Origin of the sequence: Photobacterium sp. WH24 (assembly GCF_019204055.1) — a bacterium.
Taxonomy (GTDB): Bacteria; Pseudomonadota; Gammaproteobacteria; order Enterobacterales; family Vibrionaceae; genus Photobacterium; species Photobacterium arenosum.
This window is the reverse complement of record NZ_JAGSOZ010000006.1, coordinates 56,940-113,020: the sequence shown is the minus strand read 5'-3', so window position 1 is coordinate 113,020 and position 56,081 is coordinate 56,940. Positions and strand designations below refer to the sequence as shown.

Below are 56,081 nucleotides of genomic sequence, written 5' to 3'. Positions count from 1 at the left end.
TGTCTTTAGGGAAGAGAAGGAGGGCAGCAACACGCCTTCTTCGGGGGTGTGCATGCGCATTTTGGTAACAGGAGTGGCCGGTTTCATTGGCAGTGCAGTGGCTCAGCGTTTGTGCCATATGGGCCATGAAGTGGTGGGCATTGATAATTTCAACAGCTACTACGATGTGAAGCTGAAACAGGCCAGAGTCAGGCATATTGCCCATCCGGCGCTTTTGGTGCTGGATTGCGATATCGCAGACAGGGAAGCCATTGCCCGTTTGTTTCTCACCCACAGATTTGAGAGAGTTATCCATCTGGCCGCGCAGGCCGGGGTTCGCTATTCGCTGGACAACCCTATGACCTACGCTGACAGTAATCTGATCGGCCACCTGACGATTCTGGAAGGCTGTCGCCGTCATCAGGTTGAGCATCTGGTGTATGCTTCTTCCAGCTCTGTGTATGGCCTTAATCGCAAGCAGCCTTTCTCGACCTCTGACAGCGTCGATCATCCGGTATCCCTGTATGCCGCCACCAAAAAAGCCAATGAACTGATGGCACACACCTATTCCCACCTCTATGGTCTGCCTACCACGGGCTTGCGCTTTTTTACTGTGTACGGGCCGTGGGGCAGACCTGACATGGCATTATTTCGTTTTGCTGAAGCGATCATGGCCGGGCAGCCTATCGAGGTATATAACCACGGCGATATGCAGCGCGATTTCACCTACATTGATGATATTGTCGAAGGTGTGGTCAGAATTCAGGATGTGATTCCTGCCCGCCAGCCTGACTGGATCGCCGAATATGGCTCTGCGGCCAGCAGTTCCGCGCCGTACCGTGTGTATAACATCGGCCATGGTCAGCCGGTTAAGCTGATGGACTTTATTGCCGCGCTGGAAAAGGCACTGGGCAGAGAGGCCAGCAAAGACTTCCTGCCGATGCAGCCGGGCGACGTTTATGCCACCTTTGCCAACACCGACGATTTATTTGAGGCGACAGGATTCAGGCCACAGGTGGGTATTGAACAGGGGGTGCAGCAATTTGTGGACTGGTATCTGGGGTATTACGGCCATCAGGGGAAGGAAAACATGACGGCGCGCTAAGTGGCGAGCCGTCAGTTCTGAGTGTTCGGTTTGAGTGTTATTTAGCCAGTTTGGCTTTCAGTGCCTGTGCCACAGTCGGGTGAACGAACTGATCCACCTGTCCTTTGTGCAGCGCCACTTCTTTGACTATGGTGGACGAGATAAAAGAATTCTCCTCGGCCGGTGTCAGGAAAACCGTTTCCAGTTCCGGCATCAGGCGGCGGTTCATATTCGCCAGCTGGAACTCATATTCAAAGTCTGACACCGCACGCAGGCCACGAACCAGAATTGTAGCCTGCTGCTCACGGGCAAAATCGACCAGCAGACCGGAAAACCCTACCACTTCAACATTAGTGAGATGACTGGTGATGGCTTGGGCGAGATTCACTCGCTCCTGCAGGTCGAATAACGGCTTTTTGCTCGGGCTGAAAGCGATACCGACGACCACCTGATCGAACATGGCGGCAGCGCGCTCAATCAGATCCTGATGGCCGTTAGTGATAGGGTCAAAAGTGCCGGGGTAAATGACTCGGGTTGTCATGATTTTTCATCCAGAAATTTATCAATACCATTTTCGCAACGTGTCAGTTTCTGACGGACGGTATTTTCCAGTATCTCATCGTTCTTGGCTAACGATGCTCTTGTATTTTCAGCATGGTACAAATGATAGCCTGCGCCCGAAAACTTCATATATAGTCGATTCAGACCTAGATTCAGTAGCCGATGTACGAACTCGCTGTCCTCGCGTCCCCAGCCAACAAAGTCGTTATTGAATCCATTGGTTTGAAGGATATCAGAGCGCCAGAAGGACATGTTACAGCTCCGAGTGGATCTATCTGTATTGGATGTTCTGGAAAAGGCGCGGCTTAGTTTTGGACACTGCAGGGTGTTGTGCCGGTTTTTCAGCCCGGATCTAAACCAGTGAGGGAGCTTTTTCGATGCGATGACTTTCTGACTGCATGTCTCGTCCATCAGCACGCGGCCACCTTGAATAAATTGTCCCTGTTTTGCATTTTGCAAATGGGCAGCAACGAAATGTTTGGGTAAAACCATGTCGCCATCAATAATGATGAGGTACTCAAACTGAGCTTTGGCCATGGCTCTGTTTCGGCTTTCAGCAGCGCGAAAACCGTCATCCGGTTGCCAGCTGTGGATCAGGGGAACAGGAAAATCCGATGCTTCCACCATAATCATGTCTCGGGTATCTTCACGGGAACCATCATCAGCAATAATGACTTCTCCTGGCAGGACGCTTTGGTGCTTGATGCTGTCCAGAACTACACTGAGTGCTTCTTTCCAGTTGTATGTGGTGATGATCAGTGACGCATTCATTTGGAATCCCTTTGCTGATATTCCCTCAGCCATAGATCAATGTACTTGATAAAGGTGGTATGCATGGTCAGCCACGCCAGAATAAAACCATGGCGACCATCCAGAAAACCGAGCTTAAGAATGTACATTTTCAGAAAACTGGCAAAGGCATGCAGCAAAGCGGTACCCAGTCCGGCTTTTTTCCGGCCTTCGCGTTCATCCGTCCAGGCTTTGAGGTATTGAGTGGTCTTGCCTATGTAATGGTGCAGATTGTCATAGGTAAAATGCAGTAACCGGCCTTCTAGCGGGCGGACAGTCAGGCCATCCGTCAGCACTTTTTCATGCACCAGGGCATCGTTGTAGCGGGTTTCGTCGCGGCGGTACAGGCGGATCACCCAATCCGGCGACCAGCCCGAATGGTGGATGGTTTTGCCAAAGGCGTCGCTCAGGCGGTTTATCTTAAAGGCAACACCGGTCGGGTTGCTGCTGACCGCAGACTGTATTGCCGCTTTCAGCTCAGGGGTGACCCTCTCATCGGCATCCAGCACCAGTACCCAATCTGTGGTTGCATGCTGCTGGGCGCGCTGGCGCTGCGGGCCAAAGCCGGGCCAGTCATCATAGCGGAAGAATTTATCTGTGTAACGACGGGCAATGTTTTCCGAATCATCCGTACTGCCGGAGTCAATAATTACAATTTCGTCGACCCAGTCTTTCACCGTCTCCAGGCAGGCAGCCAGATGCTTGGCTTCGTTCTTGATGATCATCAGCACACCCAAAGTGGTGTTGGAGGTGTTAGGCGCCATTAGGTGTCCAGTTTTCAGGTAGATGAGTAGTGACTGTCAAAGCAGTGATATGCCAACGATTATGCCGACCGGGGTGGGGAATGTAAAACCCCGGCCCTGATTCAGGGATCAATCTATCGCTTTCATTTCGTCTGAAATGCATACGATCACAGTTCAGAGGTAATTTTGTCGAACATAGCGATGACGCGCTCTGCCGTGATACGTTTCATCGCTGCGTCATCTTTGACCCGGCTGCGCCAGGGCAGCAACTCAGGGGCTTTACCTGTTTCGGCCGCAATGCATTCATCGTATACACTCACTACATACTGCCGTGACAGGTAAGGGCCGGTACGTTTGGGGTTATGGTGGGCATACAATCCCAGCACCGGGGTACCGACAGCCACCGCCATGTGGGCCGGGCCGGTATCCGGCGCGCACACCAGTGCTGCTTTCTGTAGCAGGGCCAGCAGTTGTTTCAGGCTGCTCTGGCCAATCAGGTTGGTGATCGGAAAATTCAGATTTTCTTCAATGGCATTGCCCAGATCAATCTCAATCTTTGCCGGGCTGCCGGCCAGAATGATCTCATAGCCCTGCTGGCGGGCATGGCGGGCTAATTCGGCATATCCTTCCGGCGTCCAGTTTTTATAGCCTTTACTGGCTGCGGGTGTGATGACCAATGTTGCGTCCTGATGGATTTGCTGATCGGCCCAACGGTGGTCATCTTCAGATAAAGGGATATCCCACTTAGGTGTCAGATCGGTAACGCCCAGAGTGGCGGCAAACTGCATGAAGCCATCCAGCACATGGGGGGAATCCGGTGACGGGACTTTCACATTGGTGAACAGCTGCTGAAGATCGCTGCTGCGGGCGGCATCAAATCCCAGCTTGTATCTGGCGTTGATACCGAGACTGACGATACTGGCACGAATGGCGGTTTGCATATGCAAAAGCGCATCAAAACGTTCGCCTTTGAGTGCCTGCCAGACAGCTTTGTAACCCTGCCAGCCCTGCTTTTTATCGAAGATGATCACCCTGATGCCCGGTAAATCTTTCAGCAGCCGTGCCTCTGCTTTACCGCAGATCCAGGTCAGGCACGTTTGAGGCCATTGCCGCTGGATAGCCTGTGCCATGGCAATACTGTTGCAGACATCACCAATCGCCGACAGGCGCAGGATGCACAAAGACTGGGGAGCGGAGTGGAATAATGTCATGACACCTGCTTTCAACGGAATAGATGTGATTGTGTGTTGGGAATTATATACATATAGCATGCCGGAATCAGCGTGATTGCGCGAACACTGTGCAAAGATTCTGTCTATCCCATGACGGGCACGGACAAACCTGTATAAAATAGATCTTTTCAGTAGTTTGGGATACCGCGCGATGGAAATACGGGAGCAAGATAACTGCCAGGTCATGTTTGACCCTGCTTTGCTGGCAGAAGATCCCTGGCAGTGCTTTGAGCCGGATTTCTGGCAGCGTCAGCAGGCTGTGCTGGGCAGTGCCAAAGGGCGGGGAACCACCTGGTTTGTGCGCGGCGAACAGATCGATATGGCATTGCGGCATTACTTCCGTGGCGGGCTGTTCGGTAAGCTGGTGAAAGATCAGTATTGGTTTAACACCTGGTCAACTTGCCGCAGCATGGCTGAATTTACCCTGTTGCAGCATCTGGTGGAGCAGGGCGTCAGAGTGCCGAGACCTGTCGCGGCAAGGGTGTGTAAATCCGGGCCTTACTATCGGGCTGATCTGCTGACAGAAAAAGTACCGCAGGCGACTGACCTGGTGGCTCGTTTGCAGCAGGGCGCCTTGTCAGCCGGGCAATGGCAGGCGGTGGGCGACATGGTTCGCCGTATGCACGATTGCCGGGTTAATCACACTGACCTGAATGCGCACAATATTTTGCTGGATAATCAAGAGCAGATCTGGCTGATCGATTTTGATAAATGCAGTATTCATCGTGACGATGATGGCTGGCAGGAGGACAACTTGTCCCGGCTGCGCCGCTCTTTTGTCAAAGAAGTCGATAAAGCCGGTATTCACTGGCAGGAAAGCGACTGGCAGCAACTGTTGTCAGGTTACCGCCGATCGCCTGCCGATTAATTGAGGCTGGCAGAGAGTGCATGCAAGGTGCGCGCTATGGCACCTTGATTAGTTTTTACCACGTCAAGGGCGGCCTGGCCTGTCTTGGCTTGTTCTGCTTTATCCGCCAACAGGCGTGACACGGCGCGCGCTAATTCCTCGCTGTTGCCGACGATTTCTGCGCCACCCGCGTTTAACAGCTGAGTGGTAATGTCGGTAAAGTTGTAATAGCTCGGGCCACTCAGAACAGGTTTTGCCAGTGCGGCAGGCTCAAGCAAGTTGTGACCGCCGACTTTGTTGCCCAGCAGGCTGCCGCCGACAAACGCGAGATCGCAGGCGCCGAGCAGCAGCATCATTTCGCCCATAGTGTCGGCCAGATAGACTTGTTTACCGGCCAGCGGCTCATTGCTCTGAGTGCGGCGGGCGGCGGTAAAACCCTGTTGATCAATCAGCGCGTAGACAGGGTCGAATCGCTCGGGGTGCCTTGGCACCAGAATCAGCAGCGCGTCAGGATGGCGGCGTAAAATCTGTCTGTGCGCCTCAAGTACCTGCTCATCTTCGCCCTGGTGGGTGCTGGCGGCAATCCACACCGGACGCTGGCTGCCCAGCTCATCTCTCAGTATTTCGCTGGCCTGTTCCAGCCCTTCAGGTAAAGCAAGGTCAAACTTGATAGAGCCGGTAATCTGTACCGCTTCCGGCGAAACGCCTAAGCGGATGAAGCGCTCGGCATCATCCTGATGCTGGCATAATACCTGATCCAGGTTATGGGCAAGCAGGTTAAACAGAGGTTGTACTCTGGCATAGCGCTGGCAGGAGCGCTCAGATAAGCGGGCGTTGAACACAGTGACGGGCAGGCCGGCATGCTTTGTTTCCGCCAGCGTGTTGGGCCAGAGCTCAGTTTCCATGATGCACAGTGCCCGCGGTTGCTGTATTCGGATGAAGCGGCGCAGTGCCCAGGGAAAATCGAGCGGCATATAGCGGTGCTCAACCAGTGATCCGAGGCGTGCGGCCTGTTCTGCTCCCGTGGCTGTTGTGGTCGTCAGCAGTATCGGTAAATCGGGATATTGGGCTTTCAGGGCTTTGATCAGCGGCGTGACAGCCAGGGTTTCCCCGACGGACACTGCATGTATCCAAAGTGGACGCTGGCCCTGCACCTGAGGACTGACCCCGAAATGCTCTTTCCAGCGCTGACCAATAGGCGGGACACCCGGCCGCTTTTTATAGAGTGACACCAGCAGTATCGGAGCCGCTACAGCGAGCAGGCAGGTGTAGAGAAAGCGCAGCATCACTTATTCGCTTCCCGTTGCCATTGGCCGGACAGTTCGAAATATTTCTTCAGTACCAGCAGACCTATCAGTTTCTCCTGCCGCGGATGACAGAACTGGTGGACGTGCTCATGAGCATTGGCAATGATAGCCTCGGCCGCTTCAGGGTGCTGATTGTAGTAGTGAATCTTTTCTTCTAAATCAGAAAAGTCATCCTTCAGCTCGACATAATGGACCCCAGCCTTGAGTGTTCCTTCCATAAACCATGTCTCGTATTTAGGTTTGGGCATCATACACAGAGAGTTCGATGACATGGCCCACTTCAGGTTAGTGGCGACATCGTTGCCTTCGATACAGAGAATAAATTTATAACCGAGCTGTTCAGCAATCGACATGAAGCCTTTATCCCACGGCTGCGGTGTGTCGCCTGGGTTGGTCTGGCCGATATCACAAAGGGGATGATTGTAGTATTGCCTGACGAAGCTGGCACGATGGGGCTGGTAGGCGGCACCGCGCCAGACGGCCTTGTCAGTTTTTTCACGAAAACTCAGCGAATCTTCAATGAAATTAAAGTGGCGGACTTTATTGAGCTTAAATAAAACGGCGTTGGCATTGTCACCGGCAATAGGTCTGGCTTTGACCAGGAACGGGTAAGGTTCCAGGTGGGTGTCATCGCCAAAGCGGTAGGTCACTTTGAAGTGCCGATCAAAGTAATGCAGGTATTCTTTCAGATCGTAATAATAGGCACTCTGACCTTTTTTGCGATAGCGCTTGATGGATACGGCTTTATCGTCGGGCAATGAGAATGCGTCATTGTGCTTGAGGTAGTAATTGACCCTGGAGGCAATGTACTGCCTGTCGTAGCTGTCCAGCGTATTCAGCAGGTACTGTAACCTGCGATGGTAGATTAGCTTGGGCGTCAGAGAGCGCAGTATGTTACGACTGTAAAAAGCGACTTTGTTATTTTTATGTCGTTGTATCAAGGTCATCATTAATCTGTTTTGGGAGTCGTTAGGTCGTCAATGGCTTGAATGACACGATCTGCCGGTAAGTCTTTCAGGCACTTAAGGTGCCCGTAGGGACATTCACGTTTAAAGCACGGACGGCACTCAATATCTGTATATACGATGGCGACCTGTTCTGCCAGTGGCGGGGTATAGTCTGGTGAGGTCGAGCCGTAAATAGCGACCACTCTACAGCCAACCGCCGCGGAGACATGCATCAGCCCCGAATCGTTACTGACAACCGTATGGCAGGCAGCGAGCAGATCAACCGCTTCAATCAGGCTGGTTTGTCCGGCTAAATCGTGGCAGAAAGCTTGTAATTCAGCAGGAAGGGCTTGCTTGATGGCGGCGGTGACAGGCTGATCTTTTGCCGAGCCGAACAGCCAGACCTGTTTACCCTGCTCAATCATTCTCTGCGCGACCTGAGCAAAATAGGCGTCAGGCCAGCGTTTGGCCGGACCAAATTCCGCCCCCGGGCAAAGGCCAATCACAGGGCGATCGCTATTGAGCGCCAGGCGCTTCATTGCGCTGGCCTGATTGTGGCTGTCAACCGTCAGTGCCGGCTTGGGCAGTAGCGGTAGCGCCGCACTGCCTGTCATGTTCGCTTTGGGATAAGCCAGTGCGCAGTAGCGCTCGATCATCAGGCCGAAATCACGCTTGTTGCCACGCAGATCAGTGAGCAGACCGTAGCGGCTTTCTCCTTTCCAGCCGGTACGGACCGGAATGCGGGCAAAAAACGGGATCAGCGCAGATTTCGCCGAATTAGGCAGGATATACGCCTGATCATAGCCATGCTCACGCAAAGAGCGTCCAATCCGATAGCGACCTTTGAGGTTAAATTCACCGTGGCCGATTGGCATCTCAAGCGCGCGGTGCACCTCGGGCATGCGCTCCAGGATAGGCCGGCACCAGGCCGGTGCCAGCACATCAATCTCAGCCTGCGGAAACCGCTGTTTCAGACTGGTATACAGACATTGCGACATCACCATGTCGCCAACCCAGGATGGACCGATAATAAGAATTTTCATATGACGCTGCTCATTAACTTCAGTAGGGTTTGCTGCCATCAGGGCGTGTTTTCAGCAATTGCAGATTCCACATGTACTGCTCAGGGTAGGGGGCGACCATTTTTTCCAGTGCGTTTGCCAGTAAATTGGCATCATGCTGCGCATCAGGCCCCGGAAGTGGTTTCAGTGCCGGGGAGATATGAATCTCAAATTTACCGTTTGTCGTGTTGTATACAGGGATCATAGGTACTACGGAGGCGCCTGTCAGTTTGGCAATCTTACCCAGACCAGAAAATGTCGCCTTTTGAGTCGCAAAGAAATCAGTAAACTGGCTCTGCTCTGGCCCGAAGTCCTCATCAGGCAGGTAATAGCCGAGAAAACCTGACTTGATTGCACGAAAATAAGGCTTTAATCCGCCTTCTCGTGCATAACAAATTCCCCCATACTGCAGACGCTGACAACTGATTAACCAGTCGAAAACGGGTTGGCGATGTTGAGGCTGCATCAAAGCAGCGACAGGCAGACCCAGTGATGCCCAGTAGATAGCCGGAAAGTCAATGGCCCAGCAGTGAGGGACTAAAATAATGACAGGATTGCCTGCTTCAACTTCTTTATCAATATTTTCCTGACCAAAAACTTCAGTGCGCTGCTGGAGATGGCGGCGACTTCTGAACAACAATTCGCCCATGGCCAAAACCACTTTGGCGGCGACTGTGAACATGGCGTCGATTTTCTCTTCCCGTTCTTGAACGGTCAGTTCCGGAAAGCACAGTGTCAGGTTAACTCTGGCACGGTGCCGTGCTTTTTTGACTTTCCGACCTATGTGCAAACCCAGAAAGCCCGCGATTGGATCGCGGATTCTCCAGGGCAACAGTGCCAGCAGGCTTAACAGCAGAATACTGATCCAAGTTCCCCAATGACGGGGGTGCAAAAAAGACCACTGGAAAGACGGACGATAGCCTGGTGCCAGTTCATCCTGTGATACGCGGGTTCGGACTGTAGTCAAAAGATGCTCTCTCTTTTAGCTGTAAACTCTAATCAACCGGTTGGAAACAGGAGCGGCATGATTATGTACGGAAAAAATACTTCTGCCAGACGTAGAATTTCCCCAGTAGTCCCATGTGCTTGGATTTCAGAAACACCAGTCCTTTCGACTTTTTCCAGCTGTGCTGAAACCAGTGTGTCAGATAAGCATTGGCGGGTTTTTCAAAATGCATGGGTTCACCCTGATAGTTATAAAAATAGGCTACCGGGTAAAGCTGGCTGCTTTCAGTGTTGCTGAGGGCTTTCTCGATCAGGAAGTGAGTCATGATGTCAGGGCCCATATACAGCGGGGACTGATAAATGTCATTCTCATAGAATTGAATGAGTTGATTCAGAATCGTCGAGTGCGGCTCTGCATAGATAGCTGCGGTGCCCAGCAGTGCCTCCGTTTCATAACCTACTGAAAACAGGCAATTGTCAAATAACGGGAAAGGATCCTGCTGGATGGTGACATCCACATCCAGATACAGTCCGCCCTCATGCTGGAGAATTTTCAATCGCAGATAATCAGTGACAAAGGCCAGCAGGCCCTTATCGTAACACTCTTTTGCAAACCGGCATTCGCTGATCCATTGCTGAAGCAGCGGATTGTTTTCCGTCCACAGGGTGTAGTCAAAACCTTGTTTTTTCCAGTCATCAATACAGACGAAGGCTAATGGTGGCATTTTATTGCCAAGCCAGATGGCGTGGATTTTTTTAATCATGAGCTCGCTTGTTCTGAAGGCGGTAAACGGTTCAGTTTATACGTGAGGTAGAAGGTATAACAACTGCCTAACATCACGTTATGGATCCACTGACCATTATTGGAAAAGAAGAATGACTCGAACAGGTTTACTGTCAGCCAGTAAACAGTAAACAGTACAGAAATCAGCAGAACCTCGTTGATACCGCGTTTCTCTGGGGCAACTTGAGTACTTCGAATGACCCATCCGAAGACAAAATACATTAACGCCAGGCCCACGATACCGTAGGAGACCAGCAGTTCGATGTGCGAACTGTGCAGGTGCGTGAAATACTTATGGACATTGGGTGGAAAATGCGTTGCCTGTTTAATGACCGTCTCACGGGTGTTGTAGCCGCTGCCCAGCAGTGGTCTTTCTTTGATCCATTTGATGGACTCGTACCATAAATGCAGGCGCGTACCCGCACTGTTGAACGGTATTTTAGACATGTCACCATTAGTGACTATGCTGGTGGCGGTGCCCATCTCTCTTTGCACTCTGTCATGGACTAAAGGCATGCTGGCATAGGAGTAGAAGGCAAATCCCAACAGAGACAATGAACCTGCCAGAATGATCTTATTCAGCTTTTCTTTATGTAATATGGCATAAAGAACCGTGCCTATAACATAGGCTGCCAGCAAACCGACCCAAACCTGACGGGACTGGGTAGTAATCACTACGAAAACAAAGGCAATAAACAGCAGCAGCGCAGAGAAGAAAAGAGCAATATATTGAGCCTTTCTGGTCCGGACACTGAGGCACAGGTACTTCACCAGAAAGAAGGAGGAGAGCAGAAAGCCAACTCCGCTGTACATGGCCGGATACTGGGCATTGATGATATTGAAATCGATGCGAACACCCTGGAGCCCCAATTGCACCTGCTGAACAATGTCGGAATGGCTGTAAAACGCCAGCAAAATTCCCAGGCACATAGCCCACCAGATCAGGTAAACATTGTTGAGTGATCCTTTCAGCCAATAGGCAACAAAAATAAAGACAAACAGGTCAGCTAACACACCAATATGCGGGCTGGAATAGGCGAGTTCAGGTATGTCTATCAGCGAATTGGCCCAGCTGAGTATCTGAATAGCGATAGCAAAGAATAGTGCCCACAACATTTTATCTTTGGCGAACTGTTTTCTGTCGACAAATAAGGCTGCCACGGACGCCAGCAAAAAGACTGACTGAAAGATATCGCCTATTTCGCGGTAAGAGCGCTTGAACAGCACATAGCCCACAATGCAGCACAGCATCGCCAGACAAAAGCCCCGAGAGTTAATGAGTCGTTTTATTTGCGCGTTAAATTGCATCACTGATTGCTCTGAAATAGTGGGTCATATTGATAAGGCTGATTATTTTTTATTTTATGCTTTTCAGCTTTCTCATAATAGTTTCATATGTTCTGAAACCTTCGATGTACAGTTTGTGGGAGAATCCCACAGATTGTTTCTGTTTGCGGGTGGAGCCAATTGTAGTCGCAGTTTGCGAGCGTTCAAACACTGACGGATAGACATGGTAGGAATGAATACCGTGTCGCCAGGGCTTTTCCATATAGTCGTCGACCGGCTCGATAAACAGCTGGGCATTGTCCAGGAAACTTTTTGCGGCAACCGGTGTAATGATGTAAGCGCTGGTACCGCAGGTGCCTTTTCGGTAAACACCGATTGAGTGGGTATCTGAGACAGCAAACAGGGCTTTAAATGTATTTGGCTGATGCGCTGACAGTTTAATGTAATGGTATTGTTCAATGTATGGCTGAATGTCAGCCAGCACGGAGTGAACGTCGTCAGCCAGCACGTTGACATTGTCTTCGAGGATCAATATTGGCGTATCCAGTTCAAGGCACTTTTCCCACAGGGCATAGTGACTGGCAAAACAGGCAACTTCAGCCGTGACCAATTGATAGCCTTTTCGTTTGAAGGTTAGCGCTGGTGTAGCCTTTTCACTGTGCAGGAAATGTTCAGAGTCAATGCCATCAACGGCATCAAAAAACTGGAAAGGAACCTCAGCCTGAGCCATTAACGTTTGCATGTGCTCACGGCGATGAGAAGACCGCGCTAAGCTGACAACGAAAGTTGGTATAGTCATCAAATCAATCTTTTTATACAAGTCAGCGACACCCAGAGCGAATCAGGGTGTCGCTGAAAGGTTTGTTAGTATTAGTTGTTCAGAATCGCCATATACTCAGCGACGCCTTCGGCAACGGTTTTAAACGCTTCGTTATAACCCGCGGCACGGACTTTGGTCAGATCTGCCTGAGTATAGGCCTGATAGCGGCCTTTCAGGTGCTCAGGAAACGGGACAGATTCTACCTGACCTTTACCGTGATGCTTGATGACTGCATCTGCTACGGCCTGAAAACTTTCTGCCCGGCCAGTGCCGCAGTTGAAAATGCCAGAGACGCCATTTTGCCAGAACCACAAATTCACTTTGCAAACATCGCCAACATAAATGAAGTCGCGTTTAAAGGTGTCTGACCCTTCGAATAACTTCGGCATTTCGCCTTTTGCAATTTGTTCATTCAGGTGGAAAGCCACTGATGCCATGCTGCCTTTGTGCTGCTCACGCGGGCCGTAGACGTTGAAGTAACGGAAACCGGTGATTTGCGACAGCGTTTCACCGTGCGCTTCGGCGTCTTGCCACAGGCGGCGGACATAGTTGTCAAACAGCTGCTTGGAGTAACCGTAAACGTTCAGCGCACCTTCGTAGGCTTTTTCTTCAATGAAATCACGGTCACGGCCGCCGTAGGTCGCGGCGGAAGAGGCATACAGGAACGGGATTTCGCGCTCCAGGCAGAAGTGCAGCAGCTCTTTGGAATACTCGTAATTATTGAGCATCATGTATTTGCCGTCCCACTCTGTGGTAGCAGAGCAGGCGCCTTCGTGGAAGACGGCTTCAATCGGGCCAAAGTCATCACCCGCCATGATTTGGGTGATGAAATCTTCTTTGTCCATATAATCGGCGATATCCAAATCGACCAGATTAGCGAACTTGGTACCGTCTTTGAGGTTGTCGACGACCAGAATGTCGCTATACCCTTGTTCATTGAGCGCTTTTACAATGTTGCTGCCGATCATGCCGGCGCCACCAGTCACTATAATCATGGCACTTCCAGTTTTGTCAGATGGACCCGGTAGTAAGAGGCCAGAAGCGTAGCAGAAGAACTGCACCACCGCGTCAAAATTTAGTCAGTAGTTATGATAACATCATCAGGGTTTGTTGATCTTGATTTTGACCCACATAAGATAACAAACCGAGACTGCCCAGGGCGACGCAAGTGAGAGGCTTATGAAAACCCGCGATAAAATCATTCATGCTGCATTGGAGTTGTTTAATGACGGAGGGGAACCCAACGTCACCACCAACCATATTGCGGCATATATGGGCATCAGCCCAGGCAACCTGTATTACCATTTTCGTAATAAAGAAGAGATTATACACAGTATTTTTGATGAATACGCTCAGGATTTGCGGGTTCGCTTCCAGCCGCGGGAAGAGGCGGTGTTGTCTGCTGACAGCCTGCTGCAATACCTCGATGCGGTATTTATGCTGATGTGGCGTTACCGTTTCTTCTACGCCAATCTGCCCGACATTCTCAGCCGGGATCCTGTGCTACAGCATAAGTATCTGGAAGCGCAGGAAAACCTCCATCAGGATATCATGGTGGTGATGCGCCATTTTCGTTCCTTAGGGTTGGTCACCCTGAACGATGATGATTTGCTTAGCCTGGCAACCACGCTCAAGCTGGTGGCAACCAGCTGGATCAGTTACCAGACCGCGCAGGCACCTGAGGCTAAAATTACCAAAGCTGTCATCTATCAGGGGGTGCTGCAGATGCTTTCAGTAATAAGACCTCTGACCAGTATGGAGGGGCGGGATGTCGTTCTTCAACTTGAATCACATTATTGTGATCAAGTGGAGCGGGATGTTTCATAGTTGTCGACTGAGTAGAGTTTAGCTCTTAGAATCCGGCAAACTTTGTAACATTGTGGCGAATGATTGCTAATTTAATAGTAGGTTGTTCGCTAAAAGTGGCAAATACGCCTTTACATGTTTGGAGAGCAAGATGTCAGCTGCCTTTTATCAACAGATCGCCGATCAGATTCAGGAAGTGAAAGCAGAAGGATTATACAAAAGTGAGCGTGTAATCACTTCTGCTCAGGAAGCCAATATTGCGATTGCCAGCGGTGATCAGGTATTGAATTTCTGTGCCAACAACTACCTGGGTCTGGCTAACCACCCGGCGTTGATTGAGGCTGCCAAACAAGGCATGGATGAGCACGGTTTTGGTATGGCTTCAGTGCGTTTTATCTGCGGTACGCAGGACGCACATAAAGAGCTGGAGAGTAAGCTGTCGGCCTTCTTAGGCATGGAAGACACTATCCTTTACTCTTCGTGTTTTGATGCAAATGCAGGTCTGTTCGAGACCATTCTCGGCCCTGAAGATGCCATTATTTCTGATGCGCTGAACCACGCTTCTATCATCGACGGTGTACGTCTGTGTAAAGCAAAACGCTTCCGCTACGCCAACAATGACATGGCCGAGCTGGAGCAACAGCTGATCGCTGCCAATGAAGCCGGTGTGCGCCACAAGCTGATTGTAACCGACGGTGTCTTCTCTATGGATGGCGTGGTAGCAAACCTGCCGGCTATCTGTGATCTGGCGGACAAGTATGATGCGCTGGTAATGGTCGATGATTCCCACGCCGTAGGCTTTATGGGTGACAATGGCCGTGGTACTCATGAATATCATGATGTGATTGATCGTATCGATATCATCACAGGTACGCTGGGTAAAGCCCTGGGCGGAGCGTCAGGCGGTTATACCGCAGGTAAGAAAGAAGTGATCGACTGGCTGCGCCAGCGTTCTCGTCCTTACCTGTTCTCTAACTCGCTGGCCCCGGCGATTGTGTCTGCCTCTATCCGCGTGCTGGATCTGCTGGCAGAAAGCAGCGATCTGCGTGCAACGCTGTGGAAAAATGCTGAGCAGTTCCGCACCCGTATGTCTGATGCCGGCTTCACGCTGGCAGGTGCCGATCATGCCATTATCCCAATCATGCTGGGTGATGCTAAAGTAGCCGCCGAGTTTGCTGAGCGTGCACTGAAAGAAGGCATTTACGTGGTGGGCTTCTCTTACCCTGTGGTGCCGAAAGGCCAGGCGCGTATCCGTACTCAGATGTCTGCTGCGCACAGCGCAGAGCAGCTGAATAATACTATCGATGCGTTTATTCGCATTGGTAAAGAGATGGGCATCATCTGATAATCACTGAATTTGCTGCAGGAGCGGTGTGATACCGCTTCTGGGCTACTTGTGGAAAGCATCATGAAAATTAAAGCATTAGCAAAACTGAAGCCAGAAGAAGGCATCTGGATGACAGAGGTCGACAAGCCTGAACTGGGCCATAACGATCTGCTGATTAAGATTAAGAAAACCGCTATCTGTGGCACTGACGTCCATATCTATAACTGGGACGAGTGGTCACAAAATACGATTCCAGTGCCTATGGTGGTGGGTCACGAATACGTGGGTGAAGTGGTCGCGATTGGCCAGGAAGTCCGTGGTTTTGACATCGGTGACCGTGTTTCCGGCGAAGGCCATATCACTTGCGGCCACTGCCGTAACTGCCGTGGCGGCCGCACCCATCTGTGCCGTAACACTATCGGTGTGGGTGTCAACCGTGAAGGGGCCTTTGCTGAGTATCTGGTGATCCCGGCGTTCAACGCATTCAAGATCCCGGACAATATTTCTGACGATCTGGCGTCGATTTTTGACCCGTTCGGCAATGCTGTGCACACTGCGCTGTCTTTCGACCTGGTAGGCGAAGATGTGCTGATCACAGGTGCCGGCCCTATCGGTATCATGGCGGCGGCGGTTGCCAAGCACGTAGGTGCCCGTCATGTCGTGATTACTGACGTGAACGAATACCGGCTGGATCTGGCCCGCAAGATGGGTGTGACCCGTGCGGTCAACGTGGCAGAGCAAAAGCTGGAAGACGTGATGGCAGAGCTGGGCATGACAGAGGGCTTCGATGTCGGTCTGGAAATGTCGGGTGTGCCTGCTGCGTTTAACAGCATGCTGTCGAGCATGAACCACGGCGGTAAGGTGGCTATGCTGGGCATTCCGCCATCGAGCATGGGTATCGACTGGACTCAGGTGATTTTCAAAGGCCTGGTGATCAAAGGTATCTATGGCCGTGAAATGTTCGAAACCTGGTACAAGATGGCGAGCCTGATTCAGTCTGGCCTGGATCTGAGCCCAATCATTACCCACCACTATAATGTGGATGACTTCCAGCAGGGCTTTGATGTCATGCGCTCCGGCCAGTCCGGTAAAGTCATTCTGAGCTGGGACTGATTTCCCCCTCAGAAGCAAACAAACGGAACGGTGTGCCTCGGCACACCGTTTTTTTGTCAGCTGCCGGTGGGAAACAGCTCAGACAAGCGAACCAGGGTGACCTGTTGCTGAATTTCGGGCAGCATGGCAGTGAGTGTCGATAGTGTGATTGGGTGCGGGTGGCCTATCGCGATCACAGTGCCTTGTTTTTTCGCCTGTAAGACGGCCTGTTTCAGCTGGCGGCGGATGAAGGTTTCGGTCGGGACATGATCCAGGAAAACATGGCGGCGCAGGGCGGGAATGTGTGCCGCCTGAGCTTGCGACTGCGCGACGGATCTGGCGGTGGTGCGACTGTCGAGAAAGGCCAGATGCTCTTGTTTGAGCACTTCCATCACCCAGCCCATAGCGGTCGGATTCTGGGTCAGGGCACTGCCCATATGATTATTGACCGCCACCGCGCCCGGCACGCGTGTCAGCGCAAAGCGGAGCTTGCTCTGAAGCTCTTCCTTGCTCATGGCCTCGGTCAGGGTGGTCATTTCGAGCGGCGCAGTCCTGCTCGGCTGCATCGGCATGTGGAGCAGCACGTCTCTGAATTCCTGCCGGGCCTGACGGGCGGTCAGCTGGTCATAAGGGGTCTCGGGCAAGATGGAGACACTGATTTGCGGCGGGAGTGCTGATAACGGGGAAGGCATATGCTGATAACCCAGATCATCAATCACGATCGCCAGTCTGGCCGCTTGTGCCGGCGATGCCCAGAGCCACAGCCAGACCAGCCCTACACTGAATAACCCCTTCATTCGAACCATCCTTGTTCTGTTACCGGGTGCTGCGTGTCATAAAATGCGGTTAACGGTCAGCCAGGGCTGCGGATTGGTTGGCGTGCCTTTACGGCGGATTTCAAAATACAGTCCCGGTGATTCCTGCCCGCCGCTGTCGCCAACCAAGGCAATGGCTTCGTTACGCTGCACGGTATCGCCCACTTTTTTCAGCACGGTCTGGTTATAACCGTAGAAGGTCATATCGCCTTGGCCGTGATCCACGGCAACCATCAGGCCGTAGCCGCGCAACCAGTCGGCAAAGACGACTTTCCCGCCATGTACGGCTTTTACTTCGCTGCCCACAGCTTGACCGATCACCATGCCTTTCCAGCGCAGCTCACCCTGAAGCGGGCTACCGTATGCGTGGCGAATTCTGCCCGAAACCGGCCAGGGCAATTTACCTTTGTATTTGCCCAGTCCATCCATACTGACTCTGGCCTGACGCGCCGCGTCCTCGGCCGCTTTGCGGGCTTTGGCAATTTCAGTGATCAGGCGTGATTCATTGCTTTTCAGTTCAGTTAAGTAGCGTTTATCTGCGTTCAACTGGCCCTGCAATTCCCTGACCGTGCTTTTACGCGCCTGCTGGCTGCCCAGCAGTGTCGCCCTGTCTTTTTTCAGCTGGCTAAGCAGGGTTTGCTGCTCATTACGCTGTTCGCTTAACTGATGTTTTTTGAGCTGCAGTTCGGTATCCGTGGCGGCCAGTTCATCCAGTGCATGGCTGCGAGCCTGGCTGAGGTGTGAGGCGTAGATGGCCATGCGGTCTAACCGGGCAGGGTCGCTTTCGCCCAGTAAGTTGGCGAGCGGCGAGGATTTGCCCATTTTGTACTGGCTGGTGAGCAGTTCTTTCAGCAGCTCACGCTGGCCAATCTGGCGTTGTAGCAGTGCCTGCTGTTCTTTTTCCAGCTGGCTGATAGAGCGTATCAGGCCGTCGACTTTTTGCTCGGCGGCGTGAATATTGCCGGCCGCTCTGGCGATGGCCAGCTCCTGTTGTTTCAGGGTTTTCTGGACATCGTTGAGCTGCTGTTTTTTATCGCTCAGCTGTTTTTGCTGCCGTGCTATTTCCTGTTTCATGCCGTCAAGCTGATTCTGACCGTCGGCAGACACGGAGGCACTGAACGCCAGGCATAGCAAAGCGCCAGTGCCTAAGGCACTGGCGCGGAGTGTACAGATTGCACTATAAAATAATTCCCGCATGTCCGGGATTATTTCAGATCGTACAGCACCTGACCAGTCATCTCTGACGGGATTTGGAGCCCGGTCAATGACAGCATGGTTGGCGCCAGATCAGACAGCTTACCGCCGTCTTTCAGGCTGATCTGCTTGTTGCCGACATAAATCAGCGGCACAGGCAGGTTAGTGTGTGCGGTATGAATGCCCCCGGTTTCCGGGTTCACCATCATTTCAGCGTTACCGTGGTCGGCGGTGATAAGCAGCTGTCCGTCCGCTTCTTTGATGGCTTCAACTACACGGCCGATACTTTCATCAATGGCTTCACAGGCTTTCACCGCGGCATCGTAGACACCTGTGTGGCCGACCATGTCGCCGTTCGGGTAGTTACAGATGATCATATCGAATTCACCGCCTTTGATGGCCGCGACCAGCTTGTCAGTCAGCTCAGGGGCGCTCATTTCAGGCTGCAGATCATAGGTTGCCACTTTTGGTGATGCCACCAGGGCGCGGGACTCGCCGTCAAACTCGGTTTCGACACCGCCATTGAAGAAGAAGGTCACGTGAGCATATTTCTCGGTTTCAGAAATGCGCAGCTGGGTTTTGCCCTGTTTCGACAGCCATTCGCCTAAGGTGTTGGTCAGGCTTTCCGGCGGGAACGCGGATGGCAAATCGATATCTGCGGCGTATTGCGTCAGGGTCACGAAGTGCAATGCCGGGAACTGTTTGCGTTCAAAACTGCTGAAAGCTGGCAGGAAGGCACGTGAAATCTGACGGGCCCGGTCTGCACGGAAGTTCATGAAGACAACCGCATCACCGTCCTGCATGGCGGCATCAGGCTGGCCGTCGGCACGCAGCACTGTGGCTTTGACGAATTCGTCGTTTTCTTCGCGGGCATACGCAGCCTGCAGGCCTTCGACGGCAGAGGCGGCGGTGAAATCCCCTTTGGCTGCGGTCAGCAGATCATAGGCAGACTCGACGCGTTCCCAGTTGTTATCCCTGTCCATGGCGTAGTAACGGCCAACCAGAGAGGCGGTACGGCCTTTGCCCAACTGGGCAAACAGCGCGTCGAAACGTTCCAGAGAGGCTTGTGCGCTGCGCGGTGGCGTGTCGCGGCCGTCCAGGAAACAATGCAGGTAAATATGCTCAGCACCGCGTTCTGCCGCCATTTTCACGGCCGCTTCAATGTGATCTTCGTGGCTGTGAACACCGCCAGGTGACATCAGCCCCATGATGTGAACGGCTTTCCCCGCGGAGATAGCGCTGTCCATGGCTTTCACCAGCGTAGGATTATGCTGGAACTCACCGTCGGAGATGGATTTGGCAATGCGGGTCAGATCCTGATACACCACACGGCCGGCACCAATATTGGTATGGCCCACTTCTGAGTTACCCATCTGGCCATCAGGCAGGCCCACGTCCAGCCCGGAGGCCTGGATCAGGGTGTTGGCTTCATGCGCCATCAGGTTATCCAGTACCGGGGTGTTGGCGTTGGCAATCGCGTTATTTGCGGTATCTTCGCGGTATCCCCAACCGTCCAGAATCACCAGAGCCAGTGGTTTCTTAGCAGACATAAGCTGTCCTCTCCATAAATGTGAACAATCTGAAAATGTAGACCAATTACCTCAACATCCGGCTGTAATGTCGTATCAAGGCGCTCAGGTAAGTAGTCAGGTCGGTAATTTTACTACAAAATCACCGCTACTTTGTAGTTCAGATCAAACATTGCTGTAAATGGTTTGTTATCTTTACTACCTAGAATATATTCATTTCTACTGTGTAACGTAAGATCTGAGAATGCGTTTTTTTCTATTGTAGTTATAGGCGGCGCCTTGCGATGTGTGGTTATTGCGCAGAAAGCAGTGAGCCGTGACGCGTAAATGTGGCGGGTGGCTGTACATCATTCCGGCCACAGGTATACTCAGTTTCCTTAATTTTGGTTGAATCTTGCCACTGTGCGGGAATCCGGCAGGCAGTAAAGGTTAATAGAGCGAAAATCATGCAGCAATTCATAGAGTTTGTTACGAGTAATCCCATTTTGTCACTGGTCTGGGTTGGCCTGGTTCTGGCCCTGATATCTTCCATGGTGAAGCAAAAAACCGCGGGTTATGCCGTTGTCACCCCTAATCAGGCGACAGTGCTGGTCAACCGTGAAGACGGCGTGTTTGTCGATATTCGCAGCAAAGATGATTTCCAGCGTGGCCACATTGCAGGCGCACTTCACATTTTACCAAGCGAAATTAAAGCCGAGAACTTTGGACTGCTTGAAAAGTATAAGTCAGCCCCCATCATTGTGGTATGCAAAACAGGTCAGACGGCGCAGGAAAGTGCCAGCCTGCTGCACAAAGCGGGTTACGCTAAAGTTAGCCTGCTGAAGGACGGATTGATTTCCTGGAATGAGGCCAATTTGCCTCTGGTGCAGGGAAAGAAATAAGTTCTTGAACTCTCAGGTGGCTGACGGTGTCAGCTGCCCTTTATTTCAGGCCGGAAGATTCCGGTAAAAATGACAGATTTCTTAACGAAATCATCAAAAAAGGACAATAACATGGCTGAAGCAGCGACCAACGAAGCGCAACAGAACTTCCAAATCCAACGCATTTTCCTGAAAGATGTGTCTTTCGAGGCGCCAAGCTCGCCGGAAATGTTCCAGAAAGAATGGAACCCTGAAGTGAAATTGGATCTGGATACGCAGAGTCGTGAGCTGGCGGAAGGTGTGTACGAAGTCGTACTGCGTCTGACAGTCACAGTGAACAATGCGTCAGAAGCGGCGTTCCTGTGTGAAGTTCAGCAGGGCGGTATTTTCTCTGTAGCCGGTATGGAAGCGCCACAACTGGCCCATTGCCTGGGTGCATTCTGCCCGAACATCTTGTTCCCGTACGCACGTGAAACTATCTCCAGCCTGGTTGTCAAAGGCACTTTCCCGCAACTGAACCTGGCACCGGTTAACTTTGATGCCCTGTTCATGAACTACCTGCAAAGTCAGGCGGAAGGTAACCAGGAAAGCACTCAAGCCTGATTGGCGACACAGCATGACCTCAATCACTGATAACGCAATAACGATGACAGTGCTGGGTGCCGGTTCTTACGGCACCTCGCTGGCCATCTCGCTGGCCCGTAATGGCGCTAATGTCATTTTATGGGGCCATAACGCTGCGCATATGGCGCAGCTGGAAACAGATCGGGCCAACGAGGCATTTCTGCCTGGCGTGGCCTTTCCGGACTCGCTGATCCTAAGTGTGGATCTGGAAGCCGCCGTTAAAGCCAGCCGGGATTTACTGCTGGTGGTGCCCAGCCATGCTTTTGCCGATGTGCTGAAACAGATGAAGCCTTTCCTGCGTGATGATTCGCGGATCTGCTGGGCCACCAAAGGGCTGGAGCCGGAAACCGGACGTTTGCTGCAGGATGTCGCCCATGAGATCCTGGGCGAGGGGGTGCCTCTGGCTGTCCTCTCCGGGCCGACGTTCGCGAAAGAGCTGGCCGCCGGTTTGCCCACCGCGATAGCGGTGTCGTCACCGGATGCCGGGTTTGTTAAAGATCTGCAGGATAAAATTCACTGCGATAAAAGCTTCCGGGTCTACAGCAATAACGATTTTATCGGTATGCAGCTGGGTGGCGCGGTGAAGAATGTGATTGCTATCGGTGCCGGAATGTCAGACGGGATTGGTTATGGTGCCAATGCCCGCACCGCTCTGATCACCCGCGGACTGGCCGAGATGTGCCGTCTGGGTGCGGCGCTGGGTGCTCAGCCGGAAACCTTTATGGGTATGGCTGGGCTGGGCGATCTGGTGCTGACCTGTACCGACAACCAGTCGCGCAACCGCCGTTTTGGCTTGGCACTGGGGCAGGGAAAACAGGTTGATGAAGCGCAGCACAGTATCGGCCAGGTGGTTGAGGGGTATCGTAATACCAAAGAAGTCTGGGTTCTTGCCCAGCGTTTTGGTGTGGATATGCCGATCACCGAGCAGATTTATCAGGTGCTTTATCAGGGTAAAGATGCGCGCGAGGCCGCCAGAGATCTGCTGGCACGGGCCAAGAAAGACGAGTGAGCGGCTGGAAAAGTTGTCTTACCGGAACAACACAGCGCGGGCAAAAAAGCCCGCGTTGTTTTTTTTTCTGAGAAGTTTAAAGTTATAACCATTATCAGCAGTCGATACTCATCAGGTGAGTAGGGTGCAGGCTATGGTGCAAACACATAAAGGATATACAGGGGACGACGTGAGGGAGTGTCAACAGCAAGCCGTCTGGGAGACGATCAAGCAAGAGGCCAAGGTGCTGACTGAGCAGGAGCCCATGCTGGCCAGTTTTTACCATGCCACCATCATTAAGCACGATAATCTGGGTGCCGCACTCAGCTATATACTGGCGAACAAGCTGGCTACCCCTTCCATGCCTGCAATGGCAGTGCGGGAAGTGGTGGAAGAGGCGTATGTTGCGGACAGTATGCTGACGGAATCGGCCGCGTGCGATATTCGCGCCGTTGTTGACCGTGACCCTGCTATCAACAAATTTTCTGTGCCGCTTCTGTATCTGAAGGGCTTTCACGCTTTGCAGGGCTATCGTGTTGCCAACTGGTTGTGGAAGCAAAAGCGCGAAGCACTGGCCATTTATCTGCAAAATCAAATCTCAGTGACTTGTCAGGTGGATGTGCATCCGGCGGCCCGCATCGGTCAGGGCATCATGTTTGACCACGCTACCGGTATCGTGATTGGTGAGACGGCAATTATCGAAAACGATGTGTCTATCTTGCAGGATGTGACGCTGGGCGGGACAGGTAAAGAGTGCGGCGACCGTCACCCTAAAATCCGTGAAGGGGTGATGATAGGCGCCGGTGCCAAAGTGCTGGGGAATATTGAAGTGGGTGAAGGGGCCAAGATTGGTTCGGGCTCAGTGGTGCTGGCACCTGTGCCGCCTCATACCACAGTGGCGGGTGTACCGGCGAAAATTGTCGGCCGTCCGAGCAGCGACAAACCTTCCATGGATATGGATCAGCAGTTTAATGGCATTTACCAGACTTTTATTGCCGGTGACGGTATCTGAGTGCCGATTGCCTTCAATATCTCATCGTGAAAAAGGGGTCGGCAGACCCCTTTTTTGTCTTGCTGCCCGGGCTATCTGGCTCCGGCAAAATCAAACTGGCGCCAGGCCTCATAGGCAATGATGGCGGCTGCGTTGGAGAGATTCAGGCTGCGGCTGTCCGGATGCATAGGGATGCGCAGCCGCTGCGCCTGGGGCAGGCTCTCTATGACAGCTGCCGGCAGGCCGCGGGTTTCCGGGCCGAACAACAGTATGTCGCCGTCCTGAAACCGGGCCTGGGTGTGGTACTGGGTGGTTTTGGTGGTGCAGGCAAACAGGCGGCGACCGGCAGTGGCGGCCAGGAAGGCCTCAAAGTTGGCGTGACGATGCACATGGGCCAGATCGTGGTAGTCCAGACCGGCACGCCGCAATTTCTTCTCTTCCAGATCAAAGCCTAACGGCTCAATCAGATGCAGATGCGCACCACAATTGGCGCACAGGCGAATAATGTTGCCCGTATTGGGCGCAATTTCAGGTTCGTACAGGGCGATATCAAACATGGTCAGGCTACAACAGCGGCAAAAACACTATTGTAGCCTGCATTCATAGCCCGGAACCAGTGCTGAGCGCTGCCCAGGAAAACAATGTGTTGGTCATCAGAATCAGCCCGACGGCCAGCAGGACACCAAACACCAGCTTGCTGAAGTGCGCCTGATCGATACTGTGGTGCATCCGGTTACCGATACATGCCCCTATACCGACACAGGGGGCCAGCCAGAGCAAGGTTTCCCGGTAGGGTGTCAGTTCGCCGGCCTGGATAAAATACAGGGTCAGACAACCATTGAGGCTGAACCAGACCGTCAGCAAGGTTGCCCTGAACTGGGTTTTATCCAGCGAGGTGCGGGCTAGCGCATAAACCAGCAGCGGGCCGCCGGACGCGAACAGGCCGTGGGTGATCCCGGCCGCCGTGATGGTGGAGTGCCGCCGCAGTGAAGGCATCTCAACCGCTGCTGGTTGCAGCAGGGCTCGGGCGGCGAACCAGATGATCAGGCCGGCAAACAGGGTTTTGCTCAGCAGTTCGGGGACATAGGGGGTCAGCCCGACGCCGACGGCTGTGCCGACCAGCATCATGGGCAACACGGAACGCAGCAGGAATGAAACCTGTATGTGCTGTCTGAGCTTCCAGACCAGCGGCGCCGTCATCAGCAGATTCAGCGGCACCAGAATATGAACCAGTGATGCCAGATCCATGACCAGCGCCCCCAGCGACAGCGCCAGCACTATACTGCCAAATCCCGTCATGGCTTCAATACCAAAGGCCAGAATAATCGCCAGGCCCAGCCACACCAGTGTCATGGTTTGACCTCAAGCTCAGTGGCAAATTTCCGGCTCATCAGGTGCAGAAAAACCCGAGGCAGCAAACGGTACAGCAGGCTGGAAAAATGGGTAAAGGCATCTGGGAACAGCCGTTGTTTGTCTTGCCGGATGGCAGTGACAATCTGCTCGGCCATCCACGAACTGGGGCGTATTTTACCGACCATAGAGCGTTGATGGCGGCTGCGGCCCCCGTCGCCATTGAGGGCGTTGCGCTCTATGGGGGTATCGAGAAAGCTCGGGTAGACCATCAGAACTGTCACGCCGTCGCTGTGCATTTCAGCCCGGAAAGTTTCAAAATACTGGTGCAGGGCTGATTTAGAGGCGCAGTAACCGGCCCGGCCCAAAACAGGCATCCAGCCTGCCATCGAGCTGATGTTGACCACTTTGGCCTGGTGTTGCACCAGCAGCGGCAGCAGCCCCTGGGTCAGGCGGACCGGCGCGAAGAAGTTCACCGCCATGACTTTTTCTATCACTGCCGGTTGCGTAATACGGGACAGCGAGCGGTGGGTAATACCGGCATTGTTGATCAGCAGCGCAATCTCAGGCTCGCGCTGCCGGATATCAGTAATCAGTGTGTCTATGGCATGGCTGTCAGCCAGATCGCAGACAAAAAAACGGCTGTCTTCCAGCGTGGCGGCCAGTTCAGTCAGCTTATCCTGGTCCCTGTCTATCAGATACAGCCGGTAGCCATATGACAGACGAATCGCCAGATCGCGGCCCAGCCCTGAGGCGGCGCCGGTGAGGATGGCAACAGGTTTGTGCTCAGTCATGCTGACACTCCCTGGCCGGGATCAACCCTTGCTGGCTGGCATAATATTCGAACACCTCCAGCGAGGTTTTTTTCGGGATATAGCCAAAATCAAATTTCAGCGCGTAGTTTGCCAGCACGGGGCGATAGCGAAGAAAATCCAGTTGCTCGGGCCCGTATTGGGTCATACGCAGCAGCTTGCCGACCCGCAGGGCGCTTTTCAGCAGCCAGGCCGGTAAATCACGGGTGTCTTTACCGAGAATATCGGCGATTTGGTGAACGCTGAGGGCACCGTCTCCCGCCAGATTGAATTGCCCGGATTTACTATGGCTGACCCCCTCGGTGATGATATCGACGACGTCCTGATCCCAGATGAAGACAAACGGCGACGGCGAGCCTTTAACGGCCAGTAACTTGTCTTTGCGAAACAGGTCAGTGATCAGATTGTTGGTCTCAGCGCCCAGCACAGTGCCCGGGCGCAGGATCAGCTGCTGCAGTTCCGGGTAGGCGACGCGGTATGCGGCCAGCATCTCTTCCACCAGTCGTTTGTGGTAGCTGTAGGAAAAATGCCGGTTCCCCCGCAGCGGGTCGGACTCACGCAACCACTCTGCATTGTCGGCATGATAGCCGTAAGCGGCGCCGCTGCTGGTGACCGTCAGATGGGCGACCTGATGATTGATACAGGCTTTGAGCAGGTTTTCCGTCCCGTTGACATCAATGTCATAGTCTCTTTGCCTGTCACGGGATGGCTGCACAATACTGGCCAGATGGATGACATGGCTGATGTGGTGACGTCCAATGAAATCGCTCAGCGCGGCAGAACGAATGTCCATTTTCTGGTAGGTGACGCCCTCAGGCTGAGCATCATGAATATCAATACCAAATACCTCGGCGTGCTGGGCGAGGCGTACACTGAGCTGCCGGCCCAGATAGCCCTGGCAGCCGGTGATTAAAATTCGCTGTGTCATAAGGTCCCTTTATGCTGTTCGCGAGTGGATGAAACAGGTGAGGTGAGGGCAGCGCGGCGGTTATCCAGCCGGTGCCAGCAGTAGCACAGTCCCATGCCACTGATCAGATGCCAGATCCCCCAGCCAGCGGCAATAATGGCCATACCGGTCAGATCGCCGAAAAAGGTGAAAATGATGCCCAGTCCCAGGCCGGAGTTCTGCAGGCCGACTTCCAGTGTGATCGCCCGGCGATCAGCAACCGGCAACTTCATGACCCAGGCACAGAGCCAGCCGATGGCCAGCGCCAGAGCATTGTGGAAGATAACGGCCAGCAGGAAGACACTGGCGCCGGCGATAAAGCGCGGCCAGTTAGTGATCAGCGCGATAGCCACAAAACCGAACAGGGTGAGCAGCGAGATGATGCGGAAAAAGGGTTCGCTGCGTTTGGCAAAGCCGGGGGCCATCTGGCTGCAGAACAGTCCGAGCGTCAGCGGTAACGCCAGCACCAGTGCCACCACAATAAACAGGCTTTCCGGTGGTACGGCAATTTGCTTCAGTAACTGGGCGGTGTGCGGGTTCATGCTGGCATAAAACATGAAATTAAAGGGGGTCATGAAGGTCGCGGCGACACTGGCGATTCCAGTCATACTGATGGACATGGCCGTGTTGCCTTTGGCCAGATAGGTGACGATATTGGAAAAGCTGCCGCCGGGGCAACTGGCGACCAGGATTAATCCCAGCGCCACTTCGGCGGGCATGGGCACCAGCAGGGTGAGCAGCCAGGTCAGTGCCGGCATCAGCACAAACTGGGCAGCCAGCCCGGTCAGGGGGCCTTTGGGCTGGCGAACAACCTGGCGGAAGTCGGCCGGTTTGAGACTCAGGGCGATGCCAAACATCATCATCGCCAGAATCAGATTCAGTAACAGCAGGCTAGTGCTCGACATTCAGCTCTCCCATTGCAGCTGGCGAATTTCGTGGTTCAGCGCCGCCAGATAATCGGCTTTGTGTACATAGTAGGCCATGCGTTCCAGGTTCAGGTACGCAATACCGCCATCAATTCTGCGGCTGGCCTGCTGGCGGACTTTGTGCATGAATTTCTCTGCTGCGGCCGGTTTCTCATGGCGGGCTCGGATAAAACGGGCCACCAGCTGAGCCTGATCATCGCGTCCCTGCCAGCCAAGACCTGAGGCTTCTACCATCCCCATCACAAACAGGTTGTCATGCTGTGGCGTGAAAATATTGAGATACAGGCCAGGTGCATCACCGTTCCAGTTAAGGTGCTGGCGGTCAATAAAGGGGTAATGCAGTGAGTAGCCGGTGGCCTCAAGGATCAGATCATACTCTGCTTCCTGCCCGTCCTGAAAACGCGCACCAGTCGGCAACAGTTGCTCAATCGACGGCCGCACTGTGATATCACCGTGCCCTATGTGGTGCAGGAACATGGAATTGACCACAGGGTGGGATTCATACATACGGTAGTCGGGATCTGGCAGGCCAAACTGGCTGGGTTTGCCGGAGATCAGCCGGACCAGGGTGCCGTCGACCATTTGCTTCAGCCGGTTCGGCAAGCGCACTTTGCCACCCAGGGTATCTGTGGGTATGCCCGCCACAAATTTGGGCAGGAAGTAATACCCGCGGCGGATCACCATATCAACCGAGCGGGCGCGGTGCACGGCATCCACCGCAATGTCGCAGGCACTGTTACCACAGCCGACAATCAGTACACGTTTTCCGGCAAAGACCTCGGCGCTTTTATAATCGCTGCTGTGAAATTGCTCACCCTGGAAGTCACCACCAAAGTTGCCCCGTCTGGGGTGATGTAGCGTACCATTGGCCAGCAATACCCCGGATGCCATCAGGGTAAAGGTCTCACCATGCTGACGGTATGTGACCAGCCAGTTGCCCTGGCAAGGTTCCACCTTTTCCACCCAGGCATGGAAACGATAGTGACCATACAGATTAAAGTGCCGTGCATAATCCTGAAAATAGCGACAAAGCTGATCATGTTTCGGGTAGGTGGCCACATGATCCGCCATGGGAAAATCAGAGAATTCTGTCATTCGCTTGGAGGAAATCAGGTGAGCCGATTGGTACATGGTACTGGTCGGGCTGCTGATGTCCCACAGTCCGCCGACATCGGCATGGGCTTCCAGCCCGATGACAGGCAATCCTTGTTCGGCCAGGCGGCGCACTGTGCACAGGCCCATAGGCCCGGCTCCAATCACAACGTAGGGATGCATACTGAATGACTCTCTGTTTAGGTCCTGAATACTATCATTAACTTTTTGTTAACACTTTGCTATGGCCCAGACGGGACGTGAACAGGTTAATTCGGGACGTAATGGCCCGAAATAACAGCCGGGTTCCGAGCCGTATCACGGTGCTCGCCGGCGGGCCTGTGGTATAACGGCGGTAAGTATGATCAATTGACTGCCCGGGTTAGCGCTATGTACCCCAGCACTGTTACATCAGGATTCAGCAAAGCGATTCTTAAATTTCTGCCGTCTTTGGGGTTAGCTCTGCCGGACGCGCTGCGACGCCAGGTGGCTGCCTGTCCGGCCGGTGAGCGCTTGCCGCTGTCGCTGCAGGATCAGCTCTGGCAGGCGATTGCGGATCACGCCGATTGCGACGGGGTCGGGTTGCGGATTGGCCGCCAGCTGCAGATCGATCAGTTTGATATGCTGGGCTTTTTGTTACTCAGCAGTGTCAATCTGGCCGGTGCGGTAGACAATCTGTTGCGTTTTTCTGATCTGGTCGGAGAAGGCGGACGCTTTGCCCGGTTCCACAGTCAGGAAGGCTGGCACCTGGTCTACCGTCCTCATTTTGAAGCGGCCAGAGCCGCGCGGCTGGAAGCCATTTTTGCCAGCGTGATGCAGGGCGCTGCCGTGGTCGCCAGCGGCCCGGTGATCCCAAAGCTGGTCGCGTTCGAGCATTCGCCTCAGGCGCCGTTAGCCCTGTACCATGAGGTGTTTGGCGATACCCAGGTCTGTTTTTCCCGGACAGGGAACTACATGGTTTTCAGTGATGAAGACTGGCTGTGCAGCCGGCGTGACATCCAGCCGGAATTGCAGGCTCAGCTGATACGGCTGGCCCAGCAGCAGATGAAACGCCTGGCTCCAGCGTCTTTTCTGGAGCAGATCAGCCATCTGCTGACACAGCAACCCAGCCTGACCCGCGCCCAGACCGCGGCCTTGTGTAATCTCAGCGAGCGCCACCTCAACCGCAAGCTGGCGGATTTTGGCGTCAGCTTCAGGGCATTGTCTGAGCAGATAAAAAAACAGCAGGCGCTGCAGATGCTGAACCAAAAGGGCAGCACACAGGCTAACCTGGCGCTGTACTTTGGTTATGCGGACGACAGTGCGTTTGCCAAAGCGTTCAAACGCTGGACCGGCATGGGGATCCGGGACTACCGTGCTTCCGGCTGTGACAACGAGTGACGCTGGCTTTTCTGCGCCAGCGGCAGCAGCAGGGTCACTCGCAGGCCACCCAGCGGACTGCGGCTGGCGGTGATGCTGCCATTGTGCTGGCGAATGGCATTTTCTGTGATGGCCAGCCCCAATCCGGTGCCGCCGCTGTGGCGATCCCGGGCGGTTGATACCCGATAGAAAGGCCGGAAAATATCTTTCAACTGATCATCGGGCACCCCTTCGCCGTTATCGTCTATGGTCACGGTCAGCGAGTGGTCATTGGCGTTGAACTGAACTTCGATGCGATCTTGGCTGTAGTAGATGGCATTACGAACGACATTTTCCAGGGCACTGATCAGCAACTCGGGGTTTCCGGCCAGCGGCCAGGGCTGCAGCGGGCTGCAGGTCAGGCTTTTCTGGTGCTGACTGGCTTCAAATTCGGCATCATCCAGCATCTCCTGCCACAGGCTGACCGCATCACTGTATTCGCGGGTTTCCTGCCCGTGTATCTGCATCCGCGACAGTTCCAGCAGTTTGGCGATCATGGCTTCCAGGCGCTCCGCTTCGGTATCAATCCGATCCAGCTCCGGACTGTTGCCCTGCTTGCGCTGGGCCAGGGCGGTTGCCATGCGAAGCCGGGTCAGGGGAGAGCGCAGCTCGTGAGAGATATCCGACAGCAACCGCTGTTGCCCGCCTATCATCTGATTGACCGAGGTGACCATCTGATTGAAGCTGGCACCAGCCTGGCGAAATTCGCGCGGCCCGGAGGATTCGAGTGCCGGATCCTGGGTGAATTGTCCGCTCGCCACCCGTTGCGCCGCTTCCTGCAGTTTGCGCGCCGGGCGGCTTAATGCCCAGGCCAGCCACAACAGCAGCGGCGTACTGATAAGCATGGTCAGCAGCAGCAGATGAAAAGGCTGATCGAGAATGCGCAGAAAGAAAGGCGGTGGCCGGTGCGACACCCTGCCGATATACATCAGCGCGCTTTGCTGCTGATCCTTGACCAGAAAAGGCCCGGCCACCATCCAGCGGCCGTAGAGTTTCTGGCGCGGCGCGTCCGGGCTGTCGGCACTGGTAATGAAATTGCGCAACGCTTTGGTGCGCTGATGCGGCGTGAGTAGCTCGCCGTCGTCATTGGTGAAATACAACTGCATACCTTTGTGGCGCTTGGGATCAGCCAGCGGCTGCAGTTTTTCCAGCAGGGTGCCGGGTTGACTGCTCAAGCGCTCAGAGATGCGCTCCGCCGCGTCCTGATAACGATTCAGTTCCGGCTGAGGAATAGTGTGTTGCGAGCGTGGGTCAAGGTGCGGTAACAGTAATAGCACCACAACGACCAGCATCAGGGTCAGCCAGAAAATCGCAAAGATCCGGCTGGAGAGCCGGTTGAAAATGGGCAGGCTGAACACAGGCAGGTTAAACAGGGGCCGCTTCATCCCGCCTCCACAAACAGATAGCCTTTGCCGCGCAGGGTTTTTATTCTGGGCTTACCGTCTTCGCGCGGGGGGAGTTTTTTACGCAGGTTTGAGACATGCATGTCGATGGCGCGGTCAAACGGCGCCAGGCGTTTGCCCAGCACTTCCAGGCTGAGATCCTGTTTGGTCACTACTGTGCCGGGGTGGCGGATCAGGTGGCTGAGCAGGGCCAGCTCAGTCGCTGTCATGTCGATCAGCTCACCGTTACAGGTAACTTCCTGGCGACCGGGATAAATGGTCAGATCCAGATAGGTCATGCAGTCTGGTTCGCTCTGGTTGTCCTGCACCATGCGGGAGCGGCGTAAAATAGCACGCATGCGGGCCAGCAGTTCCCTGTCACTGAAAGGCTTGGGTAAATAGTCATCCGCGCCCAGCTCGAGTCCCAGCACTCTGTCGATCTCTTCGCCTTTAGCGGTCAGCATCAGCACTGGCGTGCTGGTGGTTTCGCGGAGTTTACGCAGCATATCAATGCCATTCATGACTGGCATCATGACGTCCAGCAGGATCAGATCTGTGTCTTCATCAACCATTAACAGCCCTTGCTCACCATTGTGCGCGACGCGCACTGTGAAGCCTTCCAGCAGAAGGATGTCATTGAGCAGTGCTGTCAGTTCATTATCGTCATCGACCAGAAGAATGTTTGCCATACTGATTCCATACCCTCTAAATGATTCAGGTTAAGTATCCCCTATGCCCGAAAGCAGGCCAAGCCGGATGACAGTGCTTTACCCAGCTTTACGTTTTCACGACAACAGTTTACCTGCCAGCGGGTAGTATTTGCTTATCGGACATCAACAGAGCGAGAACAGGATATGAATAAGACTATGACCCGGAAAATGAAAACGACAGTCGCTATGGTATTAGCGGTACCTATGCTGCTGGGCTCCGTTTCGGCACTGGCGGAAGGGGGCAAGTCTCATGGTAAAGGTCATTATGGCGACTGTGGTGGTCATCGTGCCGAGCGCGGCGTTATGCAGTCTCTGGATCTGACCGACGCGCAAAAAGAGCAGATGCGCAGCCTGCGCGAGAGCAATAAGGCAGAGATGCGCGAAAACATGGCCCAGGGCCGTGAAGCCATGAAAGCAAATCACGATAAGATGCAAGATTTGCTGCTAGCCGACAACTTTGATGAAAATGCAGTGCGTGATCTGGCCAAGCAAATGTCAGATCAACAAATTGAGCGTCGTGTGAGCATGATGAAAAAACGTCACGACATGCTCAACATTCTGACAGCGGAGCAGAAAGCACAGTACAAGACATTAAAAGCTGAGAAGCAGGCAGAGTGCATGGCGAAATGGAAAGAAAAACACAGTGAATAATGCTGCATTTGACTGAAAATACCGAAGCCACAACGAAATGTTGTGGCTTTTTTTGTTGTCACCATGAGCTTAACTTGTCAATTTTGTTATTAAATTTCATCACAAAACCGCTATACTGCGAATAATATTTAGCTGTCCATGTGGCCGGAAACCATACTTACCGTCAGGGTTCGGGAGAATTTGCCGGCGAGGCGGCCGACATTGCGAACTAAGCATATACTTAGTGGCATATAGCCTGGCGGCAACCTGGGGTACAAAACACACTCGGGGTTCCAGTATGCCAACAAGGCTGCCGACACATGGCAAGTTTACGTGATATGAATCAATACATCGTTTTTCTAAATTGTAATACTCCTACATTAGTAGGAAAGTTACAGTTTACGCGAGTCGCCACCGTGAGGGAGGCGAGGCGGAGTCGCTGACTTGGGCCAGCTCGCAAAGGAAAGGATTTTCATTTCCCAAAGTCAGAGGGTAACCATGATTAAAAAGATTGGTGTTTTGACCAGTGGCGGTGACGCCCCAGGTATGAACGCGGCGATTCGCGGAGTTGTTCGCGCAGGTTTATCAGAAGGCCTGGAAGTTTACGGTGTATATGATGGCTATCAGGGCCTGCATCAGAACCGTATTCAGAAACTTGACCGCTCCAGTGTCTCTGACGTGATCAACCGGGGCGGCACGTTTCTTGGCTCTGCCCGTTTTCCTGAATTCCGTGATGAGAAAGTCCGTGCTCAGGCGATCGAAAACCTGAAAATTCACGGTATCGATGCGCTGGTGGTGATCGGCGGTGATGGCTCTTACATGGGGGCGAAAAAGCTGACCGAGATGGGCTATCCGTGTATCGGCCTGCCCGGCACCATAGACAACGATGTGGCCGGTACTGATTATACGATCGGTTTTATGACGGCGCTGAATACCGTAATTGATGCGATTGACCGCCTGCGTGATACCTCATCGTCGCACCAGCGTATTTCGATTGTTGAAGTCATGGGCCGTCATTGCGGCGATCTGACCCTGATGGCATCGATTGCCGGTGGCTGTGAGTACATCATCACCCCGGAAACCGGCCTGCACAAAGAGCAGCTGCTGGCCAAAATCAAAGAAGGCATCTACAAAGGTAAGAAGCATGCAATTGTGGCGATTACCGAGCTGATGACAGACGTCAATCAGCTGGCTAAGTATATCGAGACGGAAACCGGCCGCGAAACCCGCGCCACCGTGCTGGGCCATATCCAGCGTGGCGGACAGCCAACTGCCTTTGACCGTATTCTGGCTTCTCGTATGGGTGCTTACGCGGTTGATTTGCTGATGCAGGGCGAAGGTGGCCGTTGCGTGGGGGTGCAGAATGAAAAAATGGTCCACCACGACATCATTGATGCCATCGAAAATATGAAACGCCCGGTGCGCACAGATTTGTACAAGGTTGCCGATAAGCTGTTCTGATCATCTCAGGACGGGACAAGTGAATAAAAAAAGCCGACGCTGCTGTGGTCGGCTTTTTTGTGCTCCTGCCTGAGACAGGATGCTGCCGGAGCGGCGTGTGCCGCCCCTGATGGTATCTTATTTCTTGGCTTCAGCTGCTGCTTTCGCGATAGCGGCAAAGCCTTCTGCATCCAGCGCTGCACCGCCAACCAGGGCGCCGTCGATGTCTGGCATCGCAAACAGCTCAGCGGCATTGCCGGCTTTAACCGAACCGCCGTACTGGATCACTACGTTTTTCGCGACTTCTGCGCTGAAAGACGCGATGTGGGCACGGATAGCGGCGTGAATGTCCTGTGCCTGCTCGGCAGTCGCCGCTTTACCGGTACCGATGGCCCAGATAGGTTCATAGGCGATGATGGCACCGTTCAGGGCTTCAACACCTTGTGTTTTGATCACAGCGTCCAGCTGGCGGGCACAAACGGCAACCGTTTCGCCGGCTTCGTTTTGCGCTTCAGATTCACCGATGCACAGTACAGGCGTCAGGCCGTTCTCTTTCAGGAAGGCAAACTTCTGAGCCACGAACTCGTCCGACTCGTGATGGTACTCACGACGCTCTGAGTGGCCGATGATGATGTGGCTGGCGCCGAAATCTTTCAGCATCTCAGGTGAGATATCACCTGTGTAAGCACCGCTGGCGTTCACATCAACGTTCTGGGCACCCAGAATGATCTTGCTCTTGCCCTGGCTGATCAGACGCTGTGCCAGATCCAGGTACATCACAGGTGGCGCGACTGCCACATCAACGCCCTCAACGCCAGCCAGCGCGGCATCCAGACCTGTCAGCAGGTTGGTGACCATTTCTTTGCTGCCGTTTAGTTTCCAGTTACCCATAACTACAGGATGACGCATAAGATTTTCTCCATATCTATGTGATGTCTAAAGTCAGACTAAACTGAGTACACCGCTGTCAGGCAGTAGTGTGTTCAGTGCAGCCTGCCTGATAATGCAGGTTTAAACGTCCGACAGTATACGCCCGATAGACGTAAACTTCCTTAATCTCGAACAAATCCATGCCCGGTTGTACCTGTTTCAACGGCAAAAGTGAACTCTGAGCTGTAATAAATTTTCACTTTCAACTCAGAGCGGCTAGCCACATTGATGGTGAAAAGTGATCAACAGGGAATTTCTGCATGCCCGTGTCGCTGTCGTCAGTAAAATCGGCTAAGTTATGCGCCAGTTAATGGAATATCGGGTCGCCCCTGACCAACAAGGAGAGTTGTATGCCCCACCTGAAGCTGGAATTTGCCGATCCCGTTGCTGAGCGCGTTAACGTTGCAGCCTTACTGGAAGATCTTCATCAGTCATTGCTAACCTGCGGGGTATTTGAACCCGCCTCTGTGAAATCTCGCGCCTATCCTTGTCATCAGTGGCAGGTGGGAGAGGGCGGTGATGCTCATAATTTTATTCATCTGGAACTGGCTTTGTTGTCGGGGCGTGACGATGACTGTAAGCGCGGACTGGCAGAGCGTCTGATGCCGCTGCTGGAGCAGCACGCTGCGACGATTGACAGCCTGACGATTGAAATCCGGGATATGGAAAGCGACACCTATTTGAAGTCGAAAAGATAGCTGAAGCTGAAAAGACAGCTGAAGCTGGAAGTGGAGATCCTATCTTTAACCCTCAGACCAAAAAAACGGGCCAGCATTCAGGCTGGCCCTCGGTATTCGTATCGCTGGCATTATGCCTGACGGCGAAACGGCATCACTTTCGCTTCATGTTCTGTCAGGGTTTCCGGCGCTGTCAGTGAGCGGGCAAAGCGCTGTAATTGTTGTTGTAATTCAGCCCGCAGCAGCATATTGGTATGGTTCGGGTTTTTACCCCGCGCAATGACCTGGTTGATGTGGCTCATCTGCGCGCGCAAGCGTGGTTGCATGGCTGGGCTGGCGTTTTCAATGATTTCCTCGCTCATTCGCAGTCGCAAGGCTTCCAGCTCTTCAGGTGCCGTTTCGGCCAGTTTTTTGAGTTCATCAAAGGATGGTAACGTCTGCATAACTCATTCCCCAAGCGTCAAATCTGTGACTTACTTAACACTAGATGGCGGGGAATGAAAAAAACGTCTCATTGATGAGACGCTCAATAAAAGTGACCTGAGTGTACAGGGAATAAGACTGGCAGTGGCTTCTGAGCCTGCTACCAGCCCGGTTACCAATAGTGCTCGACGGTGATCTGGCCGGGCTTACGGCGCAGGTTTTTCACAAATCCGCGCGCTTCCAGTACCGCCTTGGTGTCTTTCACCATCGCCGGGTTACCGCACAGCATCAGTTGCGAGGTTTGAGGATTGAGCGGTATGCCGACATGGCGTTCCAGCAGGCCGTCTGAAATGGCCTGAGGAATGCGGCCGGTGAGCGCAAGTGGTGCCGGCTCGCGGCTGACAAAGGGCTGGACGATCAGCTGTTCGGGATGGGCTGCTTTGAGCGCGTTGATTTCTGCCTGATAGCTGAGATCGGCGGCAAAGCGAACGGCATGCACCAGTACGATTTTACGAAACCGCTGCCAGGCGGTGGCTTCACGCAGAATCGAGAGGTAGGGCCCGATGGCCGTCCCGGTTGACAACAGCCACAGGCTATCCCCGTCAGGCACTTCATCTAAGATAAAGAAGCCGTTAGCCCGGGCGGTGATGAAGACTTCGTCTTCGGCTTGCAGGGCGTGCAGGCGAGGGGACAACAAACCGTCAGCCACTCTGGTGGCGTAGATTTCAATCTGATGGCTGCTGGGCGGATTGACAAAGGAGTAGGCGCGTTGGATCATTTTGCCGTCGCATTCCAGCGCCAGCTTGGTAAATTGCCCGGCTTTAAAGGGTTCAATATTCGCCTCCAGCGTTAAACTGAACAGTTCGCTGTTCCAGTGACGATTACTGATAACCTTGGCAGGGATCCAGTCAGCCATTGTGATCTCCTTCTTACATAGTCAGATTCTCAGGACGGATTAATGCGGTAGCTGCATCTGCGCTGCCCGGCAATAATGTGTTCGTTACGCTCTATTGTCACACTGTCTCCCAGCAGACGCTGGAAGACCGCCAGTTCAGATCGACATAGAGAGGGGCAGCGCTTCGCGGCATGGCAGATAGGACAATGGTTCTCAATCAGAATGAAGCCGTGTTCATCGGACTCCAGCTGTGCCATGTAACCTTCCTTTTCCCTCAGTGTAGTCAGAATCTGAAGTTTTTCTTTTAAATCTGTGGCCTTTGCAATGGCCTGCTGATACTGGTTCAGCGTGCCTTCTTCGCGCTGCAGCAAAATCTTCTGCAAGCCTTCCTGACCGAACAGATTTTCCACTGAATCCAGCATTTGAATGATCAGGTCACCGTGACGATCGGCAAACTGCTCATGGCCTTGAGCCGTCAGGTGCCAGTGGCGGGTTGGCCGGCCGACTTTGGCTTTGATATCTTCAAACCCCACCAGACCGTCGTCTTCCAATCCCTGCAAGTGCTGGCGCACTCCCATAGTCGTCAGGCTCAGCTCCTCTGACAGGGCTTTGGCAGTGACCGGGCCGTCTTGCTTCATTCTATGGAGAATTTTATCTATGGTTTTCATAGTCGTATTACTTGTATTCATGCGCCTATTATGTGGCCAGCTAAGTATATAAAGCAATGGCTTTACTAAATAGCATAGCCCAGCTTTATAAAAAAAGCAGTGAAAGTCTTATTATGATCAGGCGGTTATCCCGGTACTAATCACATACCGGGACGGCAGAGCGCTGTCAGAGAATATGAGGCAGGATAGCCGGGTCTTTTCTGTCCAGGTAATGAATCGACTTGATTCGGCGGATCGTGCGGCATTTACCGCGGATTAGCAGGGTCTCTGTGGTGGCGATATTGCCATTGCGGGTAATGCCGTCCAGCAAATCGCCTTTGGTGATACCCGTACCGGCAAAGATCACATTGTCGCTTTTCGCCATTTGCTCCAGCGGCAGGACCTGATTGGGTTCAATACCCATTTCGCGGCAGCGGTCCATTTCCTGCTGGCCCATGCGGTAATTGTCATCACTGCCGCCTTTGACCAGAAAACGTGGCAGCAGGCGCCCTTGCATATCACCGCCTAACGCCCGGATGGCCGCCGCCGAGACCACACCTTCCGGCGCACCGCCGATGCAGTACATTACGTCGACTTCGCTGTCTGGCATGCAAGTGAGAATGGAAGCGGCTACGTCGCCGTCCGGCACGGCATAGACACGAATGCCCATGGCCTGCATTTTGGCAATAATCTCGTCATGGCGCGGTTTCGCCAGTGTGGTCACCACCAGGTTTTCTAACGGCTTACCCAGCGCGGCAGCGATATTGACCAGGTTGTCTTCCAGCGGCAGATTGAGATCTATCTGTCCCTTGGCTTGCGGGCCGACCACCAGTTTTTCCATATACATGTCAGGTGCTTTGAGAAACGCCCCTTTTTCACCGGCCGCTAGCACCGCCAGCGCATTGTTCTGGCCCATGGCGGTCATCCGGGTGCCTTCTATCGGATCGACCGCGATATCGACCGCATCGCCACCGGCACCCACCTGCTCGCCGATATACAGCATAGGGGCGTCGTCAATTTCCCCTTCACCGATAACAATCTCACCGGTGATCTCGGTTTTGTTTAGCAGGGTACGCATGACCTCGACAGCAGCGCCGTCAGCGGCGTTTTTGTCGCCACGGCCGAGCCATTTGTAACCTGCCAGCGCGGCACCTTCAGTGACACGGGAAAAAGCCATTGCCAAATCGCGTTTCATGGGAACTCCAGAACTACTCAGTAAAAAGATATCAGGTCAGTCACAGATATCGGGGTGTCGATTCTCTGCGCGAATTGTAACACAGACGCCAGCGCAGCGTTTCCTGCTGCAAGGTATCGATAAAAAAACAAGCCTGCCGGGAAGGGCAGGCTTGTGGTCAGAGTTAAAACACTCTGCGTGAAAAGACTCGGCGTGACAACGGCTCGGCGGGGATTACTCGTCCTCGTCGATGGCCCAGCCTTTGGCGCATTCCACGGCGCGCTTCCAGCCTTTATAGCGTCGGGCGCGTTTGCTGTCATCCGGACACGGGGTGAAACTGCGCTCCAGTACGGCTTTGTTTTTCAGCTCATCAATGCTGTCCCAGAAGCCCACCGCAAGACCGGCCAGATACCCGGCGCCCAGTGCGGTGACTTCTGTCACCACGGGGCGGTGCACTTCGGTGTTCAGCAGATCAGACTGGAACTGCATCAGGAAATTGTTGGACACCGCACCGCCGTCCACTTTCAGTGCGGCCAGATGGATCCCTGAATCCGCCTGCATGGCATCCAGAACATCACGGGTCTGGTAAGCAATGCTTTCCAGTGTGGCGCGGATCAGGTGGTTGTTGTTGACACCTCGGGTCAGGCCGACAATGGCGCCGCGCGCATACGGGTCCCAGTAAGGGGCGCCTAAACCGGTGAAGGCCGGCACCACATACACACCGTTGGCACTGCCCACTTTTTCTGCAAAGTACTCAGAATCTTTGGCATCGCCCAGCAGTTTCAGCTCATCACGCAGCCATTGGATCGAGGCACCGGCCATGAAGACCGCCCCTTCCAGTGCGTAAGCCGGCTCGCCTTTCGGGCCGCAGGCCAGGGTGGTCAGCAGGCCGTTCTGCGAGTTGACTTTCTCTTTGCCTGTGTTCATCAGTAGGAAGCAGCCGGTGCCGTAGGTATTTTTGGCCTGACCCGGTTCCACACACATCTGACCGAACAGTGCGGCCTGCTGGTCACCGGCAATACCCGCGATAGGCACACGGGTGCCGCCTTTGCCGCCAATGTTGGTCTGACCGTAGATCTCGGAAGAGGCTTTCACTTCCGGCATCATAGACAGCGGGATATCCATGACTTTGAGCAGTTTTTCATCCCACTCCAGCGAGTTGATGTTAAACAGCATAGTCCGGGAGGCGTTGGTGTAGTCGGTGACATGAACACGGCCTTGGGTCAGTTTCCAGATCAGCCAGGTATCTACGGTACCGAACAGCAGGTTACCTGCTTCGGCCTGCTCACGGGCTCCTTCGACGTTGTCCAGAATCCACTTGATTTTGGTGCCGGAGAAATACGGGTCCACGACCAGGCCTGTGTTGTCACGGATGTAGGCTTCCAGATCCTGTTGCTGTTTCAGCTGCTGGCAGATGTCGGCGGTACGGCGGCACTGCCAGACAATGGCGTTGTAGACAGGTTTGCCTGTGTTCTTGTCCCAGACAATGGTGGTTTCACGCTGGTTGGTGATACCGATACCGGCAATCTGATCGGTGCGGATACCGACTTTGGCCAGGGCTTCCACCATAGTGGAGCTTTGACTGGCCCAGATTTCCATCGGGTCGTGCTCAACCCAGCCCGCTTTGGGGTAGATTTGAGTGAATTCGCGCTGCGCAGTGCAGACTATGTTGGCGTCATGATCCATGATCACAGCGCGTGAACTGGTGGTTCCCTGATCGAGTGCGACGATGTACTTTTGTTCTGTGGTCATCTGAGGGTCCTCTTCTCTGATTAATTATAGATAGCGCTGCAATCAGGCTTGCGCGACTTCTTTCTCATTGTCTGATTCACATTGGTTCGGCAGGGTACAGCGGTTACCCGGCAGATAGACACCAATGACTTTCGGATACAGCCAGGCACCGAAGCCGGCACCGGCAATCGGCGCCAGAATAGGGATGATAAAGTAAGGAATATCTTTTCCGCCAGTCAGCGCCATGTCGCCCCAGCCAGCCAGGTAAGCAAAAAACTTGGGGCCAAAATCCCGGGCCGGGTTCATGGCAAAGCCAGTCAGCGGGCCGAGTGAGCCACCAATCACGGCGATCAGTATACCTATCAGTACCGGGCCAAGAGCACCACGGGGAGTACCGTTTTTCTCATCACCTATGGCCAGAATGGCAAACATCAGCACAGCGGTAATGACAAACTCGACGGCAAAGGCGCCGCTCAATGACAGGGCAGGATTCGGGTAGGTAGAAAAAATGCCAGCCGTGGCCAGGCTTTCGACACTGCCGCGAACAATCCCATGCGCACTTTCGAATTCGGTGAACAGATTGCTGTAAAGGCCATATATCAACGCGGCCGAGCAGAAGGCGCCAGCCAGTTGAGACAGGATGTAAGGGAGTACTTTTGCTTTATCAAAACCGTGAAAAATGGCTAATGCAATGGTGACGGCCGGGTTAATGTGCGCGCCGGAGACACCCGCCGTGCAATAAATCGCTATGGTGACTCCAAGTCCCCACATAATACTGATTTCCCATTGACCGAAGTCAGCACCTGCTAACACCAGCGCAGCGACACAGCCTACTCCAAAGAAGATGAGCAGTCCGGTGCCAATGAATTCTGCCAGGCATTCGCCAAGCAGCGTAGGGGGTTGTCGTTTTGTCATGTGCCAATCCTTGTGTCGAGTGATAGGTAATAGAGTTGTTATCGTTATGTGACCAAAAAATACTCGAATGGTGATTTATCCGAAAGGGCCGCGAATCAAAAATGTGCGTTCGAGCATATAATTTGTTTGATTGGTCGATATCGAAAGGAAAGCGAAAGGTATGAATAGAGTTAATACTCTATTTCGTGTTGAGAGGCGCGAACACTAGCATGTCAGCCGCAGCGGTTCAAAATGTGCAGGGGAAAACTGAGTGATCGCTAACAGTTCACTGTGTCTGGCAGCGCGCGATGCCTTACTGAAGGTAAAATGTTGTGGAAGTTTGGATGATTTTTATCCGATTGTGGCAAAGCGTGGTATTAGTAGATGCCAGACGAATAAGGCCTAGTTAGAATAGGGGCTACATTGGAATTGTAATTTGCCTGGTAGACGCAGTTTAAGCTGCGGTCTTGCGCAGGTGCTGATAGGGTGAAAATTATGTCTTTAGAGATGCTGGAACAGCTGGAAGCCAAAGTGCAAATGGCTGTCGATACCATTTCCCTGCTGCAGATGGAAGTGGAAGAACTGAAAGAGAAAAACGATAATCTGGTAAACCTTGCTCAGGAACTGCGCGCAGATCGTGAGTCACTGGTCCAGGATAACGAGAAGCTGCGTAATGATCATCAGGCGTGGCAGGAGCGTGTCCGCATGCTGCTGGGTAAAATGGAAACGGTGGAATAATTTCCACAACAACTGCCACCCGCAAGAAAAACAGAGCCATTTGGCTCTGTTTTTCTTTAAAGCGCACAGAATGTCAGCGGGGTATCAGTCGATATCCAGAGGTTCCGGAGACAAAATTACCCCGGTGTTGTCTGCATAGAGATGATCTTCCGGCAGGAAGGTGACTCCCCCGAAATTAACAGCGACGTCTACTTCCCCCGTTCCTTGCTTGTCAGCGCCGACTGGAATTGAAGCCATGGCCTGAATACCAATATCCAGCTCATCTAATTCATCGACATGGCGCACACAGCCATACACTATGATGCCTTCCCACTCACTCTGTACTGCCATTTGCGCCAGTTCGGCATCAATCAGCGCGCGACGAAGCGAACCGCCACCATCAATTAACAGGACTCGTCCAGCGCCCGGTTCTGCCAGCACAGTCTGAAGCAGACCATTGTCTTCAAAACATTTTACTGTGGTGATCTGGCCTCCGAATGAGCTTCGGCCACCGTAAGAGCTGAACATTGGCTCAACCACGTCAACCAGGTCGAGGTAAATATCACAGAGTTCAGAGGTATTGTATTCCATAAGCTCGCTTCTTTATTGGCAGTAATATTAAGCAGGACAGGAAGCAGAAAGCGCCCATTCACTAACTTGCTGAAAGTATAACCAGCTCAGGCTGCATTGCAATCTCGACGCCATGCTTTAGCGGTCGGCAAGCAATCCGATGGCAAACAGCAGGTTAGTCATCAGTGCTATTTTAGCCAGTAAGGCCAGCATAGGAGCCAATGATTGCGCTTTTTGCGTGGCCAGCACGTTAGCGGCATGCGCCAGCAACCAGGGGGCGGACAGCAGAAACAACCAGCCCCACGGTGAACGGGCCGTCAGCAGGGCATAAGCCGCAAAGCCGAGCAGGCTGGCTGCCATGAGCAGCAGGTGATACCAGCGGCCTGCTGTCGGACCGAGTCTTGCCGCCAGAGTGAGTTTTCCGCAGGCCCTGTCGTTATCAATATCACGCAGGTTATTGAGATTCAGTACCCCGACCGCCAGCAGTCCGCTGGCCGTCGCTGGCAGTAAAATGGCCCATTGGAACTGTTGGCTCTGCAGATAATAGCTGCCGCCGACGGCGACCCAGCCGAAGAAGAACAGTACCGCAGGATCGCCCAACCCGCGATAACCATAAGGTTTCGCGCCTAAGGTATAGGCCAGTGCTGCCAGCACAGAAGCGACACCCAGGGCCATAAAGCTGAGCAAGACGGTGAGGGATGGTCGGGCCAGCCAGAGCAGGGCGATGCCGCTCAGGGTGGTTAACGTCAGGGTTACGGTTATGGCTGCCCGCATGGCAGGTAGGGAAATCCGGCCCTGCTGCAGTCCGCGCTGCGGCCCCAGTCGGTGGCGGTTATCCGTTCCTTTGCGTACATCGCCATAATCGTTGGCCAGGTTAGACAATATCTGGAGCAGCAAAGCTGTCAGCAGAGCCAGCAGGGCGATCGCCGGTGAAAAGTGCCCCTGGGCAGCGGCCAGGCTGTTACCGCACAGCAAAGCGGCCATGGCCAGCAGCAGGGTTTTGGGCCGGGTCGCATCCAGCCAGACGGAAAGAGAGGACAAAGCCATGATCCCAAGATAAAGACAGTATAGGGTGTGAGTATGGCCCGATTACAGAAAGGAATGTTGTTCTGGCGCAACAAGAAGATAAAAAACGGGATGCCGGTCGATAATCTGGCATCCCGCTGAGTAAGGATAACGGAGTGGCTAAGTTAACTACTCGGGTTACAGGTTGGGTTACAGGATGAAGCGGCTGAGATCTTCGTCTTCCACCAGCTCGCCCAGATGGGCATGCACATAGGCTTTATCGATGATCTGCTCTTTACCGCCCTGCTCGGAAGCATCATAAGAGAGCTCTTCCATCAGGCGCTCCAGCACAGTGTGCAGACGGCGGGCACCGATATTTTCGGTGCGCTCGTTGACCTGCCAGGCCGCATCGGCAATCTGGGCAATGCCATCTTCGGTAAAGCTGATGGTGACATTTTCCGTGGCCATCAGGGCGCGGTACTGTTCGGTCAGCGACGCGTTCGGCTCGGTCAGGATACGCTTGAAGTCTTCGCTGGTCAGGGCTTCAAGTTCAACACGAATTGGCAGACGGCCCTGCAGCTCCGGGATCAGATCAGACGGACGTGCTACCTGGAAGGCGCCGGACGCGATGAACAGGATATGATCGGTTCTGACCATGCCATGTTTGGTCGAGACCGTCGAACCTTCCACCAGCGGCAGCAGGTCACGCTGGACCCCTTCGCGGGACACATCCGGGCCAGAGCTTTCGCCACGCTTACAGATTTTGTCGATCTCATCAATGAAGACGATACCGTTGTTCTCAACTGCGTGGATAGCCAGCTCTTTCAGCTCTTCCTGATTAACCAGCTTGGAGGCCTCATCTTCGGTCACCGCTTTGAGCGCATCTTTGATTTTCATCTTGCGCTTTTTGGTGGTGTTGCCCGCCAGATTCTGGAACATGCCCTGCAGCTGATTGGTCATTTCTTCCATGCCGGGAGGGGCCATGATCTCGACACCCATCTGAGGGGCGGCCACGTCAATTTCTATTTCCTTGTCATCCAGCTTGCCTTCGCGCAGCTTTTTGCGAAATGACTGACGGGTGGCCGAATTGGTGTCGCTTTCTTCATTCTTGCCCCAGGCATCACGCGGGGGCGGGAGCAACACATCCAGGATGCGGTCTTCTGCCAGCTCTTCAGCGCGGAAGCGGACTTTTTCGGTGGCCTGCTGATGGGTCATTTTGACCGCAACGTCAGTCAGATCGCGGATGATGGTTTCCACTTCTTTACCGACATAACCGACTTCGGTGAATTTGGTGGCTTCAACCTTGATGAAAGGGGCGTTGGCCAGTTTAGCCAGACGGCGGGCGATTTCGGTTTTACCGACACCGGTCGGCCCTATCATCAGGATGTTTTTCGGGGTCACTTCAACGCGCAGCTCTTCCGGCAGCTGCATGCGACGCCAGCGGTTACGCAGCGCAATAGCCACAGCACGCTTGGCCTTGTCCTGGCCGATAATATGGCGGTTCAGTTCATGAACAATTTCGCGGGGAGTCATTTCAGACATGGGGAATCCTTACTGGGTATCGAGTTCTTCAACAGTCTGGAAGTCATTGGTGTAAACGCAGATATCACCAGCAATGGTCAGCGACTTCTCAGCTATGGTGCGAGCATCCAGCTCGGTGTTTTCCAGCAGCGCCCGGGCTGCGGATAACGCAAAATTACCGCCTGAGCCAATGGCAATCAGGTCGTTTTCCGGCTGAACCACATCACCGTTACCTGTGATGATCAGCGAGGCGGTGGCATCCGCAACGGCCAGTAAGGCTTCCAGGCGGCGCAGGCTACGGTCGGTACGCCAGTCTTTTGCCAGTTCGACCGCGGCTTTCATCAGGTGCCCCTGGTGCATTTCCAGCTTGCGTTCGAAACGCTCAAACAGGGTGAAGGCATCGGCGGTACCGCCGGCGAATCCTGCCAGTACCTGATTGTTGTATAAGCGGCGGACTTTGCGGGCATTGCCCTTCATGACGGTATTGCCCAGTGAGACCTGGCCATCACCGGCGATGACGACTTTTCCATTGCGACGTACAGAGACTATGGTTGTCACGGTATTACCTCTTAGCATCAGTCCGGCTCGTGGGCCGGTATGGGTATAGCCGCAGATCTGGGGATGGTGGTTTCCGATTTCAAGGCAAACGAAACAATCTGCGCGGTGGAGGCCATAAAAAAAGGATGCCTTGGCAGCGTTTTGTCTGCTTCAGCATCCTTAATCAGTGTAGTTAGCCGTTATCAGGTCAGCAAACGACTCAAGCGTCCCAGTACCAGATGGCGCAAGGTTCGATCCCGGCCCGTCGCAGCATATTGCGATCGCTTTCGGCTTTGCGTTTCTGAGGGTATGGGCCGAGTACCACGCGATACCAGCTGCCTTTTTCACCCTGAGACACTTTGATCTGGCTGGTGAGCCCCTGGAAAGCAATCATGGCTTTGCGCTCCTCCGCCTGACTTGGCGAGCGGTAAGCGCCACACTGCATCAGATAAGGGCGACCCGGCTTATCCGGAACCTTCTTCGCTTCCACCTGCACTTCTTTATTTTCCAGCTCTTCAATGTAGCGCCATTTTTCTGCAGGCTTAGGCGGTAATTTTTCTTGTTGCTTAGGCGCGGTCACAGGCTTGGTGTCGACTTTGGTGCTGGTTTCCTGCTTGGGCTTGGGCTTGGGCTTGGTGGCTGGTGCAGGCGGCGTTTTGTCTTTGACTGTGACCGGCGCCGGCTTAACCGGGGTCGTATGGGTTGCCGCTGGCTTGGGTGACGAAGACAGAAAATATAAGCCATAGCCGAGGGCAATAACCAGGCACAGGGCAATCAGTGCCCATTTTACCGGGAACTGGCCACTGGGTTTACTGCTGCGGGAAGGCGTTCTTCTGGCGGGCTTTTTCGCGGCCCGGCCTCGCTTGACGTAATCTTTGGTTGCCACAATGTCTTGATGATTGTTGGACTAATGGTCTGACATGGTACAAAGAAGTGTCCACACTGGCTAGTGTCGGGAAGCCTGTACCTGCCACAGAGGCAGAGCTTCCCGATCATTCTGTGACCTTTTGCTCAAAGTGGTGATTTTTTCAGCTCAGGTCGAGGTGGCTATTGCGGCTTGGTTGGCGGCGGCGCGGCACTTTCCCGGATGACCAGCTTGGCATCCAGCAGGCGCGAACCGGCAGCTATGTCCTTACCTTGCAGTATGTCCAGCAGCATCAGCATCGACTGACGGCCAATTTCATAGCGTGGCTGCGACACTGTGGTCAGCGGCGGATCGCAGTATTCGGCGAACTGGATATCATCAAACCCTACGATAGACAGGTCCTGAGGGACATTGATCCCTAATCGCTTGGCTTGCTGCATGGCGCCGATGGCCATGACATCGTTGTGGCACAGCAGGGCGGTCGGTGGCTCCGGCAGCGATAACAGGGTGGTCACAGCGCGGGCACCGCCGGCAAAGGTGAAATCACTTTTTACCGTGTAAGCCGGATTCAGTTCTGTGCCGGCACGGCGCAGGGCCTGCTGATAACCCTGAGAGCGGAACTGGCAGAGCATGGCACTGTCGGGACCTGTGATTTGGGCAATGTGTTTGTGGCCCATCTGGGTCAGGTAGTTCACGGCTTCAAATGCTGCGGTCAGGTTATCAATGTGGACGGTCGGCAGCTCCAGCTCAGGGGCAAACTCACAGGCCATCACCATAGGTGGCAGGTTTTTCTGTTCCGGTTTGCTGATATCAAAGGGTAAATCCGTGCCCAGCAGTAACATGCCGTCTGCCTGCTTGGTGAACACCAGATTCACGAATGAGTTCTCCCGGCTTTTCTGCTGGCCGCTGTCGCCCAGCAGTACCAGGTAGCCATATTCCATCGCTGCTTCTTCAATCCCCCGGATAATTTCCGTGAAATAGGGATCGCAGATGTCGGGGACGATAGCGACAATGGTTTTGGATTCATTGCGCCTAAGGTTACGAGCCAGGGAATTCGGGGAATAGCCAGCATCCATGACAGCCTGTTCGACTTTTTTACGGGTCGAGGCTGACACTTTTTCCGGGTTCATCAGAGCGCGCGACACAGTCGCGGTAGAGACTCCGGCTAGCTGGGCAACATCCTTCATTGTCGCCATAAATAGTTCCTCTCTAAGACATTTCTCTCAATAATGCTGGAGGATCGCAGCCAAATCGGTGCAGAAACCTGGTCCAACAAGCCTGTTATTGTAGGCGCTTTATGCGGGTTTAAACATGTGCCAAATAGCATAAATTACATTGGGCTTGTGATCCAAATCGCATTAATTATCTTATCTTCAGCTTAAATCCTGAGGTTCGACGTCTAGCGACCAGCGCACTTTCCGCGCCAATGGCAGCAAGTTAATGGCAGGACGGGCCACAGACAGCAGAGTTTGCAGGGTTTTCCTGTCGGGCGCCTGCAGCAGTAACTGCCACCGGTAGCGACCGGCGCGGCGGGAGAGAGGCGCCGGATTGGGGCCCAGCACCAGAGTGTGAGCCTCAAACAGCGGGCTGGCCTCCAGAATGCCGCGCATCTGATGCAGAAACTGCTCGGCCAGCTCACTTTGCGCTGCTTCGGCTCTGAACAGTGCCAGATAAGTAAAAGGCGGCAACATGGCCTGACGGCGTTCTGTCAGCGCCTGAACAGCAAAGTGGTCGTACCCTTTGTAGAGCAGGGCCTGAAGCAGGCTGTGTTCCGGATGGTGGGTTTGCAGCAGCACTTCACCCGGTTTACTGGCGCGGCCAGCACGGCCTGCGACCTGGATGAACAGCTGCGCCAGCCGCTCCGCAGCCCGAAAGTCATTACTGAACAGGGCGCTGTCGACATCGACCAGCGCTACCAGGGTCACATCCGGAAAGTGGTGACCTTTGGCCAGCATCTGGGTGCCGATCAGGATCTGGTACTCCTTGTTTCTGACCGCCTCAAGGTAATTGTCCAGGCTGCCTTTGCGGCGGGTACTGTCGCGATCAATACGCACGGTACGGAACTCAGGAAACAAGCTGGCGAGCTGGTGTTCAAGCTGCTCGGTGCCGACCCCGACGGTCTGGAGCTGAGTCGATCCGCACTGCTGACACTGGGGCATGACAGGACGCTGGGTCTGGCAATGGTGGCAGCGAAGCTCGCCGGAGTGCTGATGGTAAGTGTAATACGCATCGCATCGCTTACACTCCGCCAGCCAGCCACATTCGTGGCACATCAGCGCCGGCGCGAACCCGCGGCGGTTGAGAAACAGCATCACCTGATTGCCAGCGCTCAGATGCTGGCGCATACGGGCAATCAGCGGTGCGGACAGTCCTGCCTCCAGATGGAGTCCTTTCATGTCCAGTACCCCGTGACGGGCGGCCTGAGCGTTACCGGCGCGGCGGGTCAGATGCAGGTGGTGGTATTTGCCGGTTCTGGCATTGTGCAGGGTTTCCAGTGCCGGCGTGGCTGAACCGAGCACAACCGGAATGTTTTCTTTGCTGGCCCGCAGCACGGCCATGTCTCTGGCGTGATAGCGCAGGCTGTCCTGTTGCTTATAGGACGAGTCATGCTCTTCATCGACAATAATGATGCCGAGATCCGCGAACGGGGTGAACAGGGCAGAGCGGGTACCAATAATGATGCCGGCCTGATTGTCGCGCCCGGCCAGCCAGGCGCTGAGGCGCTCGGTATCATTCAGGCCGGAGTGAATGGTGAACAGCGGCACATTAAAGCGACGCTGAAAACGGTTGATGGTCTGCGGCGTCAGACCAATTTCCGGCACCAGCACCAGGGCCTGTTTACCGGCGGCCAGCACCGGCTCAATCAGGTTGAGATAGACTTCGGTCTTGCCTGAACCCGTCACACCTTCCAGTAAATAACAGGCATAACCCGGATTGGCATTGATACTGGCAATCGCCAGTGCCTGCTCTTCGTTGAGGCGGGGTTTCTCTTCGGTGACGGCGAAATCCGTTGGCCAGTGGCCGCTGGATGCTGTGGTGTGAAAACTGTCGACCCAGCCTTTTTCTGCCAGCGTTTTCAGGGTGGCGCTGTTAACCTCCTGGTCGAGTAAGGCATCGTGACTCAGCGCGCCATGGCGCAGCAGCGTCAGCACTTTAGCCTGCCGCGGTGCCCGTTTGAGCGCTGCCAGAGGTTGTTCCTGGCCTTTTTCTGTCAATTGCCAGTAACGAATCTCGGCATTGGCCGGTCTGCCTTTACGTAAGGCCGAAGGCAGGGCATTGGCCAGCGTATCGCCCAAAGGGTACTGGTAGTAGCGGCTGGTCCACTCCAGCAACTGAAACAATGGCGGTTGCCACAGCGGTTCGCTATCGAGAACGGCTTTGAGGGGCTTGAGCTGGTCGCGGGGAAAATCGGACTGCTCCGTCAGGGCAATCACTATCCCGGTGAGCTGCTGACGGCCAAATGGCACCCGTACCCGGCCACCGACCACGGGCCGTTGGCCTGATGGGATCAGGTAGTCGAAGCTTTTGTCCAGCGGAACGGGCAGGGCAACCCTGGCAATGGTGGCAGTCATGGGTATTGGCTGATATCACTTATACTTACAGGTAGATGGCAGTGTACCTTGCACAAGGGGTGAGGCAAAGCAAGACGACACTGCGATTGCAGGTTGATCTGTGTCGGCTGATTGATTATCATACGCCGCCTATTTGTCCAGCGCCTTTGGCCTGGCAGTATTTATTAACCACGTGTGGTGCCCGGCTTTGGATCGGGAGAGCGACACGGCCTTAGCTTAGAGGTTTCCCATGAAACAAGGTATCCACCCAGAATACACAGCTGTAAACGCAAAATGTTCTTGCGGCAACGCTTTTGTCTTTAATTCAACCATGAAAAAAGACATCAGCCTGGATGTGTGTGACAAATGTCACCCATTCTACACTGGTAAGCAGCGTCAAGTGAGCACCGGTGGCCGTATCGACAAATTCAACAAGCGTTTCGGCGCTCTGTCTAGCAAGTAATTGCTTTAAGACACTGTCGAGAAAAGGGACGCATATGCGTCCCTTTTTGCTATTTGCTGTTTCTTCCCGCCTTTAATGACTGATTTATTTGTAGTCATTGACTCCAACCTGTCATCCCCTGCATATCTTCTGGCCTGTCACGGTAATTGTCTTGGTATTACCAGCTTGTGCGAACTAGGATTTTGTGCTGCTATCGAATATGATTGATTGTTCAATACCGAACCGAACAGAACATCCATCCATTCAGGATTCTAATAATTATGTCTGAAGATTTTCGTCAACAAGCACTTCACTATCATGCTTACCCTGTCCCCGGGAAAATTTCGGTTGAACTAAGCAAGCCTGCCAATACAGTAGAAGATCTCGCTCTGGCCTACAGCCCTGGTGTGGCTGAGCCGGTGCGGGAAATCGCCCAGAATGCAGAGAATGTGTATAAGTACACAGGTAAAGGCAACATGGTTGCTGTGATTACCAATGGTACGGCCATTCTTGGCTTGGGTAACCTGGGGCCGTTGGCTTCTAAGCCGGTTATGGAAGGTAAGGCCCTGCTGTTCAAGCGTTTCGCTGGCCTGGATTCGATTGATATCGAAGTGAAACACCGTACCATCGACGAGTTCGTTGATACTGTGGCCAATATCGCCGATACCTTTGGTGGTATTAACCTGGAAGATATCAAAGCCCCCGATTGTTTTGAGATTGAAAAACGCCTGATCGAACGTTGCCAGGTGCCTGTGTTCCATGATGACCAGCACGGTACGGCAATTGTAACGGCAGCCGGTATGCTGAACGCACTGGAACTGCAGGGCAAAGATATCAAAGAAGCAGTGATCATCTGCCTGGGTGCCGGCGCAGCGGCCGTCGCCTGTATGGAACTGTTGATCAAATGCGGCGCGCAGCGTGAAAAAATCTACATGCTGGATCGCAAAGGTGTGATTCACACCCGTCGTGATGACATCAACGAGTATAAGCAACTGTTTGCCAACAACACAGATAAGCGCACCCTGGAAGATGTTATCGAAGGCGCGGATATCTTTGTCGGTGTCTCAGGCCCGGATCTGCTGGCCCCTGAGTCGCTGAAACTGATGGCTGACAAGCCGATCGTGTTTGCCTGCTCAAACCCGGATCCGGAAATTAAACCTGAGCTGGCCCATGCGGTTCGTAATGATTTGATCATGGGAACCGGCCGTTCGGATTATCCGAACCAGGTAAATAACGTCATTTGTTTCCCGTTTATCTTCCGTGGTGCGTTGGATGTGCGTGCCAGCGAGATTAACGATGAAATGAAACTGGCTGCGGTGAACGCTATCCGCGAACTGGCCAAAGAACCGGTGCCGGCAGAAGTTGTTAAAGCAGCAGGTGTGGATAAGCTGGAGTTCGGTCCGGACTATATTATCCCTAAACCTATGGATCCGCGTTTGTTGCCACGGGTTGCCAAAGCGGTTGCGGTCGCGGCTGTGGAATCTGGCGTTGCCCGTATCGAAATGCCTGTGGGTTACATGGAAGTGTAATGACACACAGTGTGTGCTTATGATTGAAAAAACCAGCCATATGGCTGGTTTTTTTTTATCTCAAGGCGTTATGTTGATTATTCGTTGATGTCTTCGTACTCAATACCCAGGCTGTCCATGATGGCCTTAGCTTCTGCCGGTAAATCGTCAGGGCGATCTTTGCGGATATCTTCATCCGTTGGCAGTGGCTGGCCGGTGTAGGCATGCAGGAATGCTTCGCACAGCAGTTCACTGTTGGTGGCGTGGCGAAGGTTATTTACCTGACGGCGGGTGCGTTCATCTGTGAGGATTTTCAACACCTTTAATGGGATAGAGACAGTGATTTTCTTGACCTGCTCATTTTTCTTGCCATGTTCCGCATAAGGGCTGATGTACTCACCGTTCCACTTTGCCATTGTTTACCTTCTCAGCGATATAGGGTTTTGAAATATTGTATGGGGGGAATTTTAGCGGCATTTACTGCCACAAGCAAAGACATATAGACGTCTAGAAGTGTTGACGTCTTTTTTAAATCTCGCTAAGGTTGAAGCATCTTACTCTCGTCGGCCTCTGGCCTGGTCCCGGAAACAAGGAAGCAAATTACATGAGTGACAAGAAAACAGCTACTATCGCTGTTCGCAGCGGCATTGAAACCGATCAGCAATTTCGTGCAGTGGTGCCACCTATTTACTTGACCTCAACCTATGGCTTCCCTGAATTAGGGACTTTACCTCAGTACGATTATTCCCGCTCGGGAAATCCCACCCGTAATTTACTGGCAGACACTCTGGCGGAACTGGAAGGCGGAGCGGGTGGTGTGGTGACCAGCTGTGGTACAGCGGCGATTAACCTGCTGGCAACGGCGCAGCTGGGGCCGGATGATCTGGTTGTGGCCCCCCATGACTGCTACGGCGGTACCTACCGCTTGTTCAATACCCGTGCCGGCAAAGGTGACTTCAAGGTGCTTTTTGTCGATCAGGGCAACCCTAAGGCACTGGCTGAAGCACTGGCCAGAAAACCTAAACTGGTGTGGGTTGAAACGCCGTCCAACCCCTTGTTGCGGGTGATTGACGTCGAGCAGCTGTGTTTGCAGGCGCATGACGCGGGAGCGCTGGTGGCGGTGGATAACACTTTCCTCTCGCCGGCGCTGCAGCAGCCTATCGCGCTGGGCGCAGACTTCGTGGTGCATTCCACCACTAAATATATCAATGGGCATTCCGATGTGGTTGGCGGGGTGCTGATTGCGAAAGACAGCGAGCACGCCGAGAACTTGTCCTGGTGGGCCAACTGTATCGGCGCCACCGGCGCGCCCTTTGATGCTTACCTGACCCTGCGCGGCGTACGTACTTTGATGGCACGTATGCGTGTCCATGAAGAAAATTCCGCCCGGCTGCTGGCCTATCTGCAAACCCAGCCGCTGGTGGGTAAGATTTATCACCCCAGCCTGGCAGATCACCCAGGTCATGAGATTGCGGCCCGGCAGCAAAAAGGCTTTGGCTCCATGCTGAGTTTTGAGCTGGCCGGCAGCATGCAGCAACTGGAAGTTTTTGTGGCGTCTTTGCACGATTTCTCTCTGGCTGAGTCACTGGGCGGCACGGAGAGCCTGATTGCGCATCCTGCCAGCATGACCCACCGTGCCATGTCGGATGAGGCGCAGCGCGAGGCCGGTATCTTGCCGTCGTTACTGCGTCTGTCTGTGGGCCTGGAAGATGCCGATGATTTGATTGCCGATCTGGCTCAGGCCTTTACCAAAGCGGCGGAGGTCAGTGAATGACCCTGACACGTCAGTTGCACAAATTTGGCGGCAGCAGTTTAGCGGATGCCAGCTGTTACCGTAATGTCGCCCATATTCTCGAGCAGTATTCCAGCGCCGATGATCTGGTGGTGGTCTCGGCAGCCGGTAAAACAACCAACCGACTGATTCAGTGGCTGTCTTTGCTGAGCAAAGATGGCCGGCTGGCGCATGAAAGCCTGCAGGATTTGCGCACCTTCCAGCAGCACCTCATCGAAGAGCTGCTAGAGGAAACCGTGGCGGATGAGCTGTTAACCTCGCTGCATCTGGAGTTCAGTGAGCTGGGTCAGCTTACTGACAGCGAGATCACCCCGGCCAGACAAGCCTGGGTACTCGGACACGGTGAACTCTGGTCCTCCCGATTACTGGCCGCACTGCTGACACACAAAGGCATGGCGGCACGTGCGCTGGACTCGCGGAGTTTCCTGCGTGCCGAACGCGCCGCTCAGCCGGAAGTTGACCGTGGCCGTTCACTGCCGTTGCTGCAAAATGAGCTGGCACAGCACAGTGGTCATCGCATGGTGATCACAGGCTTTATGGCCAGCAATCAAGCCGGAGAAACCGTACTGCTGGGGCGCAATGGTTCGGATTATTCCGCCACTGTTATCGGCGCCCTGGCCGGTGTCAGCCGGGTGACCATCTGGAGTGATGTCGCCGGTGTCTACAGTGCGGATCCCCGTCTGGTCAGTGATGCTTGTCTGTTGCCCTTGCTGCGTCTTGATGAGGCCGACGAGCTGGCTCGTCTGGCGGCTCCTGTGCTGCACAGCCGCACGCTACAGCCTGTGGCCCAGAGTGCCATCGACCTGACACTGCGCTGCAGCCTGCAGCCGGAATCTGGCTCGACCCGTGTGGAACGGGTACTGGCATCTGGCCGTGGCGCCAAAATCATTACCTCTCTGGATGAGGTCTGTCTGCTGGAGCTGTCTGTCTCACGAGCCCAGACGCTGGAGCAGGTGGAGCGCGAGCTGGCGACTCTGCTGCCGAAAGCGCAGCTGATCCCGCTGGCTCAAGCGGTGGAAATCGACAAAGGACAGATTCTGCTGGCATATACCGCCGAAGTGGCCAACGGGGTACTAGCACTGCTGCAGGACAGCGGTTTACCGGCCGAGATCCGTTTGCGCGACGGTTTTACTATGGTGGCCGCGGTAGGGGCCGGGGTGGTGATAAACCCTGTGCACTGTCATGGCTTCCAGCAGCAGTTGAAAGGCCAGCCGGTCGAATTTATTGCCGAAGCCGAATCCGGGCTGAGTCTGGTGGCGGTACTGCGGCAGGCCGATACCCAGACCCTGGTTCAGCTGATTCACCAAAATTTGTTCCAGGCGCAAAAGCGTATCGGTCTGATCTTGTGCGGCAAGGGCAATATCGGCAGCCGTTGGCTGGAGTTGCTGGAAGAAGAAAAGGTGGCGCTGGAAAAGCGTCACGGCATGAGCTTTACCCTGATAGGGGTGGCCGACAGCCGGCGCTACTGGCTTAATCTGCAGGGCATTGAGCCAGTTCAGGCTCTGACCCTGTTTGATGATGAAGCCACAGACGGCACGGACTGGCTCCCGGCTCTGGGGCAGCATGACTATGATGAGCTGGTGGTACTGGATGTCACCGCCAGCAAAGCACTGTCTGAGCGTTACCCGGAATTTGCCAGCCACGGCTTGCATCTGATTTCTGCCAACAAAGTCGCAGGCTCAGCAAAAGGCAAAGTCTACCGCGCTGTGGTTGATGCGTTCGAGAAAAGCAGCCGCCACTGGCTGTATAACGCCACTGTGGGCGCCGGATTGCCGGTCAACCATACGGTCAAAGATTTGCGCGACAGCGGGGATACGATTATTGCCGTATCCGGCATTTTCTCGGGTACTCTGTCCTGGCTGTTCCAGCAGTTTGACGGCAGCCTGCCTTTCAGTCAGTTGCTT

General features: G+C 53.8%; 56 protein-coding genes (1 of these 56 only partly in view). 18 read left to right on the top strand and 38 right to left on the bottom strand.

Annotation, left to right across the window (positions count from 1 at the left end; genetic code table 11):
- Positions 1-52 precede the first annotated feature (52 nt).
- On the top strand, positions 53-1,084 hold the full coding sequence (locus tag KCG43_RS09340) for an NAD-dependent epimerase (RefSeq protein WP_218384478.1): 1,032 nt from the start codon (positions 53-55) through the stop codon (positions 1,082-1,084).
- Between the two features lie 37 nt (positions 1,085-1,121).
- Here the strand turns inward: KCG43_RS09340 and coaD are convergent, their stop codons facing one another.
- The 4 genes from coaD to KCG43_RS09320 all read right to left on the bottom strand — a co-directional run bounded on the left by coaD (position 1,122) and on the right by KCG43_RS09320 (position 4,367).
- Positions 1,122-1,604, bottom strand: a complete 483-nt coding sequence (coaD, locus tag KCG43_RS09335) for a pantetheine-phosphate adenylyltransferase (RefSeq protein ID WP_192015994.1) — start codon at positions 1,602-1,604, stop codon at positions 1,122-1,124.
- The gene (locus tag KCG43_RS09330) at positions 1,601-2,395 is read right to left on the bottom strand and encodes a glycosyltransferase family 2 protein (protein ID WP_218384476.1); all 795 of its coding nucleotides are present in this window, start codon (positions 2,393-2,395) and stop codon (positions 1,601-1,603) included. The genes coaD and KCG43_RS09330 overlap by 4 nt, the downstream gene beginning before the upstream one ends.
- Complete coding sequence (locus KCG43_RS09325; RefSeq protein WP_218384474.1) at positions 2,392-3,177, bottom strand: glycosyltransferase family 2 protein; 786 nt, start codon at positions 3,175-3,177, stop codon at positions 2,392-2,394. Before KCG43_RS09325 ends, KCG43_RS09330 begins: the two co-directional genes overlap by 4 nt.
- A 146-nt stretch (positions 3,178-3,323) precedes the next feature.
- Complete coding sequence (locus KCG43_RS09320; RefSeq protein WP_218384471.1) at positions 3,324-4,367, bottom strand: glycosyltransferase family 9 protein; 1,044 nt, start codon at positions 4,365-4,367, stop codon at positions 3,324-3,326.
- Between the two features lie 172 nt (positions 4,368-4,539).
- On the opposite strand from KCG43_RS09320, the gene KCG43_RS09315 reads away from it, so the two are divergent.
- The gene (locus tag KCG43_RS09315) at positions 4,540-5,256 is read left to right on the top strand and encodes a 3-deoxy-D-manno-octulosonic acid kinase (protein WP_218384470.1); all 717 of its coding nucleotides are present in this window, start codon (positions 4,540-4,542) and stop codon (positions 5,254-5,256) included.
- Here the strand turns inward: KCG43_RS09315 and waaA are convergent.
- The 8 genes from waaA to rfaD form a co-directional block, all read right to left on the bottom strand.
- A complete protein-coding gene (gene waaA / locus KCG43_RS09310) occupies positions 5,253-6,524 on the bottom strand; it encodes a lipid IV(A) 3-deoxy-D-manno-octulosonic acid transferase (RefSeq protein ID WP_218384469.1) in 1,272 nt (423 codons plus the stop codon). The two genes, KCG43_RS09315 and waaA, sit on opposite strands and share 4 nt — an antisense overlap.
- Positions 6,521-7,492 carry a glycosyltransferase family 90 protein gene (locus KCG43_RS09305; protein WP_237794919.1) on the bottom strand — a complete coding sequence of 324 codons (972 nt, stop codon included), beginning with the start codon at positions 7,490-7,492 and terminating at the stop codon, positions 6,521-6,523. The genes waaA and KCG43_RS09305 overlap by 4 nt, the downstream gene beginning before the upstream one ends.
- Positions 7,492-8,532: a lipopolysaccharide heptosyltransferase II gene (waaF, locus tag KCG43_RS09300; RefSeq protein ID WP_218384468.1), complete on the bottom strand. Its 1,041-nt coding sequence runs from the start codon at positions 8,530-8,532 to the stop codon at positions 7,492-7,494. The genes KCG43_RS09305 and waaF overlap by 1 nt, the downstream gene beginning before the upstream one ends.
- Positions 8,533-8,551: 19 nt before the next feature.
- On the bottom strand, positions 8,552-9,517 hold the full coding sequence (lpxM, locus tag KCG43_RS09295; protein ID WP_255557910.1) for a lauroyl-Kdo(2)-lipid IV(A) myristoyltransferase: 966 nt from the start codon (positions 9,515-9,517) through the stop codon (positions 8,552-8,554).
- A gap of 61 nt (positions 9,518-9,578) precedes the next feature.
- Positions 9,579-10,259 (bottom strand): glycosyltransferase family 32 protein, encoded by a 681-nt coding sequence (locus KCG43_RS09290; protein ID WP_218384467.1) that lies wholly within the window; start codon positions 10,257-10,259, stop codon positions 9,579-9,581.
- Complete coding sequence (locus tag KCG43_RS09285; RefSeq protein WP_255557942.1) at positions 10,256-11,587, bottom strand: O-antigen ligase family protein; 1,332 nt, start codon at positions 11,585-11,587, stop codon at positions 10,256-10,258. Before KCG43_RS09285 ends, KCG43_RS09290 begins: the two co-directional genes overlap by 4 nt.
- Before the next feature lie 49 nt (positions 11,588-11,636).
- Positions 11,637-12,365: a glycosyltransferase family 25 protein gene (locus KCG43_RS09280; protein ID WP_255557909.1), complete on the bottom strand. Its 729-nt coding sequence runs from the start codon at positions 12,363-12,365 to the stop codon at positions 11,637-11,639.
- A gap of 71 nt (positions 12,366-12,436) precedes the next feature.
- Positions 12,437-13,381, bottom strand: coding sequence for an ADP-glyceromanno-heptose 6-epimerase (gene rfaD / locus KCG43_RS09275; protein ID WP_192015985.1), 945 nt, complete (start codon positions 13,379-13,381; stop codon positions 12,437-12,439).
- Between the two features lie 184 nt (positions 13,382-13,565).
- Between rfaD and KCG43_RS09270 the strand changes: the two genes are divergently transcribed.
- From KCG43_RS09270 to tdh, 3 genes are all read left to right on the top strand, one after another.
- Positions 13,566-14,213 (top strand): TetR/AcrR family transcriptional regulator, encoded by a 648-nt coding sequence (locus KCG43_RS09270; RefSeq protein ID WP_192015984.1) that lies wholly within the window; start codon positions 13,566-13,568, stop codon positions 14,211-14,213.
- Between the two features lie 130 nt (positions 14,214-14,343).
- Positions 14,344-15,537 carry a glycine C-acetyltransferase gene (locus tag KCG43_RS09265; protein ID WP_218384465.1) on the top strand — a complete coding sequence of 398 codons (1,194 nt, stop codon included), beginning with the start codon at positions 14,344-14,346 and terminating at the stop codon, positions 15,535-15,537.
- 63 nt (positions 15,538-15,600) lie between these two features.
- The gene (gene tdh / locus KCG43_RS09260) at positions 15,601-16,632 is read left to right on the top strand and encodes an L-threonine 3-dehydrogenase (RefSeq protein WP_027250583.1); all 1,032 of its coding nucleotides are present in this window, start codon (positions 15,601-15,603) and stop codon (positions 16,630-16,632) included.
- A 56-nt stretch (positions 16,633-16,688) separates the two neighbouring features.
- Here tdh and KCG43_RS09255 read toward each other — a convergent pair whose 3' ends face one another.
- From KCG43_RS09255 to gpmM, 3 genes are read right to left on the bottom strand one after another with little or no spacing between them, the layout of a single operon-like run.
- A complete protein-coding gene (locus KCG43_RS09255) occupies positions 16,689-17,408 on the bottom strand; it encodes a divergent polysaccharide deacetylase family protein (protein ID WP_218384464.1) in 720 nt (239 codons plus the stop codon).
- A 36-nt stretch (positions 17,409-17,444) separates the two neighbouring features.
- Positions 17,445-18,623 carry a peptidoglycan DD-metalloendopeptidase family protein gene (locus tag KCG43_RS09250; protein ID WP_218384463.1) on the bottom strand — a complete coding sequence of 393 codons (1,179 nt, stop codon included), beginning with the start codon at positions 18,621-18,623 and terminating at the stop codon, positions 17,445-17,447.
- Positions 18,624-18,631: 8 nt separating this feature from the next.
- Positions 18,632-20,170, bottom strand: coding sequence for a 2,3-bisphosphoglycerate-independent phosphoglycerate mutase (gene gpmM, locus KCG43_RS09245; RefSeq protein ID WP_192015980.1), 1,539 nt, complete (start codon positions 20,168-20,170; stop codon positions 18,632-18,634).
- A gap of 425 nt (positions 20,171-20,595) precedes the next feature.
- Here gpmM and KCG43_RS09240 point away from each other — a divergent pair, with 425 nt between their 5' ends.
- The 4 genes from KCG43_RS09240 (at position 20,596) to cysE (ending at position 23,633) form a co-directional block, all read left to right on the top strand.
- The gene (locus KCG43_RS09240; protein ID WP_192015979.1) at positions 20,596-21,030 is read left to right on the top strand and encodes a rhodanese-like domain-containing protein; all 435 of its coding nucleotides are present in this window, start codon (positions 20,596-20,598) and stop codon (positions 21,028-21,030) included.
- 111 nt (positions 21,031-21,141) lie between these two features.
- Entirely contained in the window at positions 21,142-21,612 is a 471-nt protein-coding gene (gene secB, locus KCG43_RS09235; RefSeq protein ID WP_027250588.1) for a protein-export chaperone SecB, read from the top strand.
- A 13-nt stretch (positions 21,613-21,625) separates the two neighbouring features.
- Positions 21,626-22,642: an NAD(P)H-dependent glycerol-3-phosphate dehydrogenase gene (gene gpsA, locus KCG43_RS09230; protein WP_311567646.1), complete on the top strand. Its 1,017-nt coding sequence runs from the start codon at positions 21,626-21,628 to the stop codon at positions 22,640-22,642.
- Positions 22,643-22,775: 133 nt separating this feature from the next.
- Entirely contained in the window at positions 22,776-23,633 is an 858-nt protein-coding gene (gene cysE, locus KCG43_RS09225; RefSeq protein ID WP_225445185.1) for a serine O-acetyltransferase, read from the top strand.
- Between the two features lie 71 nt (positions 23,634-23,704).
- On the opposite strand, the gene trmL is transcribed toward cysE, so the two are convergent.
- Genes trmL through KCG43_RS09195 form a run of 6 tightly spaced genes read right to left on the bottom strand, consistent with a single transcriptional unit; the run spans position 23,705 to position 28,921 of the window.
- Positions 23,705-24,169 (bottom strand): tRNA (uridine(34)/cytosine(34)/5-carboxymethylaminomethyluridine(34)-2'-O)-methyltransferase TrmL, encoded by a 465-nt coding sequence (trmL, locus tag KCG43_RS09220; RefSeq protein ID WP_218384462.1) that lies wholly within the window; start codon positions 24,167-24,169, stop codon positions 23,705-23,707.
- 43 nt (positions 24,170-24,212) lie between these two features.
- Positions 24,213-24,965, bottom strand: a complete 753-nt coding sequence (locus KCG43_RS09215) for a sulfite exporter TauE/SafE family protein (protein ID WP_218384460.1) — start codon at positions 24,963-24,965, stop codon at positions 24,213-24,215.
- Positions 24,962-25,756, bottom strand: coding sequence for an SDR family oxidoreductase (locus KCG43_RS09210; RefSeq protein WP_192015976.1), 795 nt, complete (start codon positions 25,754-25,756; stop codon positions 24,962-24,964). The genes KCG43_RS09215 and KCG43_RS09210 overlap by 4 nt, the downstream gene beginning before the upstream one ends.
- Positions 25,749-26,702, bottom strand: coding sequence for an SDR family oxidoreductase (locus tag KCG43_RS09205; protein WP_218384458.1), 954 nt, complete (start codon positions 26,700-26,702; stop codon positions 25,749-25,751). The genes KCG43_RS09210 and KCG43_RS09205 overlap by 8 nt, the downstream gene beginning before the upstream one ends.
- Entirely contained in the window at positions 26,699-27,625 is a 927-nt protein-coding gene (locus KCG43_RS09200; RefSeq protein WP_218384456.1) for a bile acid:sodium symporter family protein, read from the bottom strand. Before KCG43_RS09200 ends, KCG43_RS09205 begins: the two co-directional genes overlap by 4 nt.
- A complete protein-coding gene (locus KCG43_RS09195) occupies positions 27,626-28,921 on the bottom strand; it encodes an NAD(P)/FAD-dependent oxidoreductase (RefSeq protein WP_192015973.1) in 1,296 nt (431 codons plus the stop codon).
- A 207-nt stretch (positions 28,922-29,128) separates the two neighbouring features.
- Between KCG43_RS09195 and KCG43_RS09190 the strand changes: the two genes are divergently transcribed.
- On the top strand, positions 29,129-30,118 hold the full coding sequence (locus KCG43_RS09190; protein WP_218384454.1) for an AraC family transcriptional regulator: 990 nt from the start codon (positions 29,129-29,131) through the stop codon (positions 30,116-30,118).
- On the opposite strand, the gene cpxA is transcribed toward KCG43_RS09190, so the two are convergent.
- Together cpxA and KCG43_RS09180 are read right to left on the bottom strand one after the other, a co-directional pair.
- Positions 30,088-31,521: an envelope stress sensor histidine kinase CpxA gene (gene cpxA / locus KCG43_RS09185; RefSeq protein ID WP_218384452.1), complete on the bottom strand. Its 1,434-nt coding sequence runs from the start codon at positions 31,519-31,521 to the stop codon at positions 30,088-30,090. The two genes, KCG43_RS09190 and cpxA, sit on opposite strands and share 31 nt — an antisense overlap.
- Positions 31,518-32,207 carry a response regulator gene (locus KCG43_RS09180; RefSeq protein ID WP_192015970.1) on the bottom strand — a complete coding sequence of 230 codons (690 nt, stop codon included), beginning with the start codon at positions 32,205-32,207 and terminating at the stop codon, positions 31,518-31,520. The genes cpxA and KCG43_RS09180 overlap by 4 nt, the downstream gene beginning before the upstream one ends.
- A 165-nt stretch (positions 32,208-32,372) precedes the next feature.
- On the opposite strand from KCG43_RS09180, the gene KCG43_RS09175 reads away from it, so the two are divergent.
- Both KCG43_RS09175 and pfkA read left to right on the top strand, forming a co-directional pair.
- Positions 32,373-32,879 (top strand): CpxP family protein, encoded by a 507-nt coding sequence (locus KCG43_RS09175; RefSeq protein WP_370630678.1) that lies wholly within the window; start codon positions 32,373-32,375, stop codon positions 32,877-32,879.
- 477 nt (positions 32,880-33,356) lie between these two features.
- Positions 33,357-34,319 carry a 6-phosphofructokinase gene (gene pfkA, locus KCG43_RS09170; RefSeq protein ID WP_027250596.1) on the top strand — a complete coding sequence of 321 codons (963 nt, stop codon included), beginning with the start codon at positions 33,357-33,359 and terminating at the stop codon, positions 34,317-34,319.
- Between the two features lie 117 nt (positions 34,320-34,436).
- Here pfkA and tpiA read toward each other — a convergent pair whose 3' ends face one another.
- Complete coding sequence (tpiA, locus tag KCG43_RS09165; RefSeq protein WP_192015969.1) at positions 34,437-35,207, bottom strand: triose-phosphate isomerase; 771 nt, start codon at positions 35,205-35,207, stop codon at positions 34,437-34,439.
- 371 nt (positions 35,208-35,578) lie between these two features.
- Between tpiA and KCG43_RS09160 the strand changes: the two genes are divergently transcribed.
- Entirely contained in the window at positions 35,579-35,926 is a 348-nt protein-coding gene (locus tag KCG43_RS09160; protein ID WP_192015968.1) for a 5-carboxymethyl-2-hydroxymuconate Delta-isomerase, read from the top strand.
- 110 nt (positions 35,927-36,036) lie between these two features.
- Here the strand turns inward: KCG43_RS09160 and KCG43_RS09155 are convergent, their stop codons facing one another.
- From KCG43_RS09155 to KCG43_RS09130, 6 genes are all read right to left on the bottom strand, one after another.
- Entirely contained in the window at positions 36,037-36,348 is a 312-nt protein-coding gene (locus KCG43_RS09155; RefSeq protein WP_192015967.1) for a DUF3135 domain-containing protein, read from the bottom strand.
- Between the two features lie 152 nt (positions 36,349-36,500).
- Positions 36,501-37,244: a ferredoxin--NADP reductase gene (locus tag KCG43_RS09150; protein ID WP_192015966.1), complete on the bottom strand. Its 744-nt coding sequence runs from the start codon at positions 37,242-37,244 to the stop codon at positions 36,501-36,503.
- A gap of 29 nt (positions 37,245-37,273) precedes the next feature.
- Complete coding sequence (locus KCG43_RS09145) at positions 37,274-37,891, bottom strand: metalloregulator ArsR/SmtB family transcription factor (protein ID WP_192015965.1); 618 nt, start codon at positions 37,889-37,891, stop codon at positions 37,274-37,276.
- Positions 37,892-38,057: 166 nt separating this feature from the next.
- On the bottom strand, positions 38,058-39,065 hold the full coding sequence (gene glpX / locus KCG43_RS09140; protein WP_192015964.1) for a class II fructose-bisphosphatase: 1,008 nt from the start codon (positions 39,063-39,065) through the stop codon (positions 38,058-38,060).
- A gap of 213 nt (positions 39,066-39,278) precedes the next feature.
- Complete coding sequence (gene glpK, locus KCG43_RS09135) at positions 39,279-40,796, bottom strand: glycerol kinase GlpK (RefSeq protein WP_192015963.1); 1,518 nt, start codon at positions 40,794-40,796, stop codon at positions 39,279-39,281.
- Positions 40,797-40,838: 42 nt separating this feature from the next.
- Positions 40,839-41,690, bottom strand: coding sequence for an MIP/aquaporin family protein (locus tag KCG43_RS09130; protein ID WP_192015962.1), 852 nt, complete (start codon positions 41,688-41,690; stop codon positions 40,839-40,841).
- Positions 41,691-42,164: 474 nt separating this feature from the next.
- Here KCG43_RS09130 and zapB point away from each other — a divergent pair, with 474 nt between their 5' ends.
- Positions 42,165-42,407 (top strand): cell division protein ZapB, encoded by a 243-nt coding sequence (gene zapB / locus KCG43_RS09125; RefSeq protein WP_192015961.1) that lies wholly within the window; start codon positions 42,165-42,167, stop codon positions 42,405-42,407.
- An 84-nt stretch (positions 42,408-42,491) separates the two neighbouring features.
- Here the strand turns inward: zapB and rraA are convergent, their stop codons facing one another.
- From rraA to priA, 7 genes are all read right to left on the bottom strand, one after another.
- Positions 42,492-42,977 (bottom strand): ribonuclease E activity regulator RraA, encoded by a 486-nt coding sequence (gene rraA, locus KCG43_RS09120; RefSeq protein WP_192015960.1) that lies wholly within the window; start codon positions 42,975-42,977, stop codon positions 42,492-42,494.
- Positions 42,978-43,094: 117 nt separating this feature from the next.
- A complete protein-coding gene (locus KCG43_RS09115) occupies positions 43,095-44,003 on the bottom strand; it encodes a 1,4-dihydroxy-2-naphthoate polyprenyltransferase (protein WP_218384450.1) in 909 nt (302 codons plus the stop codon).
- A 168-nt stretch (positions 44,004-44,171) separates the two neighbouring features.
- The gene (gene hslU, locus KCG43_RS09110; RefSeq protein ID WP_218384448.1) at positions 44,172-45,503 is read right to left on the bottom strand and encodes an HslU--HslV peptidase ATPase subunit; all 1,332 of its coding nucleotides are present in this window, start codon (positions 45,501-45,503) and stop codon (positions 44,172-44,174) included.
- A 9-nt stretch (positions 45,504-45,512) separates the two neighbouring features.
- Positions 45,513-46,040: an ATP-dependent protease subunit HslV gene (gene hslV / locus KCG43_RS09105; RefSeq protein WP_027250611.1), complete on the bottom strand. Its 528-nt coding sequence runs from the start codon at positions 46,038-46,040 to the stop codon at positions 45,513-45,515.
- Between the two features lie 199 nt (positions 46,041-46,239).
- The gene (locus KCG43_RS09100) at positions 46,240-46,905 is read right to left on the bottom strand and encodes an SPOR domain-containing protein (protein ID WP_218384446.1); all 666 of its coding nucleotides are present in this window, start codon (positions 46,903-46,905) and stop codon (positions 46,240-46,242) included.
- Positions 46,906-47,066: 161 nt separating this feature from the next.
- The gene (cytR, locus tag KCG43_RS09095; RefSeq protein ID WP_192015955.1) at positions 47,067-48,080 is read right to left on the bottom strand and encodes a DNA-binding transcriptional regulator CytR; all 1,014 of its coding nucleotides are present in this window, start codon (positions 48,078-48,080) and stop codon (positions 47,067-47,069) included.
- Positions 48,081-48,257: 177 nt separating this feature from the next.
- Positions 48,258-50,456 carry a primosomal protein N' gene (gene priA / locus KCG43_RS09090; protein WP_218384444.1) on the bottom strand — a complete coding sequence of 733 codons (2,199 nt, stop codon included), beginning with the start codon at positions 50,454-50,456 and terminating at the stop codon, positions 48,258-48,260.
- A 229-nt stretch (positions 50,457-50,685) separates the two neighbouring features.
- On the opposite strand from priA, the gene rpmE reads away from it, so the two are divergent.
- Together rpmE and KCG43_RS09080 are read left to right on the top strand one after the other, a co-directional pair.
- Positions 50,686-50,898 (top strand): 50S ribosomal protein L31, encoded by a 213-nt coding sequence (gene rpmE / locus KCG43_RS09085; RefSeq protein ID WP_192015953.1) that lies wholly within the window; start codon positions 50,686-50,688, stop codon positions 50,896-50,898.
- 260 nt (positions 50,899-51,158) lie between these two features.
- Positions 51,159-52,406, top strand: coding sequence for a malic enzyme-like NAD(P)-binding protein (locus tag KCG43_RS09080; RefSeq protein WP_161445616.1), 1,248 nt, complete (start codon positions 51,159-51,161; stop codon positions 52,404-52,406).
- A gap of 77 nt (positions 52,407-52,483) precedes the next feature.
- On the opposite strand, the gene metJ is transcribed toward KCG43_RS09080, so the two are convergent.
- Positions 52,484-52,801, bottom strand: a complete 318-nt coding sequence (gene metJ / locus KCG43_RS09075) for a met regulon transcriptional regulator MetJ (protein ID WP_027250617.1) — start codon at positions 52,799-52,801, stop codon at positions 52,484-52,486.
- A 188-nt stretch (positions 52,802-52,989) separates the two neighbouring features.
- On the opposite strand from metJ, the gene KCG43_RS09070 reads away from it, so the two are divergent.
- Together KCG43_RS09070 and KCG43_RS09065 are read left to right on the top strand one after the other, a co-directional pair.
- Entirely contained in the window at positions 52,990-54,159 is a 1,170-nt protein-coding gene (locus tag KCG43_RS09070; protein WP_192015952.1) for an O-succinylhomoserine (thiol)-lyase, read from the top strand.
- On the top strand, positions 54,156-56,081 hold the 5' portion of the coding sequence (locus tag KCG43_RS09065) for a bifunctional aspartate kinase/homoserine dehydrogenase II (protein WP_218384442.1). It continues 480 nt past the right edge of the window; only the first 1,926 of its 2,406 coding nucleotides appear in the window; the start codon lies at positions 54,156-54,158; its stop codon lies beyond the right edge, outside the window. The genes KCG43_RS09070 and KCG43_RS09065 overlap by 4 nt, the downstream gene beginning before the upstream one ends.

Excerpts from the sequence above, each read along its gene's own strand:
- cytR (WP_192015955.1), bottom strand. The coding sequence starts at position 48,080 with ATGGCGACAATGAAGGATGTTGCCCAGCTAGCCGGAGTCTCTACCGCG.
- KCG43_RS09155 (WP_192015967.1), bottom strand. The coding sequence starts at position 36,348 with ATGCAGACGTTACCATCCTTTGATGAACTCAAAAAACTGGCCGAAACG.
- KCG43_RS09290 (WP_218384467.1), bottom strand. The coding sequence starts at position 10,259 with ATGATTAAAAAAATCCACGCCATCTGGCTTGGCAATAAAATGCCACCA.
- KCG43_RS09280 (WP_255557909.1), bottom strand. The coding sequence starts at position 12,365 with ATGACTATACCAACTTTCGTTGTCAGCTTAGCGCGGTCTTCTCATCGC.
- zapB (WP_192015961.1), top strand. The coding sequence starts at position 42,165 with ATGTCTTTAGAGATGCTGGAACAGCTGGAAGCCAAAGTGCAAATGGCT.
- cysE (WP_225445185.1), top strand. The coding sequence starts at position 22,776 with ATGGTGCAAACACATAAAGGATATACAGGGGACGACGTGAGGGAGTGT.
- KCG43_RS09305 (WP_237794919.1), bottom strand. The coding sequence starts at position 7,492 with ATGATGACCTTGATACAACGACATAAAAATAACAAAGTCGCTTTTTAC.
- hslU (WP_218384448.1), bottom strand. The coding sequence starts at position 45,503 with ATGTCTGAAATGACTCCCCGCGAAATTGTTCATGAACTGAACCGCCAT.
- KCG43_RS09285 (WP_255557942.1), bottom strand. The coding sequence starts at position 11,587 with ATGCAATTTAACGCGCAAATAAAACGACTCATTAACTCTCGGGGCTTT.
- KCG43_RS09115 (WP_218384450.1), bottom strand. The coding sequence starts at position 44,003 with ATGGCTTTGTCCTCTCTTTCCGTCTGGCTGGATGCGACCCGGCCCAAA.
- gpsA (WP_311567646.1), top strand. The coding sequence starts at position 21,626 with ATGACCTCAATCACTGATAACGCAATAACGATGACAGTGCTGGGTGCC.
- KCG43_RS09200 (WP_218384456.1), bottom strand. The coding sequence starts at position 27,625 with ATGTCGAGCACTAGCCTGCTGTTACTGAATCTGATTCTGGCGATGATG.
- KCG43_RS09080 (WP_161445616.1), top strand. The coding sequence starts at position 51,159 with ATGTCTGAAGATTTTCGTCAACAAGCACTTCACTATCATGCTTACCCT.
- KCG43_RS09240 (WP_192015979.1), top strand. The coding sequence starts at position 20,596 with ATGCAGCAATTCATAGAGTTTGTTACGAGTAATCCCATTTTGTCACTG.
- tpiA (WP_192015969.1), bottom strand. The coding sequence starts at position 35,207 with ATGCGTCATCCTGTAGTTATGGGTAACTGGAAACTAAACGGCAGCAAA.
- KCG43_RS09130 (WP_192015962.1), bottom strand. The coding sequence starts at position 41,690 with ATGACAAAACGACAACCCCCTACGCTGCTTGGCGAATGCCTGGCAGAA.
- KCG43_RS09325 (WP_218384474.1), bottom strand. The coding sequence starts at position 3,177 with ATGGCGCCTAACACCTCCAACACCACTTTGGGTGTGCTGATGATCATC.
- KCG43_RS09180 (WP_192015970.1), bottom strand. The coding sequence starts at position 32,207 with ATGGCAAACATTCTTCTGGTCGATGACGATAATGAACTGACAGCACTG.
- KCG43_RS09320 (WP_218384471.1), bottom strand. The coding sequence starts at position 4,367 with ATGACATTATTCCACTCCGCTCCCCAGTCTTTGTGCATCCTGCGCCTG.
- KCG43_RS09255 (WP_218384464.1), bottom strand. The coding sequence starts at position 17,408 with ATGAAGGGGTTATTCAGTGTAGGGCTGGTCTGGCTGTGGCTCTGGGCA.
- KCG43_RS09150 (WP_192015966.1), bottom strand. The coding sequence starts at position 37,244 with ATGGCTGACTGGATCCCTGCCAAGGTTATCAGTAATCGTCACTGGAAC.
- KCG43_RS09215 (WP_218384460.1), bottom strand. The coding sequence starts at position 24,965 with ATGACACTGGTGTGGCTGGGCCTGGCGATTATTCTGGCCTTTGGTATT.
- rpmE (WP_192015953.1), top strand. The coding sequence starts at position 50,686 with ATGAAACAAGGTATCCACCCAGAATACACAGCTGTAAACGCAAAATGT.
- KCG43_RS09330 (WP_218384476.1), bottom strand. The coding sequence starts at position 2,395 with ATGAATGCGTCACTGATCATCACCACATACAACTGGAAAGAAGCACTC.
- waaF (WP_218384468.1), bottom strand. The coding sequence starts at position 8,532 with ATGAAAATTCTTATTATCGGTCCATCCTGGGTTGGCGACATGGTGATG.
- KCG43_RS09070 (WP_192015952.1), top strand. The coding sequence starts at position 52,990 with ATGAGTGACAAGAAAACAGCTACTATCGCTGTTCGCAGCGGCATTGAA.
- coaD (WP_192015994.1), bottom strand. The coding sequence starts at position 1,604 with ATGACAACCCGAGTCATTTACCCCGGCACTTTTGACCCTATCACTAAC.
- tdh (WP_027250583.1), top strand. The coding sequence starts at position 15,601 with ATGAAAATTAAAGCATTAGCAAAACTGAAGCCAGAAGAAGGCATCTGG.
- glpK (WP_192015963.1), bottom strand. The coding sequence starts at position 40,796 with ATGACCACAGAACAAAAGTACATCGTCGCACTCGATCAGGGAACCACC.
- KCG43_RS09270 (WP_192015984.1), top strand. The coding sequence starts at position 13,566 with ATGAAAACCCGCGATAAAATCATTCATGCTGCATTGGAGTTGTTTAAT.
- priA (WP_218384444.1), bottom strand. The coding sequence starts at position 50,456 with ATGACTGCCACCATTGCCAGGGTTGCCCTGCCCGTTCCGCTGGACAAA.
- pfkA (WP_027250596.1), top strand. The coding sequence starts at position 33,357 with ATGATTAAAAAGATTGGTGTTTTGACCAGTGGCGGTGACGCCCCAGGT.
- KCG43_RS09195 (WP_192015973.1), bottom strand. The coding sequence starts at position 28,921 with ATGCATCCCTACGTTGTGATTGGAGCCGGGCCTATGGGCCTGTGCACA.
- cpxA (WP_218384452.1), bottom strand. The coding sequence starts at position 31,521 with ATGAAGCGGCCCCTGTTTAACCTGCCTGTGTTCAGCCTGCCCATTTTC.
- KCG43_RS09250 (WP_218384463.1), bottom strand. The coding sequence starts at position 18,623 with ATGCGGGAATTATTTTATAGTGCAATCTGTACACTCCGCGCCAGTGCC.
- rfaD (WP_192015985.1), bottom strand. The coding sequence starts at position 13,381 with ATGATTATAGTGACTGGTGGCGCCGGCATGATCGGCAGCAACATTGTA.
- KCG43_RS09175 (WP_370630678.1), top strand. The coding sequence starts at position 32,373 with ATGAATAAGACTATGACCCGGAAAATGAAAACGACAGTCGCTATGGTA.
- KCG43_RS09315 (WP_218384470.1), top strand. The coding sequence starts at position 4,540 with ATGGAAATACGGGAGCAAGATAACTGCCAGGTCATGTTTGACCCTGCT.
- KCG43_RS09145 (WP_192015965.1), bottom strand. The coding sequence starts at position 37,891 with ATGAAAACCATAGATAAAATTCTCCATAGAATGAAGCAAGACGGCCCG.
- KCG43_RS09190 (WP_218384454.1), top strand. The coding sequence starts at position 29,129 with ATGTACCCCAGCACTGTTACATCAGGATTCAGCAAAGCGATTCTTAAA.
- glpX (WP_192015964.1), bottom strand. The coding sequence starts at position 39,065 with ATGAAACGCGATTTGGCAATGGCTTTTTCCCGTGTCACTGAAGGTGCC.
- trmL (WP_218384462.1), bottom strand. The coding sequence starts at position 24,169 with ATGTTTGATATCGCCCTGTACGAACCTGAAATTGCGCCCAATACGGGC.
- metJ (WP_027250617.1), bottom strand. The coding sequence starts at position 52,801 with ATGGCAAAGTGGAACGGTGAGTACATCAGCCCTTATGCGGAACATGGC.
- gpmM (WP_192015980.1), bottom strand. The coding sequence starts at position 20,170 with ATGTCTGCTAAGAAACCACTGGCTCTGGTGATTCTGGACGGTTGGGGA.
- KCG43_RS09340 (WP_218384478.1), top strand. The coding sequence starts at position 53 with ATGCGCATTTTGGTAACAGGAGTGGCCGGTTTCATTGGCAGTGCAGTG.
- KCG43_RS09160 (WP_192015968.1), top strand. The coding sequence starts at position 35,579 with ATGCCCCACCTGAAGCTGGAATTTGCCGATCCCGTTGCTGAGCGCGTT.
- KCG43_RS09265 (WP_218384465.1), top strand. The coding sequence starts at position 14,344 with ATGTCAGCTGCCTTTTATCAACAGATCGCCGATCAGATTCAGGAAGTG.
- KCG43_RS09205 (WP_218384458.1), bottom strand. The coding sequence starts at position 26,702 with ATGACACAGCGAATTTTAATCACCGGCTGCCAGGGCTATCTGGGCCGG.
- rraA (WP_192015960.1), bottom strand. The coding sequence starts at position 42,977 with ATGGAATACAATACCTCTGAACTCTGTGATATTTACCTCGACCTGGTT.
- secB (WP_027250588.1), top strand. The coding sequence starts at position 21,142 with ATGGCTGAAGCAGCGACCAACGAAGCGCAACAGAACTTCCAAATCCAA.
- KCG43_RS09210 (WP_192015976.1), bottom strand. The coding sequence starts at position 25,756 with ATGACTGAGCACAAACCTGTTGCCATCCTCACCGGCGCCGCCTCAGGG.